Below are 57,671 nucleotides of genomic sequence, written 5' to 3'. Positions count from 1 at the left end.
GCTGACTGCTTGGCCGAGGCGGGAATCGCCAATGAGCGGGATACAACAGAGGCCGGAAGGTTTGCGCCCTTACTGGTCAGCCAGCGTTCCCCGGAGGGGTCTTGCTCGACGCGGACGGTAGCCGACGATAGGGAGGCAAGGAACCACACCACGGCACCACCAAAAATCACAAAGGTGACTACGCCCCACACGGGCTCCCGGTTGTGCTGCACCTGGGCCGCGATGAGCAGCGCGACTGCTAGGCCGAATACCCACCACCACAGGGGTGCGTGGTGCTTCTCTTGGTAGAGCACGGTCGGATTATTGGCATCAGTGGTCTCTTTCTCTCCACTCATAGTGTGTTAGTTTACTTCACCTCGAACTTTTGACGGATAACGGGCTGGTCTTATTGTGTCACAGAACACGTTTAGCGGTGGGTAACCGCCTTGGGCAGCCGGAATTACTCTACGTTAAGGGCTAAAAGAATGTCTAAAGTCCTCTCCTGTGTACCCGATTAATGCGGGAGAAGCAGATGCAGCTTTGGGCCGCGCGGCCGGTACAGACAGCGCCACCGTGCTTTCTGGCGAGCGACAACTGGCGCGGTGACACGAACCGGCGGGACTTTTGTAGTCTAGACAGGTGGAAAAAATTGCAATCAAGAGATTAGACCCGGGCCTGCCGTTGCCGCAGCGTGCACACTCTGACGATGCTGGTATCGATCTCCACTCCGCGGAGGACGTGGTACTTCAGCCAGGTGAGAGGAAGCTCGTATCTACAGGCATCGCGATGGCCTTGGATACCGGCTATGTTGGGCTGATTCACCCACGCTCGGGCCTTGCCGCAAAGAGGGGGCTATCCATCGTCAATACGCCGGGAACCATTGACTCCGGCTACCGCGGCGAAATTAAGGTGTGCTTGGTAAACACCGACCGTACGGAGCCAATTGAGATCCATCGTGGTGACCGCATTGCGCAGCTGCTCGTTCAGCGCGTCGAATTGCCTCAGGTAGTGGAGGTAACGGAGCTAGGCTCCACCGACCGCGGTGAGGGAGGCTACGGCTCCACCGGAGGAGCATCGGCTCTGGAGTAAAAACCGATGTTGGGTACCTTTGTGTGATGCAGGAAGATAGCGCGGTTACGGGCTAAGTAGTTGCCAAACCGGACTGCGTCGAACCATGAAAGGTACCATCCGAAGTAGACCGTGCAGTCACACTCCGAGTGTGACGCTGCCAAATGAGCAGAGGATGAGAGAACATGGATATTTTTGGCCCCTTTGATGCCGATAGTCCCGGTGCCCAGGAACTTGATGTCAGCGACTTTTCGGAGCACATCCTTGACCTTGGATCGCTGAAGATTCCCCTCCCGCACGGTGCAGAAGTGCAGGTGGAGATGGGCGAGCAGGGCCCCAAACTCCTGCACATCGTCACACCGTTTGGCCGCATGACTCCGGTCGGTTTCGCGGCGGCGAAGACGGGCAACCTGTGGCGCGAGGTGTACCCCTCCATCGTGGACGGGATGACCAACGACGGTCTCGTCGCACACGTGGAGGACGGTCCCTGGGGCGCCGAGGTTGTGGGAAAGACGGAGCGCGCGACGCTGCGCCTCATCGGTGTGCAGGGTGGTCGGTGGATGATTCGGTTCACCTGCGCGGCTCCCAATGAAACTGCCGACGAGATGACCGAGGTGGCTAGGGAGACGATCTCCCGCACCGTCGTTGACCGTGGCTCCACCCCGATTCCTCCGGGGCAACCTCTGCCGATCTCCGTGCCCAATCAGTTGGCCGATCAGATTCGGCGGGCGATGGAACAGAGCTCACGCGCCGGGGCGCAGGGCTCTACGGGGCAATCCACTATCGCCAGGCAGCCAAAGGACGTTCCGCCGACGCGGGATACGCATTCTAGCGATGCATCCGGCTGCTCGCACGAGGAGGTGTCGCGGCGAGTCGAGTCCCTCCAAAGCGACGATTTAGGTGTTGCTTCACCCCACAGCTTCGATCAGTCCGCGCACGATCGTCGCACCGAGGCGCCGGGAGTTAACCGTCCCGATTCCTCTCAGAATCCGTCGGACTCACGGTTTATCGAGTCCACCCGCGGCGATGCTCAGCCTCACGATGCCAAAGAGGCACGTCAGAGGATGTTTGAGTGGAGGTCGGACAGCGTCAACGGTTCGGCGATCCAGCAGATCGCGCCACAGAATCGGACGTTCGGGCCGACGGAGAAGTAACCACGTAGCCTGTGAACCCCGCAGCTAGGGTGCCCGGTGTGCAATGGGAACGCTTGCGTCGCTTGGCCCGCCCAGGTGGGGTTTTCCTGCCTCTCCGCCGTCGAACGGTTTGCTTAGCTCTTGCTGGGCTTGTCGACGTCCCGTGGGAGCGGTAACTGCGAAATCGTGCGCTGAGGAGAGAGGCAGGGCGGTGGCCGGTTGTGCATAGTTGTACATACTGTGGTGGTGGGTTTCGGCTCGTAGCTCTTCTGCCACACGTGCACGTTTGTGCTCGTATTGTGTGACTATGGTGCAGGCGCTGTAATGTGACAACATTGCGGTAGCACACGACGAAATGAGTAAGGGACTACGAAGTGAACGAGGATCAGCCCACGCACGTGGATGATAAAGGCGAACTGACCGCCGCCATCGGGCAGCAGGAGCGAGTCGATGCGCAGCCAGCTGATAGCGAGGCATCAACCCCCAGCCTCCTAGACCAGATGGGCGGCCTGTCCGGGCTGGTTGCTACCACACTGCCGATTGTGGTCTACGTGCCCGCGAACTCATTTTTCGGCCTACAGGCGGCGATTGTCTCAGCCCTCGTCGTTGCCGCCCTTGTCTTCGTGTGGCGCCTGGTCCGCAAAGAGACGCTCCAGCCGGCGGTGTCCGGGTTCCTGGGTGTGCTCTTGTGCGCGTTCATCGCCTGGATAATCGGCGATGCGAAAGGGTTCTTCCTCTATGGAATCTGGATGTCGCTCCTGTATGCGGTCGTATTCGTGATTTCCATCGCGGTGCGATGGCCTGCGGTGGGAGTTATCTGGAAAGGAATTAAGGGCGACGGGTTCGGTTGGCACCGTTACCCGCGGGCCCGAAGGTACTACGATGTGGCAACACTTGCGTGGTCACTCGTTTTCATCGCTCGCTTCGTGGTTCAGAATCACCTCTATAACGCAGACTCCACCACGGCCTTGGGTGTGGTCAAGATCCTCATGGGCTGGCCCCTGACCGGATTGGTGCTACTCGTAACGGTGTGGGCGATCCGCAAGGCGGACGGAATTATCTCTCAGCAAGAAGATAGCAATGCAGAAAGTGACGGGAACGCTCATGAGTGACAACGGCAACCACACTGAATCCGCCAAGGCCACGGCAGCAACAGCCGAGCCCCAAGGCGAAGCCGAAGAATCAACGGGCCTCCAGGTTGGAACCACCCTCCAGGTCACTGCGGAAAGGCCGGCCCACGGCGGGGAAACCATCGGCACAACCTCTGCGGGTGTCATCTTTCTCGATGGTGCGCTGCCAGGGGATACCGTGATGGCTGAGGTCACCCAAAGGAAGAAGTCCTTTTCCCGCGGGCGTGTCACCTCTGTGCTGGAATCCGGCCCCTACCGCGGGGCCTCACGGTGCGCCGCAGCGGATGCTGGGGCCGGGTGCTGCGATTTTCACCAGGTCATCCCTGAGCGCGAGGCGGAGCTCAAGCAGCTGATCCTGGAGGACCAGCTGCGCCGTGTGGGGAAGTTCACCGCCGGATCCGAGGAGCTCCCTCAAATCCGGATTGTGTCCATCGACGAGCAGCCCGGAACACGGACACGAGCCCGCTTTGGTGTAGGCGCAGACGGCAAGGCGGGGGTTCGCCGTCGTCACTCCACCGATGTCATCACCGAACGCTGCAGCGCCATCGATCCGCGGATTTATGACGAAGTAGAAAAGCACTCTTTTACTCCCGGTGCGGAGGTCGTGTGCGCGGTGGATTCGCTGGGCGAGGTGCATGTGACGGAGACTGCGCGAGCGCCCCGCGGCAAGCGTGTGAAGCACAGCCGCAAGGTTGTTGCAGGCAGTCCGCTGGTAACCGAAAAGGTGGGAGGCACGACGTTTGTGTTCCCGGTTACCGGATTTTGGCAGGCACACAGGGAAGTTCCGGAGATCTTCAGCACTCTTATTCGCGAGGCTGCGAGCTACGCCCGCGAGGATGACGGTCCTGCTTCCGAGGAGGAGCCCCTGTGCGGGTGGGACCTCTACGGCGGTGTCGGCGCCTTGGCTCCCGCCCTTGTCCAGGCACTAGGCGGGCACAACGCCGAGGTGATCAGCGTCGATACCACCTACGTGAAGGACTGGCAGGGTAGCGATCACGTCTCGTTTGCCCGTGGTGACGTGGCGGGAACAATTCCGATCCTCCCGCAACCGCAGTTTGTCGTCCTTGATCCTCCGCGAACTGGTGCGGGCTTCAAGACCATTGGCGCCATCGCCGCCCACAAGCCCCACACGGTGGTTCACTTCGGGTGCGACCCGGCAACGTGTGCCCGCGATCTTCGCTCGTGGGTGGACTACGGGTACCGGGTAGTGGAGCTCAACCTGGTCAACGCGTTCCCTGGCAGCTACCACTTCGAGACGGTGGCTGTGCTGGTTGCGCCCTAAACGGCGCCACCATGGGGAATTGCACCACTCCTGATACCAGGTGTGGTGCCACGTCGCACCGGAGCAGGGTAGAGAGCCAAAGGTTTACCCCCGATTCAGCTGAACGTAACCTATCGCCGTGGTGGTTTATCTCCTGCAGGTACACTCTGATGTATCGAAAGTGCCCTGCGGTTAAGCAATGCTGTAAGCGGGAGTTTCACCCCGGGGCGCGTGTAGGGTGACGTGCTTTTAACTGTGTACCGATCGATCTAAGCATGATAAGTGAGGCATGAAAAAACTTATGGGCCTTCTCAGTAGGATTACTTCTCCCAGCGACGTCCGTGCTCTCCCGCAGGAGAAGCTCGACGATTTGGCAGCGGAGGTTCGCGACTTCCTCGTGGAGAAGGTCTCCACCACCGGCGGTCACCTCGGCCCCAACTTGGGCGTGGTTGAGCTCACTATCGCTTTGCACCGAGTGTTCGAGTCCCCCAAGGATCCGCTCATCTTCGATACCTCCCACCAGTCCTATGTGCACAAAATTCTCACCGGCCGCGCGGACAAGTTTGACACGCTGCGGCAGAAGGGCGGCCTTTCTGGGTACACCGATAGGGGAGAATCGGAGCACGACTGGACAGAATCGTCCCACGCCTCGGCAGCGCTGAGCTACGCCGATGGGATGGCGAAGGCGTTCGCGCTCACCGATCAGATTGACCGGAAGGTGGTTGCTGTTGTCGGCGATGGCGCCCTGACTGGCGGCATGTGCTGGGAGGCGCTCAACAATATTGCCGCAGACAAAACCCGCAACATCGTCATCGTGGTCAACGATAACGGCCGCAGCTATTCGCCCACGATCGGTGGGTTTGCCAATAGCCTGGCGGATCTTCGCACGCAGCCGTTTTATGACAAGGTGATGGAACAGGGCAAGTCCACACTGAACTCCATGGGGTGGGTGGGCAAACGCACTTTCGAGGTCATGCATGCCCTCAAGGAGGGAGTGAAATACCACGTCATCCCCACGGAGATGTTCCCGGAGCTCAACATGAAATATGTGGGCCCGGTGGACGGCCACAACATTCAGGCCCTGGAACACGCGTTCAAGTACGCCAAGGGGTACACCGGCCCGATCATCATCCACTGCGTGACGCAGAAGGGGCGCGGCTACGCACCCGCGGAGAACAAGACGAGCGATCTCATGCACTCCACCGGGGCTATCGATCCCGTCACCGGTGTTCCGCTGGCCAAATCGCAGCGTTCGTGGACGGATGTGTTCACTGAGGAACTCCTCGAGGCCGGTGCACGCCGCGATGATATTGTCGCGATCACCGCTGCGATGGCTGGCCCGACTGGGCTGGCCAAGTTTGGGGAGAAGTTCCCTGACAGGCTATTCGACGTCGGAATTGCCGAGCAGCACGCTACAACGTCGGCGGCGGGGCTCGCACTCGGCGGGCTTCACCCTGTGGTGGCGCTGTACTCCACTTTCATGAATAGGGCGTTTGACCAGCTCCTCATGGATGTGGGATTGCTGCACCTGCCGGTGACGCTTGTTTTGGATAGATCCGGTATCACCGGGTCGGACGGCGCCTCGCACAACGGCGTGTGGGACATGTCCATTGCGGGGATCGTGCCCGGCATGCGGCTAGCTGCCCCGCGCGACGACGTCCGCCTACGCAAGCAGTTTAACGAGGCAATCGAGTACGAGAACGGCCCAACCATCGTTCGCTTCCCCAAGGGGGCGCTCGTGCCCGTCATCGACGCAGTGGATACGCTCGACGGTGGAATCGATGTCATCTACCGCAGCGACCGCGCCAACAGGGCCCAGTCGATCCTCATCGTGTCTATCGGTGCGCTTGCCGGCGAGTGTGTGGCCGCGGCGAAGAAGCTCGAGGAGGAGGGGCTCGCCGTCGATGTCATTGACCCGGGCTGGGCGATTCCGGTCTCACCCGTCATCTCCGAGTTGGCTACGTCCTACGACATGGTCGTGACAGTGGAAGACGGTGTCATCCACGGTGGCGTGGGTTCAATGATCGATACCGTGTGCGATGAGAACGGCGTGGACACCCCGGTGCGCATCATCGCGGTTCCGCAGAAGTTCCTCCGCCATGCTTCGCGCTCGGAGGTGCTGACGGATCTCGGCATGGATGCCGAGGGCATCGCCGAATCCATTCGCACCTGGAGCGGGATCAGTGCAGAGGAAGAAAACACCACCGCCTCCGTGCATTTCCTGCGGGCCACAGGAAGCAGTGGGGCCAAGGGCTCCATCTTTAAGGACTAGGCTACTGGCTTACCGCTCCAGTCCGGGGCGCATGAACCGGTGATGAGGGCGGGGCGTTGCATGGGGTGCAACGGGAGGGGCCCGTGAGGGCCCGTTGATTTTTGGCGGTATGGCTCGGCCTTCCCGGCGTGGAAGACAGACTTTAGAGGATTTCCTCCAGCGGCGAAGCGACAAGCTCGACCTGCCAGTGCCTTGCGCCGAGCTCGAGCAATTTCTGCTCGGCACCCGTCTCGTCTCCGTCTACGATCCGGCCCCAGATAAAGTCACGCAACAGTGCGGGGGAGAGCAAAACAATGGGATCAACGCTGCGGTCTGTGGCGATCTCATCGAGGATATCGTGCGCCTCGTGGAGGGCCTCCCAGGCCGGTGTGGACAGGCGCTTCCAGGCACCCTTGGAAGGGGTCCCCTCCTCGTGTGGGAGCTGTGCCCAGGAAGTGCGTGGCTCGTCCAGCGCCGCGCGGATCACAGAGGCCCACTTCCTTGGGTTGGAACGACCACGCATGATCGTGGCGGCATCTGAGGCCGTGGTGGGGTGCACGGAGGCGAGCTCGCTGAGAAGCTTGTTGTTAAGAATGCGCCCCGGCGCCACGTCCTTCTTGCGGGCGATGGAGTCGCGGGTGGTGAACAGCGCGCGAGCGGCTTGCAGCTGTGGCCCGTGCATGCGTCGAACTCCCTTGACATCGAGCCATGACTTGGGCTCATGATGCGGAGGGTTAGCCACGATGTAGGCAAACTCTTCGCGGGCCCAGTCGAGCTTGCCGTCGCGATCCAGCAGTTCCGTGAGGGCATCGGCGAGCTCGACGAGGAGCTCCACGTCGAGGGCCGCATAAATGAGCCAGGAGCGGGGAATGGGACGCTTGGACCAGTTCTCCGCAGCGTGGCCCTTCTTCAGGTCAATGCCCAGGATCGCGTTCGTCATCGCTGCGAGGTTGACCTTGTCAAAACCGAGGAAACGACCGGCTACCTCCGTATCAAAAAGCGTCGGCGGGCGCATCGAGAGCTCCTCCAGGCAGGGGAGGTCACTGATGGCCGCATGCAGTACCCAGGGGCAGGAATTGACCTGGGGTGCAAGAATCTTTGGAATGCTGTCGCGCAGGGCGGCGGCATCGACGAGGAAGGTTCCGCAGCCCTCTTGGCGGAGCTGTACGAGGTAGGCGCCGTCGTTATAGGTGAAGCCCGATGCCCGTTCGGTGTCGAGGGCCAGGGGCTCCTGCGGATCCAACGAGTGTGCGAGTTCCTCCAGCCGAGAATCGGTAGTGACCAACGGATAGTGACCGTCTCGTGGTGCTGTGAGAAGCATCGCTTGAGTGCTCTTTCCTAGCGAATATGCGGTGTCGCGTGCGGTTTAGGTTCTGTTCTTTAGTGGCGTGGGGGCCTTCGAGCCTGAGGCGAACCCCGCTCTAGCCAATGCTTGTGACGCCCACCGGGGGAAGCCCGGCAACAGCGCTGAGCACGTGGGCGAAGCCCTCGACGTGCGAGGAGAGGTCTGCACCCGTGGCGGTCCAGGAGGCTCGCAGCTCCACCTGGTAGGCACGAGGCGGGCCACCGATCTCGCCGTAGCGCACGGATGCGGTAGAGGTTACTGTTCCACCCATGTTGGTGTACTCGGCGTGAGCGTTAGCGAGCCCCTCTTTGAGCCATTCCCAGGCAACCTCGGGGAGCAGGGGGTCACTTGCCACCGAGCTGTCCAGATCCGCCTGAATGTAGGCGACCATGCGCATGGGGGAATCCCACGTATCTTCGGAGTGCGGGTCGTAGAGGAGAATGAGGCGCCCGAAAGCGTCGCCCTCGGAATCGATCGCGCTCAGGTCTGCGTCCTCGGATTCGCGATCTACTTCCAGCCCAATGGCGTGACTATATTTGGCGATGCGCTGGGGCGGGCGGATCGTGCTCAGGACAATCTCATTTCTCAGCTTCGCGGCGTGCATTGAGTCGACGGCAGCGGAAAACTCCTCGGGGATACCGGACTGAGTTGCCTCTGCCTCTTGCACATGAGCAAGCGCGTCGATGCGCTTGGAAGATACCTGTTGGTCAGTCACGTAACCCACGGTAATGAAGCACCCCCGAATTCTGTAGAAGCCACGCCGAGGTTCTCTTTACACCACACAAACACGTATGATGTCCAAAGTAGTTCAAATGGTTGATGTAGGAAGGTAGTTACATGGGAAAATTCGACCATCCTGATTTCCAGGCCCTCAATGAGAAGAAGCAATACTCACAGTTCCTCGTCTTCGATGTCATTCCCGGCGTGTTGCCGGACGACCGCACCGAGGTGATTGACGAGCTGCACACGTTCTTCGATGGTCTGAAGTCCAAGGGGATCACCGTGCGTGGCATCTACAACATCTCCGGAGTGCGCGCCGAGGGCGACTTCATGATCTGGTGGCACGCCGAGGAGCTCGAGGATCTCCAGGATGCCTACAACGCGTTCCGGCGGACGACGATCCTCGGCGCGGCGAGCGAGACCACGTGGATCGGCACGAGCATTCACCGCCCCGCCGAGTTCAACAAGTCCCACCTGCCCGCGTTCATTATGGGGATGGAGCCCGAGCGCTGGGTCACCGTCTACCCGTTCGTGCGTTCCTACGATTGGTACCTGCTCGACCCCAACGAGCACCGCAAGGTCCTGGCCGATCACGGCCAGGCCGGCCGCAAGTTTGGCAACGTGCTTGCCAACACGATGAGCGCCTTCGCGCTGGGCGACTACGAGTGGCTCCTCGCCTTTGAGGCACCGGACATGGGCACGATTAACGAGCTCATGCACGCCATGCGCTACACCAAGGCCCGCGAGCACGTCCGCGTGGAGATTCCGTTCTATTCGGGCCGTCGCGTGGACGACGTAGCCGAGATTGTTAACGTTTTGCCGTAGTGCGCACCGGAAATCACGTAAGCCGCAGGTCCTGTGGGGGGCCTGCGGCTTTGTTGCGCTAGAACCTGCTAGTCAGCCTTGTGGGTGGGCTCCAGGGTAAGGCACACCGAGTTGATGCAGTAGCGAAGATCGGTGGGGGTGTCATACCCCTCGCCCTGGAAAACGTGGCCGAGGTGGGACTTGCAGTTAGCGCACAGAACTTCGACGCGGCGCATCCCGTGGGAGAGATCCTCACGCTCGATGACACGGTCGCCGGCGAGCGGCGAGAAGAACGACGGCCAGCCGCAGTGGGAGTGGAACTTTTCCTGAGAGCGGAAGAGTTCCGCGCCACACGCCTTGCACGAGTAGACGCCCTCGGTTTCCGTATCCGTGTATTCACCGGTAAAAGCGGGCTCCGTCGCTCCCCGGCGCAGCACCGCAAAGGAGAGGGGATCGAGGCGCTCACGCCACTGGGAATCAGAAAAGTCTTCGTAGTTTGTCATGGCCCCGAGCCTACAGCCGAGCGGGAGAGGACGACAGGGGAGCGTCGACAAGCGCGGAGGGCCTGCTGTAGTACAGGCGGGCCACGGCGCCCACGGCGATGACGAGGATGAGCATTGCCCAACCGGCGGTGGGGAGGAAGTACTGCACCCACATCCCCTCCGCGGGGAACGTTGCGGACTTCCAACTATCCGCGGTGAAGATGAAGTAGGCCGCGAACCAGGCCAGCGGGTTGTGGGCCAGGGAGCGGGGGCGGATGACGGAGATGAAGAACGGGAACAGGAACATGGAGTAGTACATCTGTCCGAGGGAGGAAAGGAAGAACACACCGGCCAACAGCAGCGTAGAGGTGTTGACTATCCACCACAGCCGGTCCGAGTACCGGAACGCGAGCAGGGCGATGACGCCTGCTGCGACGACGATGGCGAACACCACCCACAGCACGGCTGTGAGCCAACCCGGGGCCCCGGACCACAGCGCCATCCCGCGCAGGGAGGAGTTGGAAAAGTCGCGGATGGTGGAGATGTAGGGCATCGTCCGGGTGAGGTAATCTCCGGCCCCCGGCACGAGTGGCCAGGCGATGAGGTTCATTGCCAGGGGCACACCCAATCCCGCTGCGATCGTCTTCCAGTTCATCTTGACCAGGGGAAGTACGAGGAGGGGAAGGAAGATCGGCTTAAAGACGATGGCGAAGCCGATGAACACGCCCGCCCACCATGTGTGGCCGCGCATGAGGAAGTAATAAAACCCAACGAGGAGGAGTAGCAACACCCCGTTGATGTTGGAGAAAATGAGCGTGTTGCGCACGGACTCGGTCAAGAGGGCGACGGCGCAGAACAGGGGGATGAAGCAGCTCGAAAGCTTCTCGCCGATGAGTTTGAGGAACCAACCGATTGCAGCCAAAACGGAGAGAGCGTTGATGATAATGAACCCGAGGCGCGCAATTTTCAACGGCGCGAGGGAGAAGGGGAACAACAGGATGGTGGCGCCGGGCGACCACAGGTAGTGGGGGTCGACGTACATGTAGTTCTCGTTGTACACGGGGATGCCGTCACGCAGCCTGCCGATGGCCTCGTACACGGTTGTGAAATCGTCAGTGATGGCGCCGTCGATGGACAGTAAGGCAATGCGGTGGATGAGCAGCATGGCCACCATGGGCCACAACACCCAATTCGCAACTGTGTTCAACGACGGACCTGCGGGAGAATTCCGACCCTGGTCGTCTGCCACCCACGTGGTTCTGAGCGATTCTGCGAGACTAGACACGTGTTAACCCTAGCAATTACCCGTCCCGGCGAGGATTCGGCTCCCTTAGCGTGTTGCCGCACCAAGTCCCACACCGCGCGAACGGGCGTGGCTACCAAGCAGAACGGTACGAGCAACATCCCTGATAGAGTCGGTTCTGAGGGCCGATGGAAAAGGAGAGGGGAGCGGCAGCTTAGATATCTGTTGCTTTGCATGCAGTAAGCGGCGAGAATGTCCGATGGAAACGTGAACGCCCGGCCCGCACCAACGTGGGCGTTGGGTGAGAAAAACCCTGACGTAACCCACGGGAGGAGATAAAGAAAAAGCCCGCATAAGCGGGCTAACGTGGTCCCAGCTGGGATCGAACCAGCGACCTTTCCGGTGTGAACGGAACGCTCTTCCACTGAGCCATGGGACCGACGAATGAAAAGGTTACACGGCTCCCACCGGATTGGCTAATCGCCTGGTCAATCCCGATATATGACGGGTGTGGGACGGTGAAGGCGGCGGCGCGGTGGCAGCGCTAGTGGTTACTGCGGTGGGCGTGGTTGTGACCGCCAGGGATGGACGTGGTCTACTGGGGAGGCGGCCACAACGGCTTGCATATGGAAGCGTTCGGCACCTCTCCCGTGGTGGCATCGCACGGCAGTGCGTTGGTGCGACGGTCACTGCGAGAGAATCCTCGCGTTAGCGTGCATGTGAATGCCAGGGGTGTCATTCAAAACGCGTGTGAAGATATGGCTGTGAACTGGTGATTTGTAACAGCTTCAAGTTCCCGCTATTGTTTTGGGAGCAAGCAACGCACAGCAACAAGCTGTGAGTAGCGAAATGCGGATGTAGCGCAGTTGGTAGCGCATCACCTTGCCAAGGTGAGGGTCGCGAGTTCGAATCTCGTCATCCGCTCGGTGAAACTTGTTTTCACGTTTCGCGCGATTAGCTCAGCGGGAGAGCGCTTCCCTGACACGGAAGAGGTCACTGGTTCAATCCCAGTATCGTGCACTGAGAGCATTAGCTCTTTGCGGATGTAGCGCAGTTGGTAGCGCATCACCTTGCCAAGGTGAGGGTCGCGAGTTCGAATCTCGTCATCCGCTCCAAGGCCCCACCTCATAATTGAGCTGGGGCTCGTCATTTACAATAGGAAATGACTTGGTGGAATGGCCGAGTGGTGAGGCAACGGTCTGCAAAACCGTGCACACGGGTTCGATTCCCGTTTCCACCTCCATGAGAGGCTCCCGCACTGCGGTGAGCCTCTTTTTCGTCTGCTGCCAAGCTTTGGGGGAGCGGTGGCGCGGCACGGTGGGCTGCGGTTGGTGGGGTGGGCGAGATTCTCGATGGAGCGCTGCCTCGTGGGCGCGTGCCTGGAGGCGGAGCCGTAAGGATGGCAATACGTTTATATGCTTAATGTTTAAGGTTGCCTAACTTGATAGTGGGGGGCTTTAACCTTAGGCTGACGATGGTGGTAATGACCAAACGAACGGTGCCTCATAGGTACAATTGTTTAATACCTGATTGGTAATTAAGTGTAATGAAAATTCAAGCACCCTATTGACCCCGAATTGGGGAGAATGGGAACTAAACCGAATAACCGCTCGACTAATAGAGATAACTGGATCCTCAAGCCCTCTCACCAGAGCGGGTGGATCCAGCTTGTAGAAAGGATGTGCACTTACGTGGCTTCGCACACGGCACCCGGCGTTCGGATAGGGGCAGCACTCATTGCGGCTCCGCTCATGTTGGCCGGGCTGGCACCTCTGGCTGCAGCCCATGACGTTGTCATGCGTGCAACTCCGGAGGATAAGTCGGTTGTAGAGGAGTTTCCGCACAGGGTTGTGCTGGAGTTCTCCGGAATTCCGAAGCCAAACTTCAACACGCTTGCGATTTCCAATGCGGATACGAAGGAAATCCTGTTCACCGGCCAGCCGGAACTGGATAAACAATTCGTCTCCATCAACATCCCCGAGGATATAAACCCTGGTCCTGGAAACTACATTGTGGGCTTCCAAATTACGTCCTCGGATGGACACTCCACACGCGGGAAAACCACCTTTAGTGTTGGTGACCCTCAGGCCGCGCAATCGGCCACAGCTGAGGGCTCGCAGCAAGCTCAGCAACAGGTTGCTGAGGAAAGTGGTGGGGTACCCGTGTGGGTGTGGATCGCCGGCGCTGTCGTTCTCCTCGCTGCCATCAGTGGAGCAGGGCTCCTGCTCACCAGGAAGTAGCGGGGGAAAAGGGAAACGCTGTCCCGTCCGCCTTCGTAGGCGGTAGACACCGAAACAACCGGTTCGTTACACCACGTAGATGCGTATCTGTGTCAGCCTTTTGGTGAAAGGATTAAATAAATGAAAATTCAGGTCTCCCTCGTTGCTGTCGCTATGGCGAGCGCGCTTGCTCTCACCGGCTGCTCCTCCAGCAGCGAGAGCGCGAGCTCCACGGCATCCGAGACTGCGGCCACCGCAACGAGTGCGGCTGCTGAGAGCTCCTCCACTAAGGAGAAGTCCGCGGAGGCGCTGACCTTGGAGAATGCTTTTGTGAAGGCAAAGCCAGAAGGCAAGGACATGACCGGTATCTTCGGCACCTTTGAAAACACCACCGACAAGGACATCCACATTGTCAAGGTGTCTGGGTCGCTGGATGCCAAGATGTGGCAGCTGCACGAGATGCAGGGCACCACGATGGTGGAGATGGCTGACGGGTTCACCGTTCCCGCGGGTGGCTCCTTTGAGATGGCTCCGGGTGGCGCCCACGCCATGCTCATGGGTTATACCCCCGAGGTTGCCGCTGGCGATGCCATCGACGTGACCTTCGAGGATGCGGACGGCAACTCCTACGAGTTCAAGGACATCCCGGTGCGCGACATCCAGTCCGGCATTGAGAACTACGGCCCGGATGGCCAGGTTCAGGGAGATAACGGAATGAAGGACATGAACATGGATCACGATATGTCCTCCATGTCCGAAGCTCCGAGCAAGTAAAAACACATAGATCACTGGGCGCGCCGCTCGCGGCGCGCCGCGTTTAAGGAGGGACTTCGTCACAATGGCGCATGAGAACGCTCGTAGTTCGGTGAGCCGTCGCGGATTTCTTGTCGGTTCGACGGCGCTAGCCGGGTCGGCTTTTGCTGCACCGGCTTTTGCTAAGGACAAAGACGACAAAAAGGATAAAGGTGAACAGATAATCACGGGTGATAGCCCGGACTCGGATATGCCGCTGAAGAAGGCGGAAATCGAGTTCGAAGGCGACCACCAAGCCGGGATTTCCACCCCACCGCAGGCATTTGCCAACCTCATTGGCTTTAACCTGTATCGCGATGTTGATCTTGACGCGGCCAAGCGACTCATGCGCCTGTGGACGGAGGATGCCCACAAGCTCGCCCAGGGTGAGACACCCGTGGGTGACCTGGAGCCCGAACTTGCCTGGACTCCGGCAAACCTCACCATTACGTGTGGCGTGGGCGAGCCATTCTTTGACAAGCTCGGCCTCACGGACCGCAAGCCGGGCTGGCTCCACCCGATTGACAAGTTCGACAAGGACAAGCTGGAAGATCAGTGGGGGCAGACGGATATCTGCCTGCAGATCTGCACCGATGATCCCATTACCTTGGCTCACGCGACTCGTCACTTCATCCGCTCCTCGGTGAGGTACGCGGAGGCCAAGTGGCTGCAGCATGGCTTCCTCCATGCCGTGGGAAGCGTGGAGAAGGGTGCTACTGGGCGCAACCTGTTCGGTTTCAAGGACGGAACGGTCAACCCGTCCTCCGACGAGGAGTACAACGATCAGGTGTGGATCGATGAGGGGCCCGAGTGGTCCCGAAACGGTACGTGCCTGGTTGTGCGACGCATTTCCTATGACATGGATGAGTGGGAGAAGCTCGACCGCATGTCTCGCGAGATGGTCTTCGGCCGCACCATGGGCGAGGGCGCACCGCTTTCCGGTGGCGACGAGTTCACCCCCGCGGATTACAAGAAAACCGACGAGATCGGCCTTCCGGTCATAGATCCGATGAGCCACATGGCTCGCGCCGTGAACCCGGACGATCTACCGCATCAGAAGCTGCGGAGGCGTGCGTACAACTACGATCTCCCGCCGGTTCCCGGCGATGTGGATCACTCCAACTCCGGGCTCATTTTCATCTGCTTCCAAAAGAACCCCGAGGAGCAGTTCACCGCCATCCAGAAGCGCCTCAACGAGGCCGACCGGTTGAACCAGTGGATCACCCATATCGGCTCGTCCGTGTACTTCTGCCCGCCGGGTGTGGGCGAGGGTCGCGATAAGTACTGGGCCCAGGGGCTACTCGAGTCTTAGCGCGGCGCGTATCAGGGCGGTGACGCCAGCCGCGCCACCGCCAGTGCCACTGCCTGTGCGACGCTTGGAACAAGCCACCAGCATCAACGAAGATTGGTGTTGGTGGTTTTTCATGTGGGCCCGGACGCGGCTCCATCGCTCGTTAGCGCAAACCTGCACCAACGCGGGCGTGCACATGTGGGTGCGCACAAAGGAGGCACCCAACGCCCGCGCTAGCCGGAGCGTCGCGGGGATGAGCTTCGTGCTCCGGGTGAGGTCGTTTTTAGGGGGAATACAAGGGGAGCCGGCGTGTATTCCCGGGCACTGACCAGGCGCGTGTTCCGCGCCGTGGGGGAGGTGGTAGTACGATGACAACAGCCCAACGTTTGGCTGCGGGCCCCGCGAGCTGGCACCTACCGTTACCGGTGCCCTCGGCTAGCGAGGTGAAGTACGCGTCCTGCCGGTGGGCAGCCTCCCAAGAGGAGGCAGAGATTTTGACAATGCGGGTGCCGGGCCGGCCAGGTATGTCGGTAGGCACCCCCAACATGAGGAGTGGAATCCACTGTGACTGAATTTTTGGTGCCTGCCGGCGTGCCCGCCGGGAAGGCAATGCGCGAGCTGGATCTCCCGTCCAAGGGACCTGACGCCGTCGTTTGCGTCAAGACCGCGGCCGGAGATCTCAAGGACCTGTCTTACGTCCCAGAGGCGGACGAGACTATGTCCACCGTGATCGCGGCTTCTGAGGAAGGACGTGGGGTGATCCGGCACTCCGCCACCCACGTCATGGCGCAGGCTGTGCAGGCTGAGTTCCCCGGAACCAAGCTGGGTATCGGGCCGGCCGTGGACAACGGCTTCTACTACGATTTCGGCACCGACCACTCCTTCACGCCCGAAGATCTCATCAAGATCGAAAAGCGGATGAAGAAGATCATCAAGACCGGCCAGCGCTTCGAGCGCTTCGCCTGGGAGTCCCTCGGTCAGGCCCGCGACGCGATGGCCGACGAGCCGTACAAGCTTGAGCTCATCGAGGACAAGTCCAAGGGCACCGTGCTTGACGAGGCCGCCGACGTGGATGCCCACGGCGAGCTCACCGGCTACCGCAACGTTAACCCGCGCACCAACGAAACCGAATGGTTTGACCTGTGCCGCGGCCCGGCTCACGTCCCTACCACCCGCTACATCCCGGCGTTCAAGCTGCTGCGTTCCTCCGCCGCGTACTGGAAGGGCGATCAGTCCCGCGACGGCATGCAGCGCATCTACGGTACCGCGTGGGAATCCAAGGAAGCCCTCGATGAGTACCTGACGATGATGGCCGAGGCCGAGAAGCGCGACCACCGTCGCCTGGGCCAGGAGCTGGACCTGTTCAGCTTCCCGGATGAGATCGGCTCCGGTTTCCCGGTGTTTCACCCGGACGGCGGTATCGTCCGCCTGGAGATGGAGGAGCACTCCCGCCGCAAGCACCTCGAGCACGGCTACTCGTTTGTCAACACTCCACACTTGACCAAGGGCGACCTGTTTAAGAAGTCAGGCCACCTCGATTTCTACGCGGACGGCATGTTCCCGCCCATGCAGCTCGACGGCGAGTACGACGCGGAAGGCAACTGCATCAAGCAGCCGCAGGATTACTACGCCAAGCCGATGAACTGCCCGATGCACAACCTCATCTACGCATCGAGGGGGCGCTCGTACCGCGAGCTGCCTCTGCGCCTGTTTGAGTTTGGCACCGTCTATCGCTACGAAAAGTCCGGTGTGGTGCACGGACTCACGCGTGCCCGCGGCTTCACCCAGGATGATGCCCACATCTACTGCACGGAGGAGCAGCTCGAAGACGAGCTCACCGGCGTGTTGAACTTCATCCTGAGCCTGCTCAAGGATTACGGCCTCAACGATTTCTACCTCGAGCTTTCCACCAAGGACCCGAACAAGTTCGTCGGCTCCGACGAGATCTGGGAGAAGTCAACGGCGATCCTCGAGCGCGTAGCCAAGGCCTCCGGCCTCGAGCTCGTTCCGGACCCGGCGGGCGCCGCGTTCTACGGCCCGAAGATCTCCGTCCAGGCCCGCGACGCCATCGGCCGTACGTGGCAGATGTCCACCGTGCAGCTAGACTTCAACCTGCCGGAGCGCTTCGAGCTGGAGTACACGGCATCGGATGGCTCTAAGCGTCGCCCGATCATGATCCACCGCGCCCTGTTCGGCTCCATCGAGCGGTTCTTCGGCGTGCTGCTGGAGCACTACGCCGGTGCCTTCCCGGCTTGGCTCGCCCCACACCAGGTGGTGGGCATCCCGGTGGCCGACGAGTTCAACGGCTACCTTGAGGAGGTCGTCGAAAAGCTTGGGAAGCAGGGGATCCGTGCGGAGGTGGACACCTCGGACGACCGGATGCAGAAGAAGATCCGTAACCACACCACCCGCAAGGTTCCGTTCATGCTTCTCGCCGGTGCCCGGGACAAGGAGGCCGGAGCCGTGAGCTTCCGGTTCCTCGACGGCTCCCAGGTCAACGGCGTGCCGGTGGAGAAGGCCGTGGAGACCATCGTCTCCTGGGTGCGTTCCCGCAACAACGAGCAGCCGAGTAAGGACAGCTTTGAACTCGCCTAAGAGTGAAAAGCCGGAGCGCACTGATCGGCTGGAGCGCCTGTGGGCGCCTTACAGGCAGAGCTACATTGTCAGCGATGAGCGCAAGAAGGTAGCCGACCCGTTCCTGGAGATCCCCAAGCTCGAGGATCGGGAGGGGCTCATCGTCGCCCGTGGCACCACATGCTACGCGGTGATGAACAAGTTCCCCTACAACGCCGGCCACCTCCTCGTGGTGCCCTACCGCAAGGTGGCGAACCTCGAGGACCTCACCGACGACGAGTTCGGCGAGCTCATGGAGTGGGCGCGCGTTGCCGTCAGGGTGATTAAGGAAGTGAGCTCCCCGGATGCCATGAACGTGGGCTTCAACCTCGGGCGCGCCTCCGGCGGGTCCGTGGGCGAGCACCTCCACCTCCACATTGTTCCCCGCTGGTCGGGCGACTCCAACTTCATGACGATCATCGACGCCACCAAGGTACTGCCACAAACTCTGCAGCAGACAAGGGACCTTTTGGCTAAGGTGTGGAACGACGCGGAGTGGGCGCCGGGCCACGTAGTGGTAGGGAAGGAGTAGCAGGTGCTCAGCGTACATGGGCGAAAGCCTACGAAAGTGGTGGTGGAGCCCGTGGCAAAGGCGGCGCTCCGCGTGGGGCTCACCCCCAACGTGGTCACCTCCGTCGGTGCCGTGTGTACCATTCTTGCCGCCGTGGTGCTCATCCCCACGGGGCACCTCGTGGCAGCCGTCGTCCTATCCGGGCTGTTCTCCGCCTTCGACATGATCGACGGCACGATGGCCCGGCTCAGCGGCGGGGGAACCCGGTTCGGGTCCACCCTTGACGCCTCGTGTGACAGGGTCACCGATGGTGCGCTGTTCTCCGCCATCATCTGGTGGGAGGTGTTTGTGGCAGGCACCGGCCGGGCGACCATCGCGGCGACGTTTGTGGCGCTGGTGGGTAGCCAGGTCACAAGCTACGTCAAGGCCCGCGGCGAGGCCAGCGGCTTCACCATAGTCGGTGGCCTAGTCGAGCGCCCCGAGCGACTCATCATCGCCTACGTGGGCATCGCGCTGGCAGGCTTCGGCGTGTCCGGCGGCTTCGACGTGGCCATGTGGCTGCTCGCGGTGGGCTCCGTGTGGACGGTCATCCAGCGGCTCGTCATGGCCTCCCGCGACCCGCTGGCCAAGGAGCTCAGCGCCCCGCCCGCGGGAGCGTAACTCGCCAGCCCTTTTTATAACGCCGGAACCTTGTGGTTCCGGCGTTGTTTTTGCGCTCGGACCCGTTAGATCCCGGCCACGGCTCTTCCCGGTTCCAAGCGCGTTCTTTTCGCCCGTGCGTCCCTCGCGGCTCTGCGCCCTTAGTAAGAGAGGCGCCTGCTAGCGTGAAAGGCGTGCAAAGCTCCTTGGGTTCGCTGTTAGTCCGTCTCCTGCGCCGCCGGCAGTGGGTTGCCGCCGGCTATGTCACCGGGTGGATGGTGGTCTCCGCACTGCCGGAACGCGTGGGGAGGCGGCTTTTCCGTGCGGGCGCGGGCTACGCTGGGTGGCCGACGCAGCTCGAGCGCAACCTCACCCGCGTGTTGGGCAGGCCGCCGACGGGCGGCGAGATCCGCGCCAGCCTCGACTCCTACGCGCGCTACTGGTACGAGGCGTTCGCACTCACCACCATCGTCCCGGATCACCTTGCCATCGAGGGACTGGAGCACCTCGATCGTTCCAGCGGTGCCGTCATTACGCTCACGCACAGCGGCAACTGGGACCTCGCCGGTGTGGCCCTCGTCCGCGAGGTGTCAGGGCTCTCCACCGTCGCCGAGCACCTCCGTCCCGAGGAGCTCTACAAGGCGTTTGTTGGCTACCGAGAGGCGCTAGGATTCACCGTGTACCCCCACGATTGCCACCCACTGCCGCAGCTTGAGGCGGACGTCCGCGGCGGCCATGTGGTCGCGATGATGGGGGAGCGCGACCTCAAGGGCCGGGGGATAAGCGTTGACTTCTTTGGCGAGGAGGCGACGTTTCCCGCCGGCCCCGCCGTCCTCGCCGCCCGCGCGGGCGTGCCACTTCACGTGGCGGATGTGTACTTCACCGAGGCGGGCTGGGGCCTGCAGCTGCGCCCAGCCATCGAGGTGACCACGGTGGAGGAGACGACGCAACGCATCGCCCGCGAGTTTGAGCACACCATCGCCGCCCACCCCACGGATTGGCACATGCTCCAGCCGGTGTGGGTGGCCGACCGCGCACGCTAGCGTGCGTGCCCCGCGTCCGTTGCCGTTAGCCCGTGCTCACCGTTGTTCTGAGCTGACCGTTGCTCCGTGTTCTCCGATGTTTCGTGCTTCCGTTAGGCGTTGGTCACCGTTAGCCCGTGCTCACGAAAGTGAGCACCTTTCCGCTTGTCGACGCCCTTTCCCCCAGGTTTCCTCGCTCGTCACGGTGGTTGTGAGTACAGTTAGTGCAATCATGCGTGTCGGAATTGTGTGCCCTTACTCCTTTGATGAACCCGGAGGAGTCCAAAACCATGTCCTGGAGCTGGCACACACGCTCATCGATGCAGGCCATTACGTGCGAGTACTCGGGCCCTGTTCGGCCTCCACCCCCGGAATTCCGCGCTTTGTTGACCGGGGCGGCAGATCCATCGGGGTGCGCTACAACGGGTCGGTCGCGCGCATCGCCCTCGGCCCCACGGTCTCAGCAAAAACGCGAGCGTTCATCACCGACGGCTCGTTTGACGTGCTTCATATTCATGAACCCAACTCGCCAAGCTATTCCATGGAGGCTCTGCGGCTCGCCGAGGGGCCAATCGTGGCCACCTACCACGCCTCGGCCGAACGGTCGCTCCTGCTCAAGGCGGCATACGCAACGTTTCTCACACCGCTTCTGGAAAAGATTGGCGGCGGCATTGCGGTGTCTGACACAGCCAGGCAATGGCAGGTTCGTCAACTAGGCGGTGACCCTGTGGCCATCCCCAACGGGATCCACGTGAGGGCATTTAGCCCCTATGCGGAAGACACCGTGCCACGCAGAATCGCCTTCGTCGGAAGGCTGGACGAGCCACGCAAAGGACTCGATATTTTGTTGGGAGCGCTCCAGCAACTCAACTGCGACTACCACGTCGATGTCATGGGCTCGGGACATCCCCGCCCATCTACCTCCCGGGTGACGTACCACGGTCGCGTCACCGACGAAGAAAAGGCACGGCTCCTGGGCCAGGCGGATATCTTTGTGGCACCCAACACCGGGGGCGAAAGCTTCGGGATTATCCTCGTGGAGGCCATGGCGGCCGGCTGCGCGGTCGTCGCCTCGGATATCCCGGCATTCCCTGCGGTGCTCGGCGATGCGGGGCTGACCTTTGCCAACGGCAACAGTGCCGACCTAGCCACCCAGCTGCACAGGCTCCTTGATGATGCGCCCTTACGCGATCGCCTTAGGCAGGCCGGGAAAGCCCGGGCTAGTCGCTACGATTGGTCCGTTGTCGCCCGGCAGGTGCTCCAGGTCTACGAGACCGTTGCAGACGGCACCAAGGTCACGTGCTCCACGCCACCGAAGCGGCGAGCATGGAGGAGAAAGGGAGAGGCACGCCGATGACGGAAACTATCTACCTCCTGGTTGGTGTGGCACTCGCTTTTGTTGTGGCGTGGTGCTACTTCACCGCGCAGCGCCTCAACCGCCTGCATATTCGCATGGACCGGGCACGCTATTCCCTGGAAAGCGCGCTTAACCGTCGCGCAGCCGTTCTGGCAGCCCTCCACCCCGCGGTCGCGGATGCTGCGCGTGCCGCAGAGGAAATCGAGTTGAGCTACGAGAATTTTGACGCCCGACGCGAGGCCGAACAGGCCCTGCTCGACGCCGTCGGTTTCCCGGGCGACGGGGAGATGGTTGCTGCCGTCTCTGAGCCCGCTCGATTGCAAGTCACACCTAGTAACCAGGGCGATGTTCAGGCGAGAACGGATGAGTTCGATGCGGGTACCGCTGCCCTCGCCGATGCGAGCGTGCGTGTTCACCTCGCCGCCCGCTTCTACAATCAGGCGGTCTCCGATGTGCGTCACCTACGTCGTCGTCCGCTAGTGACGTTCTTTCGTCTCGCCGGAAACGCCCCTCAGCCCAGCTACTACTAGGCGCACCTCGTCTCGCTCAGACGCGGTTATCTTCGTTGCCAAGCAGAATCCGTACGCAGGCCCCACGCAGTTCCAAGTGCAATGGGAGATACCAGCAGACCTTGCTGGTCGCATGGCTTGCCTTGGGGGTAGCAACGCATGTGGAGCTACGTCACCCACTTTTGTGAACTGCGAACTAGTGGTGAACAACGTTGGGGGTGCGACCGTTTCCAATTCGCACGTCTACACCTTTGGCTCGGGGGTACTTCGACGGGTACACCCGCCCGGGAGCCTGTCCACTTTGCAACATAGAGCACGGGTTATGACCTCTGTACGTAACTCGGGGGTTATGATGAATCAAAGGTCAAAATATGCCATAAACGGCAATGAGCAAAGGAGTTGTAGGTGTCTGAGAACGAGGTTCAGACGGAGCATGGGACTGCCCGCGTCAAGCGCGGACTAGCAGAGATGCTCAAGGGTGGAGTGATTATGGACGTAGTCACCCCGGAGCAGGCGAAGATCGCCGAGGATTCCGGAGCGACCGCTGTCATGGCGCTCGAGCGTGTTCCAGCAGACATCCGAGCCCAGGGTGGTGTCGCCCGGATGAGCGACCCGGACATGATCGACGGAATCATTAACGCCGTCTCCATCCCGGTTATGGCCAAGGCTCGCATCGGTCACTTCGTGGAAGCCCAGGTGCTGCAATCGTTGGGTGTGGACTTCATCGATGAGTCGGAGGTTCTCACCCCCGCTGATTACCAGAACCACATTGACAAGTTTAAGTTCACGGTTCCGTTCGTCTGCGGTGCGACCAACCTGGGCGAGGCCCTTCGTCGTATCAACGAGGGCGCAGCCATGATTCGCTCCAAGGGCGAGGCCGGCACAGGAGATGTGTCCAACGCCGTGACCCACATGCGCACCATTCGCGCGGAAATCAACCGGTTGTCCTCCATGGCAGAGGACGAGCTGTACGTTGCCGCCAAGGAACTCGGTGCCCCGTACGCGCTCGTGCGTGAAGTTGCGGAGAACAAGAAGCTCCCCGTCGTGCTGTTCACCGCAGGTGGCATTGCCACCCCGGCCGATGCCGCAATGATGATGCAGCTCGGTGCCGAGGGTGTGTTTGTCGGGTCCGGCATTTTCAAGTCCGGCAACCCAGAGAAGCGCGCGAAGGCAATCGTCCAGGCTACGCAGAACTACGATGACCCGGATACCATCGCCAAGGTGTCGCGTTCGCTGGGTGAAGCAATGGTCGGCATCAACGTCGACGATCTCCCCAAGGATCACCGCCTCGCGGATCGCGGCTGGTAATCCGCGCGGTTTTAGTTAAGGCCGATAATAGGGAGGGCCGTTTGCTGCAGGCCCACGCCTGCAGCGGACGGCTTTTGCCTTTTGAATCGTCGCTACGTCCACGGTCACACCAACCACGTTGAACCCAGTTAGCGTATTTCGGCGTTCCCGACAAAACCCGGCTTGATTCCGGCGTACCCCAGGAGCAATCCTCAAAATGATCGTCTCTACCGGAGGCCCGGAAAGTGGCGAGTTGTACCGTAGAATCGCATCAGGCAAGGCCACACAGGTGATCAGGGAAAGGGCACGGAGAACTAATGGCCATTATCACCGGGTTTGAACCCTTCGGAGGCAGGACAGACAATGCCTCGTGGGAAGTAGCCCAGCACGTGGCATCCCTCCTGTCTAGCGAGGGCATAGCGATAGAAGCGCTGCGTTTACCCGTGGAATTTGACGCAATCGCGCCCTTCATTGCCAGGCATCGTAGCGGTGCAGTGATCAGCGTGGGCGAGGCGGCGTCAGCGAAGCGGGCGCGCGTGGAAACAGCCGGTCGCCTGTGGCAGTGTGGCACGGATAATTCGGGGCGTACCTTCAACCGGCCACTACACCTCAACCTCGACCCGCCCAACCACACTGAGCAGACGCTCATCGCCCCTGAGCTCTCAACCAGCTCGGATATCAGGCCACCGGACTGGGTTGCAGGCGACGAGGGGCTGGCCGATGCCGTCCGTGCACCGCAGGAATGTGCCCGTCTGGCCCGCGTCGCCGGATTGGATGTGTCGGACGACGCGGGAACCTACATTTGTAATACGACCACCGCGTTGGGCTACACACACCTTCGACGCTTCGCGTTTGTGCACGTGCCGGCACAGCAACCGACCGATGAAACCATGAGTGCGGTGACGACTTTTGTCCGCCTACTCTTGTCCGTTAAGAACCAGGGAGACAACCATGAAATCGAAAATTGAGAAGACGCTGTCTCTCGAGCGGATCGACGAGAGCATCTTCGTGGGCCCCATCGTGGAGTCACATTTCATCCGCACTTTTGGCGGTCAGATCGCTGCCCAAACGCTGGTGGCGGCCACCCAGACTGTGGATTCGGAGCATGCAGTTCATTCCCTGCACGGGTACTTTATCCGGCCCGGGAAAGCTGAGCTCAAAACCGTGTTCCTGGTTGAGCGGATCCGCGACGGGCGCAGCTTCGTCTCACGTCAGGTGAAGGCGGTGCAGGAGGGCAAAGCCATCTTCATCATGCAGGCAAGCTTCCACCGTATTGGTGACTCCGGGATCGAGCACGCCGACCGGATGCGCGATGTGCCGTCGGCGGACGAGCTGCCCGAGGGGCCACTGGAATCGATGAATGCGACCTACAGGGCTCTCCTTGAGGAGTGGAGCGACTGGGACATCCGTGTCGTGCCGCCAGAAAAGTACCAGCACAACCCCTATACTCCCTCCCAACAGGTGGTGTGGTTTCGTGCCAAGGACAAGCTCCCCGACGATGAGACCTTCCACATCTGCACGTTGACGTATATGTCCGACATGACGCTCTTGCAGTCCGCGTTGGTTCCGCACCCAGGAATTGACGTGCAAGAGGCGTCGCTGGATCACGCGATGTGGTTCCTGCGCCCGTTCCGGGCCGATGAATGGTTGCTTTACGATCAAGTTTCACCAAGCGCGGCCAATGGACGTGCCCTCACGCAGGGTAAAATTTTTGATTCGTCGGGCAACCTCGTGGCGGTGGCCACGCAAGAGGGCCTGACAAGAACTCTCAAGGCCGGAACAGCACCTGTTCCCATGACAAATTTGAAGGGATAAGCCCCATGAAAATTGGTATCCTCGCTGTTCAAGGTGGAGTGGCAGAACATGAGCGAACACTGCGCCAGGTGGCAGAAAAGTACGAGGGAAAGCCGTGGGGAGATCTCGAGATTGTCCAGGTGCGGCGAGAAAGCCAGCTTGAGGGAATCAACGGGTTGATTCTTCCCGGTGGAGAATCCACCACCATGTCGAGGCTATTGACTCTGTCTGGCCTGGACAAGGTTCTCGCTGCCGCGTTGCAAGAGGGACTACCTGCTTACGGTACGTGCGCGGGAATGATCCTACTGGCTTCCAACGTGCTTGATACACGCCCGGATGCAATCTGGCTCCACGGCTTGGACATCACCGTTCGGCGTAATGCGTTCGGACGCCAGAGGGATTCCTTTGAAGCAGACCTTGCCTTCCACGGCATTGATGAGCCCGTGCACGCAACGTTTATCCGTGCCCCGATCGTCGAGGAGATTGGCTCCGGAGTGGAAGTTCTATGTCGCGAGCCGGAGGGCAGGATTGTCGCAGTACACCAAGGCAATGTTCTGGCGACATCGTTCCACCCCGAGGTCAGTGGCGTGACTGAGGTGCACGAACTCTTCCTCTCTATGTGCGAAGAAGCAGGCTTTACCTACAAGTAGTGGGGCGCGATGCCACCGGCTGCAGGAGGCACAATGCACCCCGACGCGTGGCAGCAGCACGGGTGGGGTGACGAAATGTGCAGCTGCCGTGTCGCTCCCGAATGCCAGCTCGGCTGATGGTCGCTACCATGGAACTCACGATGCGGGCTCGCCCCATCGTCCCGCTGTCGCTCGATCGCGGGATCAGCTGTGAGGATTTCAATCACGCTGGTGGGGCGATTCGTGTGCACTGGGAAGGCGCACAAAGCGTGCTACCCCGCGTACAGTAACCAATTCCTACCGCGTTGAACGGTAGGGTGTGCGCGGGTGTAGCACACGAACCCGTATAATGGCTACGTTCAGTGAAAGTTACGGAAAGGATCCTGGTCTATGTCGGGTCACTCAAAATGGGCAACCACGAAGCACAAGAAGGCCGCCAACGATGCCAAGCGAGGCAAAGAATTTGCCAAGCTCATCAAGAACATCGAGGTAGCTGCGCGCACCGGTGGCGGAGATCCCGCTGCAAACCCGACTCTGGACGATATGATCCGCAAGGCCAAGAAGGCCTCCGTGCCGAACGACAACATCGAGCGTGCCCGTAAGCGTGGCTCCGGCGAAGAGGCCGGCGGCGCGAACTGGGAAACCGTCATGTACGAGGGCTACGGCCCCAACGGCGTAGCAATGCTCATCGAGTGCCTGACGGATAACCGCAACCGTGCGGCTACCGAGGTGCGCACGCGTATGACCAAGAACGGTGGCAACATGGCTGACAGCGGTGCTGTGAGCTACATGTTCTCCCGCAAGGGCGTCAGCACCGTCAAGAAGGGTGAGCTCACTGAGGACGATGTCCTCCTCGCCGTTCTGGATGCCGGTGCCGAAGAGGTCAATGACCTCGGCGATATGTTCGAGGTCGTTTCGGATGCCGCCGATACCAAGCCGGTGAAGGAAGCGCTCCAGGCAGCCGACATCGAGGTTGAGGATACCGAGTCCGAGTTCCGTGCGTCGGTGGAAAACCCGGCTGACCTTGCCACCGCCAAGAAGATTCTTCGTCTCATCGATATCCTTGAAGAGTCTGATGACGTGCAAAACGTCTACACCAACATGAACATCCCGGACGATGTTGCAGCCCAGCTCGAGGACGAGGACTAAGCCTTGACGCTAGTGCTTTCCGGCGCTGCCTAAGCAACCGCAAAGACGTAGAGTTCTGGGAGCGCCCTAGAGCGTAGTGTGCGGGGCCCATCTTTGGTGGGCCCGACCACGCAATGTGCCGCCACCACGGTTTTCCGTGCTGGCGGTTTTCCTTTTGCCTGTTTTGTTCAAGGCAGTGCTCGTCAGGCAAGGCGTGATTTTACGGGGTGTCACTTTAACGTGCCTAGGGGTCGAACGCCGAAAGGGGGCGAAGGAGAGGGGCAGTCGAACTTGTGGAGGCGTGATTGCCGTGGGTAGTTCCGCCTCGCCCATGCGCGTAACGGGGTGTGCTAGTTTATTGGGGAACGAAGTTTCGAATACGAGAGAAAGTTGGGCGGGATGGAGTCTACTGTGGGGCTGCGAGTACTGGGCATTGATCCTGGTCTCACCCGTTGTGGCCTGTCGATCGTTCAAGCCGGTCGTGGCAGAACCGTCATCCCGGTTGCCGTGGGCGTCGCGCGCACTCCATACAAGGCGGCGATGGGGGATCGGCTCAAGGAACTTTATGAGGCGATCACGGAGTGGATCGCGGAGTACAAGCCGGACGTTGTCGCTATGGAGCGTTTGTTCGAACGCGGTGAGGTGTCCACCGTCTTGCACACCGCGCACGCCGTGGGGGTGCTCATCCTCGCCGCCTCCCAAGCCGGGCTGGACGTGCACGAATACACCCCGTCACAGGTGAAAAAGGCCATCACAGGAAACGGCAAGGCAGACAAGAAGCAAATGACTGCCATGGTGACACGCATTCTCGGCCTTGAAAACCCGCCGAAACCTGCAGATGCCGCAGACGCGCTCGCCATTGCCATCACCCATTGCTGGCGCGCACCGCAGATCCAACGTGAGGAGCAGGCGAAGCAGCAGCTGCGGAGGATGGGTATCGATCCTGATCGAGCGGTAGGTCCCAAGGGGATGAATACGAACTACCACCCGCGCGTTGTCCCGACACCCCAGGTAACAGGAGAAACGCTGCGCTCTCTCGGTGGCGATAGCGCACACACGTGCAACGCACCGAAGCGCTAGCTTCGTCCGTGGCCAAACCACGGGTGTCCACACCAATTCCATCCCGCGTTTCAGTTATATGACGCCAAGCTGCAATAAGCTGGAGCTCGCGTGGTGGAACCAGCAAGCGGGAAGCCGTTTAAGAATGTACAAAAAGGAGAAAATAGCAGATGATCGCCTCGTTACACGGTGAAGTCATTTCCAAGACGCTGACAAGCGGTGTTATCGAATGCGGCGGAGTCGGATATGAGTTCCTCGCAACGGCGACGACCCTCGCAGAACTTCCGTTGGGAGAGCGTGGTTTGGTTCTCACGTCGATGGTCATCGGTGAGAAGTCTGTCACGCTCTATGGCTTCGCCCATGACTCCGAGAGGACGATGTTCTCCCAACTGCAAAGCGTCCAAGGGCTCGGGCCCAAACTTGCCCTTGCCTGTCTCAACACCTACTCGCCATCAGAGATCGCAGTGGCTGTGGCCAATGAAGATAAAAAGACGTTGCAGAAGATACCTGGTGTGGGTGCCCGGATGGCTGCCAAAATGACGGCAGTGCTCGACGGCAAACTAACCGAGTACATCGATGCCACGCAAGCCCAGCCTTGCCAGTCGGCACCGGCGGTCAGCGGCTCAGCCACCGTCATCGCTGCACTTGTACAACTCGGATTTGCAGAAGACGCCGCCGAGCAAGCAGCCGGGGTGGCAGAAGAGCGTGATCCTAGCGCAGATACCGGGGCTAAGCTCCGCCAAGCCCTCCAGTACTTGGGAAAGCGGTAGCCGTAACCGAGGCCATCGTTTCCCGGCTGGTTGTACAAAGTGGCTTCGTCGAAAGAGAGTCTGACGGATTGGTGGTCAGCGAGCGATGCTGTACACGATGGGCTCACGCCCGATAGCCAGCGCACGATGGTTGGCCTTGGACGTGCTCACCATGCACCAGTTTCGCTGTATTGTCGTATAAGGAAGGGGGCTAATAGTGGCCAATGTAGAAAAGACCGAGTTTGTTGTTCCGGATGACTCACGTGCGCACGCAGGTGACGGTGGCATCGGGCGCGATCCGGAAGTCGCAGCAGTCAGCCCGGAGCGGCAAGCGACTGATCACGATGTGGAGATTAGCCTCCGGCCGAAGTCCATCGATGAGTTCATCGGCCAGGATAAGGTGCGAAAACAGCTTCGCCTCGTGCTGGAGGGTGCGAAGAAGCGGGGCTCCGCCCCGGACCACGTCCTTCTATCCGGCCCACCAGGGTTGGGTAAGACAACCATGGCGATGATCATTGCTCAGGAGCTCGGAACATCGCTGCGAATGACCTCTGGTCCCGCGCTCGAGCGTGCGGGCGACCTCGCCGCCATGCTCTCCAACCTCATGGAGGGCGATGTCTTGTTCATCGACGAGATCCACCGCATTGCCAGGCCAGCAGAGGAAATGCTGTACATGGCAATGGAGGATTTCCGCATCGATGTCATCGTGGGCAAGGGGCCTGGGGCCACGTCTATTCCTCTGGAACTGGCTCCGTTCACGCTGGTAGGTGCAACCACTCGTTCCGGCATGCTCACGGGTCCGCTGCGGGACCGCTTCGGGTTTACGGCCCACATGGAGTTTTACTCGCCTCGAGATCTCACAGCCGTGGTGCTGCGGGCAGCCAAAATCTTGGGCGTGAACATCGATGATGATGCCGCAGCCGAGATCGCAGGACGGTCCCGCGGAACACCGCGTATTGCGAACCGTTTGCTGCGACGCGTCCGCGATTACGCCGAGGTCCACTCGGACGGTCACATCGATGTGGAATCCGCCAGAGCCGCGCTTCTCGTCTTTGATGTTGATGAGATGGGACTCGATCGCCTGGACCGCGCTGTTCTCGACGCGCTCATTCGCGGTCACGGCGGGGGACCAGTGGGTGTTTCGACGCTGGCCGTCGCCGTCGGTGAAGAACCCTCGACAGTAGAGGAGGTGTGCGAGCCATACCTCGTGCGCGCAGGCCTCATCTCTCGCACGGGCCGGGGGCGTGTGGCCACGGCCGCGGCCTGGCAGCACCTGGGATTGACACCCCCGGACGGCACCGTCGGACTCTTCTAACCAGAGAATGCTTTGGTGAGCTGCTTCGCTTCGCGGCCGGCGGTGCGCGCCGCCGCGCCGTGGGGTCTCGGCGAGGCGTGAACCTGTAGGTAACCGGTGCCGCCCGTTTTGCCGCTGTAGTGGCCTCGCGGCAGTGCGCAACCCCTGAACTTTCACAAGAATGAACTATCTGGAACAATTCACCGTATGGATCTACTTATTCTTCTTGTTATTCTTGCCATTTTCGCAGCCCCCATGTTCCTCATGCAGCGCAAGCAAAAGAGGCAGATGGATGAGCTGCGGACGATGCAAGGCCAGCTGAAGCCGGGCGATCACGTCGTCACCACCGCTGGTCTGCACGCATTTGTCAACTTCGTGGATGACACGGAGGTGGATTTGGAACTTGCCCCCGGCGTAATCACGCGATGGGAGAAGATTGCGATTGTGAAGAAGATCGATGAGCCCACCACTACCGGGGCAGCTAACACAGACGTGGACAATGTCGAAGGCGAAGCGCCATCCACCGATGCCACCGATAACTCCTTCGGTGACCAGGGTGGGCGTAGCGCCGGTGAGGACACGGACCGGTAGGTAGAGCAGGGCTGGGCCGCCAACGAGCGTCACAGCCCGGTACCGGACAACCGGCGGCGGACATCCGGACGCAATTTGCTGCCTGTGGATCAGCTGCCACCGGGGATTCCGAGCGACGTTCCTGGAATTATTGTTGCCTTCTCGCCGTACGAGCGCCCCGCTTTTTGAGCGGGGCGTGCGTGCACTTGAAAGAAGCATGTCGTAACATATACGCGTTGTGCACCTTTCAACTTTGTGGAAGGCAGACAAATTTATTGCTGAAGTGACGCTCACGGGCGTCAGAAAAATAGTTGATGGGCCAAGGGTCTTCCCCCAGGGGAGTCCAGCACACGCGCCATGTGCGCAGGTGACTTGGCCTGTCGTGGAGGAAATACTGTGGCGTCACAATCTGAACGCGAGGCCGAACACAAGGTTCGGCACACCACGGACTTCGTTGGCCGTTACCCGTGGGGTGCCCTCGCTATCTTTGGCATCATCTTGGTTCTGGTGTACTCGCTTCTGTTCTTTACACCTGGATCCAATACCCCAAAGCTAGGCATCGACCTGCAAGGCGGTACTCGCGTGACACTCGTTCCCCAAGGTGGGGAACCCACTCCGCAGCAGCTCGACCAGGCCCGGACGATCCTGGAAAACCGTGTTAACGGCATGGGCGTGTCCGGTGCTGAGGTGGTTACAGACGGCAACACGCTTGTCATCACCGTTCCCGGTGAGGACACTGCACAGGCCCGCACGCTGGGACAGACCTCCCAGCTGGTGTTCCGCACCGTTGCGCAGCCGACACCCCCGCAGATTGACCAGATCATGCCCACCATTGAGGACATGGCCAATCGCTGGGTGAAATACGGACTCGTCACGCCCGAGAAGGCGAACGAGGTACTCAAGCAGTACCACGATCTTATGAACCAGCAGGCTCAGCAGGCCGGGGGAGAGGCAGCCACTGGCGAGGCCCCCACGGTGACCGAGCAGCCGCTTCCTGAGCCGAAGAACTCCATCGAGGAGCAGAAGCGCCGCGATGAGGTATTCCATGTCATGCTCAAGGATCGCCAGGCCACCGATGGCGCAACCCAGATGGCGGCTGCCGCACTCATGCAGTGCACCGAGGACAGCACCCACGATCCCATCGCCGGTGGCGATGATTTGTCCAAGCCTCTCGTGGCTTGCTACCCGGAGATGGGCCAGGCTCTTCTCCTCGGTCCCTCGCCACTTCTTGAGGGCCAGCCCGAGGACGGCCGCCGTTTGACTGGTAACGAGATCGACACGAACCGTCCGATCACAGGTGGCATCAACCCGCAAACCGCCCAAAACGAAGTGGTCTTCACTTTCAAGAACGACAACGGTGAGACCGGCTCCGCAACGTGGGCAAAGCTGACGCAGGAGTACCTGAACAAGCAGGTTGCCGTCACACTGGACTCCCAGATCATTTCCGCACCGCAGGTGCAGTCCGCCACGCCGGTGGGCTCCTCCACCATGATTACCGGTATGAAGAACGAGGAAGAGGCCAAGGCCCTGGCCAACAACCTCCAGTACGGTGCTTTGCCCTTGAGCTTCGTCGGTGAAAACGGCGAGCGCGGTGGCACGACGACGGTGATCCCGCCGACGCTCGGTGCGGCCTCGCTGCGCGCCGGTCTCATCGCCGGCCTCATCGGCCTGTTGGCTGTCGCCATCTTCTCTCTCGCCAACTACCGCCTCTACGGTGTCCTCGCAATGTTCACGCTCGTTGCCTCCGGCACCCTCGTGTACGGCTCACTTGTGCTCCTCGGTCGCTGGATCGGTTACTCGCTGGACCTTGCCGGTGTGGCCGGCCTCATTATCGGTATCGGCACCACCGCAGACTCGTTTGTCGTGTTGTACGAACGCATCAAGGACGAGATCCGAGAGGGCCGAACGTTCAGATCCGCGGTGCCGCGAGGTTGGGACCGCGCCCGGAAGACGATTATTTCCGGTAACTTCGTCTCTGTTATTGCTGCGGTTGTTCTTTACATCCTGGCCGTGGGCGATGTCAAGGGCTTCGCCTTTACCCTCGGTTTGACCACCGTGTTCGACCTGGCAGTTACCTTCTTCGTCACAGCACCTCTGGTTATTCTCGCCTCCAAGCGGAAGTTCTTTGCCAAGGCGAGCGTCAACGGCCTGGGCAAGGTGTACGAGCTCGTCGAGCAGCGTCGTGCTGCGGGCGAGGTTCTCGAGGCCGACAAGGGCTGGTACAACCAGCGCTACCTTGCACAAAGCGCAGACGATGCGGCCTCCTCCGACTCCGTAGGCGAAGAAGAAGAGGATAAGGAGCCTGGCTCCTCGTCAATCATGGTGGATGATGACCGGCCTTCCGCACTTATCTCGCTGGAAGAATCCATCGCTAACGAGCCTAAAGTTCCAGAACACCTACGAGCGAAACCCACTGAGGAAGACACCCCACATGGCCCCGCTAATCCTGGGCAGGAGGAGAAGTAACAATGACTACTCAAGTACGGGTCGATAAGAAAGAACTAGACCCTTCGCAGCACTCCTTCTTCACCCGCCTGTACACAGGTGAGGGCGGAATCGACTTCGTCGGCCGACGTAAGCTGTGGTACATCATCACGCTCGTCGTCCTCGCTGTGTGCGTGCTCGGAATCGTGTTCCGTGGCTTCACGCTCGGCATCGACTTCGAAGGCGGCACCAAGATGACAATGCCCGCCGCCAACCTTGACACCACAGCTGTGGGGCAGACCTTCGAGCAGGTCACGGGTGTCACCCCGGAGGATGTGCAGATCGTCGGTGCCCAGGATTCGCGTATTCTCGAGATCGCCTCGGAGCGCCTGTCCGACGACCAAATCATGGCGGCTCGCGAGGCTCTGTACACCGAGTACCAGCCGCAGGATGCTTCCGGTGAGGTAACGCCGGATGCCGTGGGCGATTCCACTGTGTCTGAGTCCTGGGGTTCCACCATTACGAACCGCATGGTCATCGCTTTCGCCGCGTTCCTGCTCCTTATCTTCGTGTACATCGCAATCCGCTTCGAGCGTGACATGTCCATCGCCGCTATCGCCGCCCTCGGCGTAGACGGCGTGTTCATCGCCGGCTGCTACGCCCTGTTCGGCATGGAGGTCACCCCGGCCGTGGTCATCGGCCTTCTCACCGTGTTGTCCTTCTCCCTGTATGACACCGTGGTGGTGTTTGACAAGGTGGAAGAAAACACCGAGGGGTTCGAGCACTCCACGAGGAGAACGTACGGCGAGCTGGCCAACCTGGCTGTGAACCAAACGGTGATGCGCTCGATCTCTACAACGGTGATTTCCGCGCTGCCGATTATCGCGCTCATGGTTGTGGCCGTGTGGATGATGGGCGTAGGCACCCTCAAAGACCTCGCCGTGGTGCAGCTCATCGGCGTTATTGAAGGCACCTTCTCCTCCGTGTTCCTCGCTACTCCGTTGCTGGTGAGCATGAAGAACAGGCAGAAGAAGTACAAGCGCCACAACATCGAGGTTGCCGCCGTGCGCCACACCGATGTGGACGGTGCAACGCTTCAAGAGGCTGTCGAGGCAGGTCTCATTAACGAGGACGGCACCCCGTCCATCAACGCCACTCACCACGAGGTAGAGGGTGTCAACGAGCTGCGCCCGACCGGCGTGGCCCAAGATGAGGCGGAGCGCTTTAATACTGACGATGGCGATACTCCGCTGGGTGCGAGCTGGCGCCCGAGCCGTCGGTACTAACGGCCCGTAGCCGCCACGCATTCGACCCCACCCCGGATTAACCGGTGTGGGGTCCTTTGTCTCCGCATCCAGGCGTACCGACCCAGGGGTGTCCCACCAGACACTCCGAGACAAGGCAGACCGAATGCCGCCATGCAGTCGCTCGAAAGCGCCGGCGAGGCTCGGGCATACATGGCACCGGACGGGCCCGATGTGCGGATCCCCGCAGGCCGTTTAGCAGCAGCGTGGTTAACAACCTAGAATGAAGAAGTACGCGAACGTCGCTTAAGGCACCATTGTGCAGGCACTGTAGGCGGAGCATAGGGTCGCAAGACAGCTCGGCTACCGGAGGAGGAACTGAAGTGAAGATGCGTCGGATACTCAAAGCCGTGACAGCGGTGGTGTGTTCTGCGATGCTTCTCGGGTCATGCTCTTCGGATGGGGGACAGCGAAGCGATCAGGCTTTGTTCTCCTATTTCGTCCCGGAGCAGATTGCCACCAGCAACTCCGCCAGCTACCTCGGATTCCTCACTGATTCTTCGCTTATCAGCCCGCGCCTGTACCCCGGAGTTTTTGTGCACGGCCCCGCCGGGCAGATGATCCCCAATCGCGATGTTGCCACGGCACAGCTTCTGCCGGGGGCAAAACGTCAGGTTGTCTACACCATCGCGGATAACGCAACATTTTCGGATGGGGCACCTTTGACGTGCACCGACTTCACCCTCGCCGTGCAGGCGGGGAAATTCCCCGAGGTGTTTAACTCTCATGTGCCGCTCGTGCAGCAGATTGAGGAAGTCAAGTGCAACCCGGGTGCCAAAGAGTTCACTGTTGTGTTCCATGAGGGGCAGGGCTACAGGTGGCGTCACCTGTTCCGCTCTGGCACGGTGATGCCCGCCCACGTGGTGGCCTCCAAGTTGGGGATTACAGAGCAAGATCTTTTTGGTCGCATCCAAAGCGGCGATGTCGAGCAGATGCGGCAAATCGGTGAGACCTGGTCGGAGGCGTTCCGGCTGGATCGTTTCGATCCTGCGGCGCAGGTCAGCTTCGGCCCGTACAAGGTGGAGCGCATCACCGAGGGTGGTGGCCTGGTGCTTGTCGCCAACGAGCTGTACAACGGCGATGCCCCGGCGATTTCCCCGCTGGTCATTCGCCCGCAGAGTTCGACGGCAGGCAGCTTCCACGAGGACGGTGGTGCCGTGGGCATCGCTGATGTTCCGGCCGTCAGCGATGCGGCGTGGACGGAAAAGAAGTCCACGTACCGGGTCGAAACAACTAGCGGCAAGTTAGTGGACGAACTCATCTTGCAAAAGTCCGGGCAACTGGCGGCTCCGGAAGACCGGCAGGCGCTCGCCGCGTGTATTGACCAGGCACAGGTGGCACAGGAGTCCGCCACGGTCTCGGGCGTGACGGTGAGCCCACTGGGCACGCGGCTTTCTCCGGCGGATACCCCTACGGCCATCGCCACGCAGGATATCGGCGCGGCACACCTCGGCGTCGATATTCCTGCGGCAGAACGGCTGCGGGGAAAGACGATCCGCGTGGCGTACGTCGGGCCTAACCCCAGGTTTGCCGCCATGATCCAGGCGATGCAGAAATCCTGCGAGCCAGCTGGTATCACAATCGAGGATGTGTCGGCCGACTTCGATCCGGCCACCGCCACGATCGAGCCCCCGATCATTGGTGATGCCAGTGCTGCCTTCCCAGAAAACGCAGGCCTTGTGGCTCCGGATTCGCAACCCCAGCCGCAGGCGACCACGTATGCGGCCAGCAACTATGCCACCGCGTCCGCATCCGTTGTCCCACCCCAGGCAGATGCCTTGCTTATAGCCGTGGAACCTGGGTTTGAGTACGGTAATGTGGCAGCCTCGACGGAGGAGCAGGAGGAGCTACGACACGCGGAGGAGATGCTGTGGCAAGAAGTACCGACCATTCCGCTGGCGTCGCAGCCGCGGGTGTTTATCATTGACAATGCAGTTGAGAACGTGGCGATCGGAACGACTCGTTCCGGGATCGGCTGGAATATGGACCGCTGGTCTAAAGGAGCGAAATAAATCATGACTTTTACTACCGCACGCGAGGCTTTGGACGCACTGACACGGCATGTTCCGGGTTTCCCGGCTGAGGGCGTTGTGTTCGAGGACCTTACCCCCGTGTTCGCCGACGCGGACGCTTTCCGTCTCGTCATCGATGAGCTGGCACAGTTCTGCAAGCAGCTCGATGGGGAGGTCGTCGCGGGTCTTGATGCGCGCGGATTCCTCGTCGGCTCCGCCGTTGCGTACAGCCTTGGGCAGGGTTGCCTCGCGGTGCGCAAGAAGGGGAAACTGCCTCCGCCTGTCATCACGGAGGAGTACACGCTCGAGTATGGCACCGCTGCGCTGGAGATTCCCGCGGAGGGCATCGACATCAAGGGCAAGAGGGTTGTGCTTATCGACGATGTCCTCGCTACCGGTGGAACGCTGACGGCGGCAACGGACCTCATTCGCCGGGGCGGTGGGGAAGTCGTCGGTTATGTGGTGATCCTGGAGGTCGATGGCCTCGGTGGTCGCGAAAAGCTGGGTGATGCTCCGCTGCTGGTACTTTCCCATGATGGCGAGTAGATTTTAATAAATGGCGGGTGATACGAATAAACAGCGGCCGCGCCGGAGCATGTCGGCCCGGCTGGCTAAGAGCCTTACTGGAGGGTGGTCGCGTGTCGACCCCGCAATTGAGCCGCTGTTGTCCATTCACCGCAAGTTTTACCCCAAGGCGGATGCCGAGACCATCGAGCGCGCCTACCACACCGCGGAGCGCCTCCACGAGGGGGTACTGCGCAAGTCGGGGGATCCGTACATCACCCATCCGCTAGCGGTTGCGACCATTTCGGCGGAGATGGGTATGGACACCACCACGGTTGTCGCGTCCCTGTTGCACGATACCGTCGAGGACACGGATTACACCCTTGCAGATCTCACCCGAGATTTTGGGGAAGAGGTTGCCAAGCTTGTCGACGGTGTAACCAAGATCGATAAGGTCGCCCTCGGTGCCGCAGCTGAGGCTGAGACGATCCGGAAAATGGTCGTGGCGATGGCCGAGGACCCACGCGTCCTGGTGATTAAAGTGTCTGACCGTCTTCACAACATGCGTACAATGCGGTTCTTGCCGCCGGAGAAGCAGGCCAAGAAGGCCCGGCAGACGCTCGAAGTCATCGCGCCACTTGCACACCGCCTCGGTTTGGCGAGCGTCAAGTGGGAGTTGGAGGATCTCTCCTTCGCCATCTTGTACCCCAAGAAGTACGACGAGATCGTGCGTCTCGTTGCCGAGCGTGCTCCCGCCCGCGACCGGCAGCTCAAGGAAATCATTGCGGCCGTCAAAAAGGAGCTCAAGGCCAACCACATCATCGCCGAGGTGGTCGGTCGCCCGAAGCACTACTGGTCAATCTATAAAAAGATGACCGACCGCGGGCACGATTTCAACGAGTTGTTCGACCTCGTTGGCATCCGTATCCTCGTTGATACCAAGGCGTTGTGTTACGAGGCCATCGGCGTCATGCACTCGCTATACCCGGCTCTGCCAGGCCGCTTCAAGGATTACATCTCCAACCCGCGCTACGGGGTGTACGAGTCACTCCACACCACGCTTCTCGGCCCCAACGGCAAGCCACTGGAGGTGCAGGTTCGTACTCATGAGATGCACTACCAGGCGGAGTACGGCGTGGCGGCCCACTGGCGCTACAAGGAGACCAAGGGCAAGCACACCGGCGGCCAAGCTGAGGTCGACCAGATGGCGTGGATGCGTCAGCTGCTCGACTGGCAGAAAGAGGCGAGTGACCCCAACGAGTTCCTAGACACGCTGCGGCGCGACTTGAGCTCGAAGCAAATCTTCGTGTTCACGCCAAAGTCGGATGTTATCAACCTGCCGGCGGGTTCCACACCGGTGGACTTTGCTTACCAGGTGCACACCGAGGTGGGGCACCGAACGATCGGCGCGAAGGTCAATGGCCGGTTGGTTGCCCTGGAGACCACGCTCAACAACGGCGACCGTGTAGAGGTGTTCACCTCCAAGGATCCGGATGCCGGACCGTCGAAGGACTGGGAGTCTTTTGTCGCCTCTCCGCGCGCAAAGGCGAAGATTCGCCAGTGGTTTGCCCGTGAGCGGCGCCAGGAGGCCCAGGAGACTGGCAAGAGTGAGCTCACCACTGCGATGCAACGCTCCGGGTTCCCGCTCTCCAAGGTGTTCACGGAGAAGACCGTCAAGGTTGTGGCCGATGAACTGCACTACCAAGATTCTCAGGCAATGTTCGCAGCCATTGGTTCGGGCACAGAGACTGTGGAGCACGTGTCCAAGCGCCTTATCGCCCTGTTCGGTGATGAGGAGATCCCCGACCCGGAAAAGGACGCTGAGGCGCTTGCAGAGGAGCTTATCGCTGCGGCTCCACGGATCCAGCCGAATAAGAAGGGGCACAAGGGCAACGAAGCGGGGATCCTCGTCGAGGGTGACCCTGATATCGCGGCGAAGCTTGCCCGGTGCTGTATGCCGGTTCCAGGCGATGCCATCTTTGGCTTCATCACTCGTGGGAGCGGGGTGTCAGTTCACCGCGTGGATTGCACGAACGCGGAGCAGCTGCACAAGGAGCCATCGAGACTGATCAACGTGTCGTGGGCCCGCGAAAGCCAGGGTATCTTCTCCGCCACGCTTCAGGTGGAGGCCTTGGATCGAGACAACCTTCTCTTCGATCTCATGAAGGTGGTCAGTGAGCAGAAGGTGTCTCTGCTTGCTACCTCGTCACACTCCAGCGACGATAACGTGGCGTTCTGCCGGTTCTCTTTCCAGGTATCGGACACAAAGCAGCTGGGTGCCCTCACATCGCAGCTCCGCAACGTTGAGGGCGTCTACGACGTCTACCGGCTCACCTCCGGGGGATAAAGCCGAATAAGCCACGCGATCCGCAGTCAGCGGATAGAGCATCCCGCCCGAGAACTGTCTCTGTGCCCATGCGTATGCACTCTCGCCATGAGTTAGGCGCTACTTCCTGATGAATTCGCCGTGTGGCAAATCCGCCGCTAAAGGCCGCACCAAAAAAACTAAAAGGCACCCACAAAGCGGGTGCCTGCAAACGTATCTAGTTACTGGAGAAGATTACTTAATGAACTTCTGAGCGGTGGTGTAGATCGCGAACAGCGCGCCGATAGCTGCGGAGATAGCGGCGATGTAGGCGGAGATGTCCTTGATTACATCAATAGCTTTCTTGCGGTTGCAGTTCGTTGTTCCTGCGTTCCACATGAAGTCGGCCTTCTGAGTGACGGTGTCACAAACGATGTTGTTGTCTTTGTCCTTCACAGTGGTGTCGACACGGTGGTTGTCCTTATCCTTCTTGATGAAGTAGTAGAAGGTTTCCTGCGAGGAACCTTCGCCATCGGTGTAGACGCGCTCGAAAGTCATGTCCTTGACATCTGTGATGTTTTCGGGGCGCTCATCGGCGATGGCAGGAGATACAGATGCAAAAGCTACAGTGGCAGCGGTGGCTACGGCGAGAATGGATTTACGCATACCGTGATGATAAACGGAAAGCAGGCCATTTTCAAGGTTTACACACTGAATTGGAAAAATAACAGTGGAAATTTGGGAAATTTAATCATTTCGTAACCACTTGTGAAGCTACGTAACAGCATGCCACGGAACGGCAGAATGAAAAAAGGACACACCGTGAGGTGTGTCCTTAGAATTAGTTGCTTGAATACTTTGGAAAGCTACTTCACAAAGTTGGTTGCAGTGTTCATGATGCCGAGGACTGCCGAGATAGCCCCAGAGATGGTCGTGATGTAGGCGGTGATGTCCTTGATCACCTGGAGCGGGGTCTTGTACTCGCAACGCCCGTTGTGGGAGGTGAACATGAAGTCGTTGACAGCGGGGTTCTGGCTGTCGCACACGAGCTTGTCACTCGGATCAACAACGGTGGTGGCATCGAGGTTCCATGGCTTCTCCTCGTTCCAGCCGAACGTGTATTGGAAGGGCTCATCGGAAGAACCGAGGGTCACCGGGCGGGGGGTTTCCTCCCAATTGGTCGCAGAAGCGGGAACGGCGAGCCCAGTGGCGAGAACCGAGGCGGTGGCAACGGCCAGAAGTGTCTTACGCATAGTTAAATCCTTACCTGGAAACAAAGAGGTATGTTCTTGAATTTTGTGGCTTGGTTGAAAGCCAGGCCAGATTTGCTGGGGGATTCCCGGAAAATCGTCTTGGGGAAAGTATAGTGGATAAACCTGCGATGGAACAGTGCCACAATGAATGGGATAGTCAACCTGGTCAAAAGACGTGGGAAAATATGGTCGCTGCGCCCGGAAGTACCGGTAAATGTGTGAGAGAATCTGCCGGTTCAACGAGTGTTGGCAAGTACGGTGTTTGGCGAGTACAGGGTGCCGGGGAGCGCCGTCGTGGTTAGAAGAAGCCCCGCACCCATGATGAATGGGAACGGGGCGTGGGCGGTATTGCGGTACCGGGAGGCCTAGTTACTCGACCTCAGCGGACTCGATGCGAACCTCGTCAGCCGGGGCGCCGTCGGAGCCACCGGTCTTGGTGCCCTTAGCGGCGATGGCATCGATGGTGGTGAGACCCTCATCGGAGATCGTGCCAAAGTAGGTGTAGTTCGGGGGCAGCGGGGAATCCTTGTAGTTGAGGAAGAACTGCGAACCGTTGGTGTCCGCGCCAGCGTTAGCCATGGCGATGGTGCCACGCTGGTAGTTCACAGGAGAGTTCGTATCCTCAGCCTCATCGGTGGGGTACTCGTTGGCAAAGCTGAAGCCCGGGCCGCCGGCACCGTTGCCCGTGGGATCGCCACACTGCAGCACGTAGATGCCCTGAGTGGTGATGCGGTGGCACACCGTATCGTTGTAGTAGCCGTTGGAGGCAAGGTGCGTGATGGCGTTGACGGTGCAGGGGCTGACGGAGCGGTCCAAGGTCATCGGAATATCGCCCTGGTTCGTCTTCAAAGTCACGTTGACCGTGCCCGTTGCGGGGATATTCTCGGTATCGGGGGCGGAAACCTCCTTGGCGGCCTTTCCGTCCTCCGGGTAGGAGCAGGTAACCGTCTCCGGCAGGGCTTCCGACCGGGCGAGAGCCAACGCGGGGGCCGTGACCTGGTTCTCGTCGGGGCTTTCGGTTGTGGTGGTCATCGAGGTGGAGTTCACCGTGGTCGTGGAATCCTCGGCCTCGATCTTCTCGCCGTTGTCGCGAGAGGCAAAGAAGTAAATGCCTGCCACGACGAGGACGATGACCAGTGCAGACGCAAGCACGGTGCCCAGCGGGCCACGCTTTTGCTTACGTTCCCGCGTGGCCAGGTCTTTGCGCAGCTTTTCCAGAGATTCCTCGCGGATCTCCCTGTTCGTGTGCGAGTCGGAATTAGTCACTCAAAACTCCCTGTTGGAAAAATCTCAAATTAGCGTCATCAAATGACAGTTCGTGTGCATTTTATCCTAGTCTGCCTTGGTGGCCGGTCCCGCACCACGGCAACGTATGCGTGGTCTGCGTCAGGAGCCCACTTGTGGGAAAACGGACCGCGGGGAGCCTTACCGGTTCGAGTGTCTCACTACTGCGTTCCACGGGCTCGGCAGCGCTCAAGCGCTGTTTAGCTCGTATTACCAGGGCAGTGGTTGGTAGGCTCACTGGCATGGAATGCAAGATTGCAGTTACTGGCCCTTTCCAAGCGAACACGTACGCTGTCATTGATGATGGCCGTGTCACGGTAATTGATCCGGGCATGGGTGCCAAAGATGTCCTCCAACAGTTCTTTACGGAAAACGGTTTGACCTTGGACTCCGTCGTGCTCACCCACGGGCACATTGATCACGTGCGCGACGCCGCTGCTCTTGCTAACCCGGCACACGTTCCTGTCTTCTTGCATCCCGACGATTGGTTCATGCTCGACGATCCGGGTGCGGGTGTGTCCCCCGAGGCGGCACGCGCGTACCACGCCGAGGACATGGAAAAGGTGGATGACCTGCGCGAGCTCACACCGGAAACCGGTGCCACCATCGCCGGCCACCAATTCGAGGTGCGTCACTGCCCGGGGCACTCGCCGGGTTGCGTCATTCTCGTCAGCGACGAGGTGAAATCGGTATTCACCGGGGACGTGCTGTTCCGTGGTTCCATCGGGCGCGTCGATTTGCCGGGCAGCTCACCGGCCGCGATGCGGGAGTCGCTGCGCCAGGAGGTGAAGACGTTGCCGGAGGATTACACGTGCTTCCCGGGCCACGGCCCAGGCACAACGGTGGCGGCGGAGCTTTCCTCCAACCCGTACCTGGTCTAAAACGCTAGGTCGCTTCTTCGTCGGCTTTGCTTTACCCGGACGCTATACAGCGTTGCCGCTCGCACCGGTCGTCGTTTCCCCGTGGGGTTGGTTGAGTTACCGGTAGGTCGGCTGTATGAACGCGCCGGAGGACGGGGAGGCGTGGCGTGGTTGCCCGCCCGTTTCGGGCGGTGGCGGCGGAAAATGGCGGGTCGAGTAAGATGCCATGTGTGACTGACGTTTCATTTTCTGCCCCTAAAGGTGTCCCCGATTATGTTCCTCCGCAGTCCCGCGAGTTCCTCGCGGTACGCGAGACGTTTACCCAGCAAGCACATCGTGCCGGATTCGAGCACATTGAGCTGCCGATCTTTGAGGATACGCACCTCTTTGCACGCGGGGTAGGCGAGTCCACCGACGTTGTTACCAAGGAGATGTACACTTTCGCCGACCGTGGCGATCGCTCCGTCACCCTGCGCCCGGAGGGGACCGCCGGCGTCATGCGTGCCGTCATCGAGCACAACCTTGACCGTGGGCAGCTGCCGGTCAAGCTCGTGTACTCGGGCCCATTCTTCCGTTACGAGCGCCCCCAGGCCGGCCGCTACCGCCAGCTTCAGCAGGTGGGTGTGGAGGCCATTGGCGTGGATGATCCGGCCCTGGATGCCGAGGTCATCGCCCTGGCGGATCGCTGTTACAAGTCTGTGGGCTTGACTGGCTACAGGCTTGATATCTCCAGCCTGGGGGATTCCGAGTGCCGCCCGGCCTACCGGGACAAGCTGCAGGAGTTCCTCCGCAAGCTCCCATTGGATGAGGAAACACAGCACCGCGTCGATATCAACCCGCTGCGCGTACTCGACGATAAGCGCCCCGAGGTGCAGGAAATGCTCGTAGACGCGCCGCTCCTCATTGATCACCTCTCCGCTACCTCCCGCGAACACTTCGAGACGGTGACTGGGCTTCTCGACGACTTCGGGGTGGCCTACACACTCAACCCGCGGTTGGTCCGTGGCCTGGATTACTACACCAAGACGTGCTTCGAGTTTGTGCACGAAGGCCTTGGTGCTCAGTCCGGCGTCGGTGGTGGTGGGCGTTATGACGGCCTCATGGCGCAGCTCGGGGGACAGGAGCTCTCCGGCATCGGCTTCGGTCTCGGTGTCGACCGCACCCTCCTGGCTTTGGAATCCGAGGGTGTGAAGGCCGGCAGCGCGAATCGTGTCGACGTGTATGGCGTCCCACTGGGGGCCGATGCGAAGCGTGCTCTGGCTCTCCTCGTCAATGAACTGCGCCAGGATGGCGTCAGCACGGATATGAGCTACGGCGACCGTGGACTCAAGGGTGCCATGAAGGGTGCCGCCCGTTCCGGCGCGAGGTACGCCCTCGTGCTCGGCGAACAGGAGCTGGCAGACGGCACGGTTGTGGTGCGCGACATGGAAACCCACGACCAAGAGGCCGTGGCGCTCGATTCCGCAAAGAAGTACCTGGCAGACAGGCTTGCGTATGACGCAGGCCTGCCTTAGTGGCAGGCCTGGGTAAGAGGAACGCCTGGGTAAGAGGCAGGCCACAAAAAACCGGACCACGAGGATGGTCCGGTTTTCTTATTTGTTCATGGGAAGAAGGTGCGGGTTAGCACTCTGTGATCGTGACGGGGAGGCCAATGTTCACGGCGAGGCCACCCTTGGAGGTCTCCTTGTACTTACTCATCATGTCCAGGCCTGTCTCCTTCATGGTCACCACGGCGTCGTCGAGTGAGACATGGTGGCTGCCGGTGCCCATGCGCGCCAGGCGAGCCGCGTTGATGGACTTCACCGCGCCGATGGCGTTGCGCTCAATGCAGGGGATCTGGACGAGCCCACCTACCGGGTCACACGTTAGCCCCAGGTTGTGCTCGAGTGCGATCTCCGCCGCGTTTTCCACCTGTGCGGGCGTGGAGTCAAAAAGCTCGGCAAGGCCCGCCGCAGCCATGGCGCACGCCGAACCAACCTCGCCCTGGCAGCCGACCTCGGCGCCGGAGATGGAGGCGTTGGTCTTGATGACGATGCCGATCGCCGCGGCGGTGAGGAGGAAGCGGCGGGCAGCCTCGCGGTCGAAGCTAGGAAGGTACGTCTTGGCGTAGTACATGACCGCGGGGATGACACCAGCAGCTCCGTTGGTGGGGGCGGTGACAACGCGCCCACCGGCCGCGTTTTCCTCGTTGACGGCCATGGCGTACAGGTTGACCCACTCCATGGCGGTGAGCTGACCGGCACGCTCGGCGTTTTCGTGGCGCAGGAGCTTTTGGTGCAACGCGTAGCAGCGCCTCTGCACTCCCAGGCCACCGGGTAGGATGCCGCGTCCGCGCATCCCCTTCTCCACGCACTCGACCATGGTGTCCCACACGAGATCGAGGTGCTTGTTCACGAACTCCTCCGAGCCGTGGAGTGTGACCTCGTTTTCCATCATGACCTCGGGGATAGAGAGCCCCGAACGCTCGCACCGGTCGAGCATCTCCGCGCCATTACTAAACGGCCACGGCACGTCCGCCTCTTTATCCTGGGTGGCAACACCTGCCGATGTCTCGCCCGGGGCCTCCTGAGCTGCCCTGAGCTCCGCCTCGGACTGGATGAACCCGCCGCCGACGGAGAAGTAAGTCTCCGTCTCGTCGGTGGGGTTGTCGCTTTTGTCCAGCACGGTGAAGATCATCCCGTTGGGGTGCTGGGGGAGTGCGACATCGTTAAAGACGATGTGGAAAGAGATTTCGGTGCCGTCAATGCTCGTGATCGAGCCGTGCTCGGGAACGGCTGCCCCGGGTTTGGGGTCGATATCGAGAGGAACAGTGACCGGTTCATAGCCGGCGAGTCCGAGAACGCTGGCGCGGTCCGTGCCGTGGCCGTGGCCGGTGGAAGACAGCGATCCGCGCAACTCGATTTTCACGTTCGTGGGGTGAAACTGTTCGGCAAAGCGCTTCGCGGCTCTCATCGGTCCCACCGTGTGCGAGGACGAGGGGCCGATGCCGATGCTAAAAATGTCAACAGCACTGATTGTCATGGTTCTCACTGTAATGGAAGATGAGCCCCATACGCTAAACCACAATCCCGTTTATGCAGTGCTTTGAATAGCGATCATGGGAAACGATATAGAATAACCCTAATACTAGCTATGGCCAGCATCAATTCTCGTTCCACCGAGACAATTATCACACGATTTTATGCGCTTTTATGCGAGCGCTGAGGTCCCCACGTGGGCAGCACAAGGGGGCGGAGCATCCGGCTTCCTAGTCGCCGGAATGACGACGCAACAGTGAGGAAAAGCTATTCGGTGAGGACTGAGGCAGGGGCGAGGACGGACCGTCGGAAAGTGGACCTCCCAAACCACCGGCGTGGTCCCGTTCCGAGACAACCTCGCGCGCAAGCTGGCCCGCGGCGCGCGCCATCCGCTGCTCCAAGGCCTCGGAATCGTCGGCGGAGAAGTCCTCGGTGGCGACGAACACGGCCGTGGGCACGATGCGCGCGCGGAAGAAGGAAAACAGGGGCCGCATCGCGTGCTCGAGCATAAGCGAGTGGCGCGGGGTGCCCGCTGTGGCGGCCAGAAGGACCGGCTTATCCGTGAGCAGGTCCTTGTCCATCACATCGAAGAACATCTTGAACAAGCTGGAGTAGCTGGCGGAAAACGTGGGGGAAACCGCGATCACCCCGTCCGCGTTGGCCACCGCCTCATAGGCGGAGGTGAGCTCCGGCGACAACGTCCGCGAGATGAGCGCCTTGGCCAGGTCGATGGCTAGCCCCCGCAGCTCAATCGTGGTGATGGTGGCCTGCTCGCCCCTCGCCCCCACCGCGGATCTGACCGCCGTGGCCAACTGCTGGGCGATCGCTGTTGTGGTGGACGGCTCGCTGACGCCACCGGAGATGACGACGATGGAACGCATGGTTTTACAGATCCTTTCCGGGGAGAACGTCAAAGTGCGGGGAATCGCGGTGGGCCGCGAGGTACGCATGGGTCGGCGGGTCGCTGGGGACATGGTCCGGGCGGCGCTCCTCGAACTTCTCGCGCAGCACCGGCACCACATCGCGCCCCAACCGCTCAATCTGGTCTAGAACCACCTCGAGGGGAAGGCCCGCGTGATCGATGAGGAACAGCTGGCGCTGGTAATCGCCCACCCAATCGGCAAACTGCAACGTCCGCTCGATCACCTGCTCGGCGGTTCCCACTGTGAGGGGAGTCAGCTCGGTGAATTCCTCCAGCGTCGGCCCGTGACCGTACACCGGCGCGTTATCAAAGTACGGGCGGAAGAAATCCTTGGCCTCCTTTTCCGTATCCGCGATGAACACCTGGCCTCCCAAGCCAACGATGGCCTGGTCTGCCCGCCCGTGCCCGTGGTACTCGTAGCGATCCCGGTAGATCTGCACCATCCGGGCGGTGTGCTCCTTGTTCCAGAAAATGTTGTTGTGGAAGAAGCCGTCGCCGTAAAAGGCAGCCTGCTCGGCAATCTCGGTGGAGCGGATGGAACCGTGCCACACGAACGGCGGGACACCGTCCAAGGGACGGGGCGTAGAGGTAAAGCGGTTGAGCGGCGTGCGGAATTCGCCTCGCCAATTGACGACGTCTTCCCGCCATAGCCTGCGCAGCAAGTGGTAATTCTCCACGGCTAGGGGGATTCCCTTGCGGATGTCTTTGCCAAACCAGGGGTAGACGGGACCCGTGTTGCCACGTCCCATCATGAGATCTACGCGCCCGCCGGAAAGGTGCTGGAGGAACGCGTAATCCTCGGCGATCTTCACCGGATCATTGGTGGTGATAAGAGTGGTGGAGGTGGACAGGATGAGGTTTTTCGTCTGCGCCGCGATGTAGGCGAGATGCGTGGTGGGCGACGAGGGGACGAAGGGCGGGTTGTGGTGCTCACCTGTGGCGAACACATCGAGCCCCACCTCCTCGGCCTTGAGCGCGATCTGTGTCATCGCATCTATGCGTTCACCCTCCGTGGGAGTACACCCCGTTGTTGGGTCCTGCGTCACATCACCGATAGTGAAGATGCCGAACTGCATGGTGTCCTTTCTGCGTTTTTGCGGGGTGCCACGCGGGAGTGTGCGTGGAAAAGCGGAGCCTTAAACCTTGGTCCTCGCCAGCAGGCCGTGGGACACCACCACGCACGCGCGTGAGCGGATCGCCCGCCATCGGCCTTCCTACCCAGCGAGGAGAAAAAGTAAGCTCAGCCTTACTCTGTCACTAGCTGCAACACGTGCTGCGAAAAGTTATTCCGCCCCGTCCGTCGGTGCAGGTGAACGCAAAATGAATCGGGCGGAGGACAGTGTAGAGGGCTGGTGTGTGCGCCGTGTATCTCAAAGGTTTGGCCCCCCTTTAGCGTCCTGTGCTTCTAGTACTGCCCGTGCAGGAACAGTGGGCCGAAGGGGCCTACGGCGGCGAGAGCGTGGCTACGAGGTGAACATATCGAGAGACTCCAACAGCGGGGCGATGTCTGCCTCGGAGACTACTCGCAGCGGCTTTTGGCTGCGCTTGCCCTTCTCGGTAATAAGGACAATGCGGGGCGCCCGCTGTCCCTTCTTTACCCGCATGAGGGTTTCTGCCACCTCGAACGACGTTGCCGTGCGCGGGAGGAACTCCACTCGTTGCGAGTCGCGTGCCCTGCCCAACACATCCTCGACGGTGATGGTTGTGAGTTTGCCGTCGTCAAGGATGTCCTCTGCCAGCCACTTTGCAATGGAATTTGCCGTGAGGATGCCCACGAAGTCTTTGCCCTGATACACCGGGAATTGGGAAAATCGCGTGGAATGGAGGGTGGCTAAAACATCGCGCACCGAGTCCTCCGGGGCGAAAGTGACAACCTCGCGCTGGGGAAGAACCGACATGGCCAGGGGCGGATCGACGAGGAAGCTCCGGATGGTGGCGAGATCGTCAATGATGTTTTCCCGCGGATCAGCGACGGGATGGCCATCGCGGTAGGTGCCGTGCGTGATCGAATTGCGCAGGTTGGCCGCCGCCTGGAGGGTATCGGATTGGGTGGGAGTGAGGTGTTGCTTCTTCTCGCATAGCCGCACCATCCACGTAAAAGAGTCGGATGGTCGTGCGTCGAGTAGCTGGCGAAGTTCCTGCTCGATGTCATTGAACAGAGTGAGGAACCGCAGAGCAGGCGACTGGCCATCACCGGCTTCCCGGGAGGACCCTCCCTCCCGCCCGGTTGGTGCTGTCGCATTCTTGGTACTCATAGGGTCTCCGCCATCCTTTCCGTCACGTGTGTTTCGGGCGCATTTTAAAGCGGCGAGGCTTCGCGCGTCCGTGGCAGGCAGCCGGCGGGCGCCCGTGGAAACCAACCAGCGGGACCCGCCCGAGCGTTGCCACCAGTGTAAGCGCGAACCTGGCGACCATGCGGGGCGCTAAGGTAGCGCAGAAGTTAGACGAATTGGTGACGGCGACACAGCCACAAATGCTGCGGCAAAATAGGGGCGCTGCCGCCCGGCAGGTTACTGCTTGTACACACCCCGATCAAGGAAATCACATGAAGCCATGGAACCTGTTTCGTAACCCGTGAGGAAAGACTGTGTGCGCTGCTCGGAGGAACCGTGAGTCCACTGGTCAGGGCGCACCTCGCCACCGGAACGCTTCTGAATGTTATCGTCGCCCACAGCCATGGCGGACTGCACAGCCGACGCGACCTGCTCATCGGTGATCGGCTCGAGGAATGCATTCTCACCCTGGGCGGCGTAGTGGGCCCACAGGCCGCCGTAGCAATCGGCCTGCAGCTCGATCTTTACGGCGTTCGAATCAGCACCTGGGTTCTGGTAATCGCTGAGCCCGAGTGTCCCCTCCATCTGCTGAATGGCGTGGCCAAACTCGTGGGCGACGATGTACTCCTGGGCGAACGGATCGCTCGAGCCACCGAGCTGCTCAAGAAGGCTAAAGAAGCTGGCATCAAAGTACGCTGTGTGATCTGCGGGGCAGAAGAACGGGCCCGTGTTGGCGGATGCTTGCCCGCAGCCGGTGTTCACAACCTGGTTGAACAGGTGCATCTGCGGTGCCTGGTACTCAATGCCCGCCTGCTTCGGAAGCTGGGTTTCCCACACCTGGTCGAGTGACTTCGCAGTCCACTCGAGGCGGCACTCGGTGTTGGTGTTCGCATCTTCGGCGGTCTTGCAGATCACCTCACCGTCTGTGGAGGGGGCTGTCTCCTGCTGAGACTCGTACGAAGTTCCACCGCCCGTGAGGCCACCGAGCAGCCCCGGGTCGATGCCAAAGAACAGGGCAACAAGAACGATAATGAGACCGCCGATGCCACCACCTGCGATCATTCCGCCTCGTCCGCCGCCACTGCCACGGGAAGCTCGATTGGAACTGGACGTTAAGCCTTCTCGGAATGTCATGGGACTATTCTTCCATGCCGTGCGTGCGCGCGCCGGAACCCCTCGCGCTTTCGCGCCGATTTGGGGTATCGCTGCTTCTAAGGAAGTCTCGCACCGCTCGCGCCAGTTAGCTCTCAGCCTGCGCGGGGTCCTACGAAAAGGGCTTACGCGAGGAGCGTGTGCCACAATTCTTGTCGCAGTTGGGTTTCGCGGGTGACGGATTGTAGATGCGGGAGGAGTTATTGCAGGTGGCGGCCTTCAAATGCACATTGCGTGGATCCCGGACATGTGGCTTGCCTGCATCTTGGATCCGGCCGTGGAACGTAAGCACTCAGCGGGTACCACGGAACAGGGGGAGTGCCCCTCTTGGAGAACAAGGGGAAGATGATTGAACGGATCTGCTCGGGGCTTCTGGGAGTTGTGCTACGCGCATTCCAACTTGGACGAGAATGCACTCGTCGAGCTGTGTGTCCTCCAGTAACGCAAGGCGAGTAAACTACTCTCCAAGGTGCGCCCTATGGCACACGACACATGAAAATCTTGCATTTTTACAGGTAGCGTTTTTGCCGCTCCTGAGAAAGACAATGGACGAAAGGAAGGCACGACAGGTGCTTCGCACTCATCTAGCAGGCGAATTACGCAAGGAGAATGTCGGCGACACCGTCACCCTGACCGGCTGGGTAGCCCGTCGCAGGGATCACGGTGGTGTGATCTTCATCGATTTGCGTGATAGGAGCGGGCTCGCCCAGGTCGTCTTTCGCGAGTCCGATGTAGCAGAACAGGCCCACCACCTTCGCAGCGAATTCTGCATCAAGGTAACCGGTGTGGTGGAGGCGCGTCCGGAAGGATCGTCCAACCCGAACCTGTCTTCTGGCGATATTGAGGTGAACGTCAGTGAGCTGGAGATCCTCAACGAATCCGCAGCACTGCCGTTCCAGATTGATGATCCCTCGTCGTCCGGCGAGGTAGGCGAGGAGACCCGCCTCAAGTACCGTTACCTCGATCTGCGCCGCGAGCGCCAGGCCAACGCGCTGCGCCTGCGCTCAAAGGCGAACCACGCCGCCCGCGAGGTGCTGGACAAGCACGATTTCACCGAGATCGAGACACCGACCCTGACGCGTTCGACCCCTGAGGGCGCTCGTGACTTCCTCGTGCCCGCCCGACTCAAGCCGGGTACGTGGTACGCGCTGCCGCAGTCACCCCAGCTGTTCAAACAGCTGCTCATGGTTGCGGGCATGGAACGCTACTACCAGATCGCACGGTGCTACCGCGACGAGGACTTCCGCGCAGACCGTCAGCCGGAATTCACCCAGCTCGACGTTGAGATGAGCTTTGTTGATCAGGACGACGTGATCGCTCTGGCCGAGGAGATTCTCACGGCGTTGTGGAAGCTCATCGGGTACGAGATTAAGACACCGATTCCTCGCATGACCTACAAGGAAGCGATGGAGAAGTACGGCTCTGACAAGCCGGACCTGCGCTTCGACATCCAGATTGTCGAGTGCACCGAGTTCTTCAAGAACACCACCTTCCGTGTGTTCCAGAACCCGTACGTTGGTGCCGTCGTCATGGACGGTGGCGCTTCGCAGCCCCGCCGCCAGCTCGATGCCTGGCAGGATTGGGCCAAGCAGCGTGGCGCAAAGGGCCTCGCCTACATCCTCGTCGGTGAGGACGGAACCTTGAGCGGCCCGGTAGCCAAGAACATCACGGACGAAGAGCGTGCGGGGATTGCAGACCATGTTGGCGCAAAGCCCGGCGATTGCATCTTCTTTGCCGCCGGTGATGCCAAGAGCTCCCGCGCACTGCTCGGTGCCGCTCGTGGTGCCATCGCTGAGAAACTCGGCCTTATCAAGGACGGCGACTGGGCCTTCACGTGGGTCGTTGACGCTCCGCTGTTCGAGCCCTCTGCAGATGCCACCGCCTCCGGCGATGTGGCGCTGGGGCACTCCAAGTGGACCGCCGTGCACCACGCGTTCACCTCGCCGAAGCCTGAATCCATGGACACGTTCGATACGGATCCGGGCTCGGCACTGGCCTACGCATACGACATCGTGTGCAACGGTAACGAGATCGGTGGCGGTTCGATCCGTATCCACCGTCGTGACGTGCAAGAAAGAGTATTCGAGGTGATGGGAATCACCGAGGAAGAGGCTCGCGAGAAGTTCGGCTTCCTGCTCGATGCCTTCGCCTTTGGCGCTCCGCCGCACGGCGGAATCGCTTTCGGCTGGGACCGCATCGTGTCGCTCCTCGGCGGTTTCGAGTCCATCCGCGACGTCATCGCCTTCCCCAAGTCTGGTGGCGGAATCGATCCGCTGACCGATGCGCCTGCTCCCATCACGCCCGAGCAGCGTAAGGAAGCCGGAATCGACTTCAAGCCGAAGAAGAAGGAAGAAAAGTAACGTCCGGTGTGACCGTGAGGTCACACTAGCCGGGGCCACCACGATGGTCCCGGCTTTTTCTTTGCCCGGCACGCTCATGACCGGTGCCGGAACCGAATGCAAGTAAACGAAGCAAAGCAGGACACGCGAGAAAGCGACGAGCCGTACCTCTCACACCCCCATTGGGAAGGTCAGCGTTGGTTGGGGATAACGGTAAAGTAGAAGGGACGAAAGGATAGGGATGCAATCTAGGGAACCTGAGCCCACTGATAATGACCAGCACAATCGTCTCATTGAGAAGGCAGAAGCACTACTTTCTTTGAGGTTCGGCGGTCAGCAGCAACTCGCCCTTGTAGATGACATGTCTAATTCCCCGGAGACCACCGTTCTCCGCGTGAAAGTGGCCCCTAACCCCTTCGTCCCGCAACGCACCCTCGTGCTTAAGCAAACCCCGCCGAGGGATCATCCTTACTACCGGTATTCGTTTGAATGCCAGCTCGTTGCCTACCAGTTTCTCACCGCGCTGTCCGAGGATGTCCGGCCCGGACCAATTCTTTTGGGCAGCGACGTGGACAACCGGATCCTCATCATCTCGGATACGGGGGTGGGGACGACGTATGCGGACCTCCTTGCCAGTGATGACGAAGAGCTGCGGCACGTAGTCTTGCGCAAGCTGGGCTCAACGATTGGAAGAATGCACGCCGGCACCGCCGGCCACGAACGCCACTTCGATGTCCTGTTTCAGCGGATGAGCAAGCTGGACCCGTCTATGAAGACGTATCAAAATTTGCACTCAGATATCCTCCGGGCTGCGGTGGAGGAGGGTGGCAGGTTGCTTGAACGGACGGGGATAACCGTACCTGAACAGGCAACCGAACTGGCAAAGGACGCGGTGCGTCGACTAGCCCAGTCGAACTTCAAGGCCTTCACGCCCTTTAACCTTGCCCCGGACAACATTCTCGATGCCGACCGCACAAGTTTCCTCGATTACGAGTGGTGCGCCTACCGTGACGTGGCCTTTGACATTGCGTGTGTGGCCGCCGGCTTCCCGCAATACATCACTACCCATCCGCTGACGGAGGCGGAAGCAGACATCTTCATCTCCAGCTGGGCTGCCGAAGTCGCGAGTGTGTGGCCTTCTCTAGCAGAGGAGGAGCGACTCCATTCGCGTATCCTCACAGCGATGGTGGGCTGGGCGTTCGGTTCGCTCGCCTACATCCATCACGGATCGCTGAGCAAAATTGTTGAGGCGTGCAAGCTTCCCGTGCCACCGTTGCCTCACGAAGGCTTTGCCGCGCTGCGGGGAGACGACGAGGAAATGCAGCGACTGTTTGACCTTGGCAAGAAAGACCTCACGGAAACTTACGCGTCGCTTGCTGCCTTTTCCAGTAAGAACCCCCGCTTTTCGGCGGTGACTACATTTGCTAACGAGTTCATCGAGTGGTTGCAGGAGCAGTGAGCTAATGGCACAAGACGCGCTGTTTGGGACGAGCAACTCCGAGGACGATTCGGCCCAGCAGTATTTCCACCCCGGGGGCAACGCCCCGTTGGCGGTCCGCATGCGCCCACGCACCTTGGACGAGGTCGTAGGGCAACAGCATCTGCTCGGCCCAGGCAAACCGCTGCGACATCTCATCGAGGGAGACGGGGAAACATCCGTAATCCTGTACGGTCCTCCTGGGACAGGCAAGACGACGATTGCCTCCCTCATCTCGGTGGCAACCGGCAACAGGTTTGTCGGCATGTCTGCTCTTGATTCGGGAGTAAAGGAAGTGCGGGCGGTGATCGACACCGCCCGGCGCAAGCTGATCGAGGGCACCAGGACGGTGCTCTTCATCGACGAGGTGCACCGTTTTTCTAAGACTCAGCAAGATGCTCTGCTCGCGGCTGTTGAAAACAGGATCGTGCTGCTGGTAGCTGCCACCACAGAGAACCCGAGCTTCGCGGTGAACGCACCACTATTGTCGCGTTCCCTGCTGCTCCAATTGGAGAGCCTGAGCGAGGACGATCTCAAGACCGTTGTGCACCGCGCTCTCACCGACGAGCGTGGCTACGGAGGGAAAGTAGGAATCACCGACGAAGCCCTCGACCAATTGGTTACCCTTGCCGGCGGTGATGCGCGGCGTGCTCTCACCTACGTGGAGGCGGCTGCCGAGGGGGCGATGGAGCACCCGGGCAGTAGCGCCGACGATTCCGGTGTTTGCGATGATGCCGATGAAGCCACTGACGAATCTGACGAGGGAGAAGATAAGTCCGACTCGCAGGCCGCTGCGGAGCAGGTGGATGGAAATGGGCCTGATACGCCCGTTACGCCCGCGCGGCTTATCACTTCCGAAACGTTGGAAGCGACAATCAACCGTGCTGTTGTTCGCTACGATCGCGACGGCGACCAGCACTACGACATCATCAGCGCATTTATTAAGTCGGTTCGCGGATCGGATGTGGACGCTGCCTTGCACTACCTTGCGCGCATGATCGAAGGGGGAGAAGACCCGCGATTTATCGCCCGCAGGCTGATCATTTTGGCCAGCGAGGACATCGGGATGGCCGACCCTACAGCGATGCCTGCCGCGGTTGCGGCGGCGCAGGCTGTTCAACTCATCGGAATGCCCGAGGGGCGTTTGAGCCTTGCCCAGGCAACCATCCACCTCGCCCTGGCACCTAAGTCAAACGCGGTTATCACGGCGATTGACGGCGCCTTAGCAGACGTGCGCCAAGGCAAAAGCGGCCCAGTTCCCCGTCACCTCCGCGACGGCCACTACGAGGGTGCGAAACGGGTGGGCGCGGCGATTGGATACCGCTACCCGCATGATGATCCCCGTGGGGTGGTGACACAACGCTATAATCCGGAAACCCTCGACGATGCGACGTATTTTGTTCCAACCGGGCACGGGAGGGAAGCCGGAATCCAAAACGTGGCGCCCGCGTTGCGGAAGATCGTGCGGGGTGAGCAGTAGCCCAAGCGTGAATTGGAATGACTCTCCTGCAGCTCAGACTGTGGAAAGGGGGTGCCAGGGTTGGTGCAACGCATGGATAGTGGCGGTGAGGCAAGCGGGCCATTGTAGCCAGAACGCGAGCATGCACGTTTGGAATCACGGTGACTAAGTGTTTAGGTGTGCTGAACTCCGGGGTGAGAAACACGCGTTACCTACCTGGTGGGGTAACATAACCCAAGTTAAAAATATTTTCCGTGTGAGAAAGGCCATCTGGCATGCAGACCCATGAGATTAGGGAACGTTTTACCAAGCACTTTGTTGACGCTGGGCACACCGCCGTTCCAAGTGCCTCCCTGATCCTCGATGATCCGACCCTGCTGTTTGTCAATGCAGGCATGGTGCCGTTCAAACCCTACTTCCTGGGGCAACAGAACCCGCCCTTTGAAAACGGGACGGCAACCAGTATTCAAAAGTGCGTGCGCACCCTCGACATTGAGGAGGTGGGAATCACCACCCGCCACAACACGTTCTTCCAGATGGCGGGCAACTTCTCCTTCGGTCAGTACTTCAAAGAAGGCGCTATCACTCACGCGTGGACGTTGCTGACCGGATCCGTAGAGGATGGTGGATACGGCCTTGATCCGGAGCGCCTGTGGGTGACCGTGTACCTCGACGATGACGAGGCTGCCGATATTTGGCACAACAAGATCGGGGTGCCTGAAGACCGCATCCAGCGCCTGGGAATGGCGGATAACTACTGGTCGATGGGTATCCCCGGGCCGTGTGGTCCGTGCTCCGAGATCTACTACGATCGCGGGCCTGAGTACGGCAAGGAAGGCGGCCCCATCGCCGACGATAACCGTTACCTCGAGGTATGGAACCTTGTGTTCATGCAGAACGAGCGTGGCGAGGGCACGGGCAAGGACAACTTTGAAATCTTGGGCCCGTTGCCCAAGAAGAACATCGATACTGGCATGGGTGTGGAGCGCATCGCCTGCATCCTGCAGGGCGTGGATAACGTGTACGAGACCGACCTCCTGCGGCCCGTCATCGACGTTGCCGAAAAGCTCACAGGATCCACTTACGGCAAGGGTTCCCACGAGGACGACATTCGTTTCCGCGTTATCGCCGACCACTCCCGCACGGCCATGATGATTATCCTCGACGGCGTGACGCCGGGCAACGAGGGGCGCGGCTACATCCTGCGCCGCCTCCTGCGCAGGATCATCCGCTCTGCGCGGTTGCTGGGTGCCAAGGGCAACACGATGGAGACGTTCATGAACACCATCATGGACACGATGACTCCGTCCTACCCGGAGATCAAGAAGGCCCGCGAGCGCATCCTCAGCGTTGCTGTCAACGAGGAGAAGGCGTTCCTGCGCACGCTGGAATCCGGCACCGAGCTCTTTGAGCAGGAGGTTGCCGCGGTCAAGAGCCACGGCTCGACGGAAATCTCCGGCGAGAAGGCCTTCACGCTTCACGATACGTACGGTTTCCCCATCGACCTCACCCTGGAAATGGCGCGCGAGCAGGGGTTGACCGTGGATGAGGAAGGTTTCCATGCTTTCATGGCGGAGCAGAAGGCTCGCGCCAAGGCTGATAACCAGGCCAAGAAGCACGGCGCTGCCGACCTCACGGTGTACCGCGAGTTTGTGGATAACCACCCGACGGAGTTCGTTGGCTACAACAACCTCGAGGGTGAAAGCCCCATCATCGGACTGGTGTCCGGTGGCCAGAAGATCAACGCTGCCTCTGAGGGCGACGAGGTTGAGGTTATCGTCGAGTCCACCCCGATGTACGCAGAGTCCGGCGGTCAGCTTGGCGATCGCGGAACGATCACCGTGGGGGATGCGACCCTCGCAGTCAACGACGTGCAAAAGATTGGTAAGAAGCTGTGGGTACACAAGGCCACAGTGACCAACGGTGGGATTGAGCTCGGAGATACGGCCTGCCTCCACGTCGATGAGGCGTGGCGCCACGCCGCTCGCCAGGCGCACTCCGCAACCCACCTCATCCACGCTGCCCTGCGCCAGACCTTGGGGCCGACGGCGGTGCAGGCTGGTTCCATGAACAAGCCCGGTTACCTGCGCTTTGACTTCAACTACGCACAGGCGTTGACGCCCGCGCAGCTGGAAGAAATCGAGCTAGTGACCAACGAGGCCGTCGATACTGACTGGGATGTCAACACGACGGAGATGCCTCTCGAC

At 60.4% G+C, this 57,671-nt stretch carries 48 protein-coding genes and 5 tRNA genes (2 of these 53 cut by a window edge); 39 read left to right on the top strand and 14 right to left on the bottom strand.

Features of this window, described 5'->3' with window-relative positions; all coding sequences use genetic code 11:
• On the bottom strand, positions 1–335 hold the 5' portion of the coding sequence (locus HMPREF1219_RS03565; protein ID WP_016457649.1) for a DUF3093 domain-containing protein. The gene continues 202 nt to the left of window position 1, outside the view; the window shows 335 of its 537 coding nt (coding positions 1–335); its start codon is at positions 333–335; the stop codon falls past the left edge of the window.
• A gap of 283 nt (positions 336–618) precedes the next feature.
• Between HMPREF1219_RS03565 and dut the strand changes: the two genes are divergently transcribed.
• The 5 genes from dut to dxs all read left to right on the top strand — a co-directional run bounded on the left by dut (position 619) and on the right by dxs (position 6,843).
• Positions 619–1,068 (top strand): dUTP diphosphatase, encoded by a 450-nt coding sequence (dut, locus tag HMPREF1219_RS03560; RefSeq protein WP_016457648.1) that lies wholly within the window; start codon positions 619–621, stop codon positions 1,066–1,068.
• A 164-nt stretch (positions 1,069–1,232) separates the two neighbouring features.
• On the top strand, positions 1,233–2,201 hold the full coding sequence (locus HMPREF1219_RS03555) for a DUF3710 domain-containing protein (RefSeq protein WP_016457647.1): 969 nt from the start codon (positions 1,233–1,235) through the stop codon (positions 2,199–2,201).
• Between the two features lie 479 nt (positions 2,202–2,680).
• On the top strand, positions 2,681–3,292 hold the full coding sequence (locus tag HMPREF1219_RS03550; protein ID WP_084594692.1) for a DUF3159 domain-containing protein: 612 nt from the start codon (positions 2,681–2,683) through the stop codon (positions 3,290–3,292).
• Complete coding sequence (locus HMPREF1219_RS03545) at positions 3,261–4,592, top strand: class I SAM-dependent RNA methyltransferase (protein WP_016457645.1); 1,332 nt, start codon at positions 3,261–3,263, stop codon at positions 4,590–4,592. The genes HMPREF1219_RS03550 and HMPREF1219_RS03545 overlap by 32 nt, the downstream gene beginning before the upstream one ends.
• 280 nt (positions 4,593–4,872) lie before the next feature.
• Positions 4,873–6,843 carry a 1-deoxy-D-xylulose-5-phosphate synthase gene (gene dxs / locus HMPREF1219_RS03540; RefSeq protein ID WP_016457644.1) on the top strand — a complete coding sequence of 657 codons (1,971 nt, stop codon included), beginning with the start codon at positions 4,873–4,875 and terminating at the stop codon, positions 6,841–6,843.
• A gap of 142 nt (positions 6,844–6,985) precedes the next feature.
• Here dxs and HMPREF1219_RS03535 read toward each other — a convergent pair whose 3' ends face one another.
• Entirely contained in the window at positions 6,986–8,143 is a 1,158-nt protein-coding gene (locus tag HMPREF1219_RS03535) for an HRDC domain-containing protein (protein WP_016457643.1), read from the bottom strand.
• A 100-nt stretch (positions 8,144–8,243) separates the two neighbouring features.
• Positions 8,244–8,852, bottom strand: coding sequence for a DUF3000 domain-containing protein (locus HMPREF1219_RS03530; protein WP_051120507.1), 609 nt, complete (start codon positions 8,850–8,852; stop codon positions 8,244–8,246).
• Between the two features lie 152 nt (positions 8,853–9,004).
• On the opposite strand from HMPREF1219_RS03530, the gene hemQ reads away from it, so the two are divergent.
• Positions 9,005–9,712 (top strand): hydrogen peroxide-dependent heme synthase, encoded by a 708-nt coding sequence (gene hemQ, locus HMPREF1219_RS03525; RefSeq protein WP_016457641.1) that lies wholly within the window; start codon positions 9,005–9,007, stop codon positions 9,710–9,712.
• 68 nt (positions 9,713–9,780) lie between these two features.
• On the opposite strand, the gene msrB is transcribed toward hemQ, so the two are convergent.
• The 3 genes from msrB to HMPREF1219_RS03510 form a co-directional block, all read right to left on the bottom strand.
• Positions 9,781–10,194 (bottom strand): peptide-methionine (R)-S-oxide reductase MsrB, encoded by a 414-nt coding sequence (gene msrB / locus HMPREF1219_RS03520; RefSeq protein WP_016457640.1) that lies wholly within the window; start codon positions 10,192–10,194, stop codon positions 9,781–9,783.
• Between the two features lie 10 nt (positions 10,195–10,204).
• A complete protein-coding gene (locus HMPREF1219_RS03515; protein WP_016457639.1) occupies positions 10,205–11,347 on the bottom strand; it encodes a glycosyltransferase family 87 protein in 1,143 nt (380 codons plus the stop codon).
• A 436-nt stretch (positions 11,348–11,783) separates the two neighbouring features.
• Positions 11,784–11,855 (bottom strand) — tRNA-Val (locus HMPREF1219_RS03510).
• A 412-nt stretch (positions 11,856–12,267) separates the two neighbouring features.
• Here HMPREF1219_RS03510 and HMPREF1219_RS03505 point away from each other — a divergent pair.
• From HMPREF1219_RS03505 to HMPREF1219_RS03375, 27 genes are all read left to right on the top strand, one after another.
• Positions 12,268–12,340, top strand: a tRNA-Gly gene (locus HMPREF1219_RS03505).
• Between the two features lie 24 nt (positions 12,341–12,364).
• Positions 12,365–12,436, top strand: a tRNA-Val gene (locus HMPREF1219_RS03500).
• Positions 12,437–12,455: 19 nt separating this feature from the next.
• Positions 12,456–12,531: transfer RNA gene (locus HMPREF1219_RS03495), tRNA-Gly, on the top strand.
• 54 nt (positions 12,532–12,585) lie between these two features.
• Positions 12,586–12,659 (top strand) — tRNA-Cys (locus tag HMPREF1219_RS03490).
• 448 nt (positions 12,660–13,107) lie between these two features.
• Positions 13,108–13,656, top strand: coding sequence for a copper resistance CopC family protein (locus HMPREF1219_RS03485; RefSeq protein ID WP_245554387.1), 549 nt, complete (start codon positions 13,108–13,110; stop codon positions 13,654–13,656).
• Between the two features lie 120 nt (positions 13,657–13,776).
• Positions 13,777–14,409: a copper chaperone PCu(A)C gene (locus HMPREF1219_RS03480; RefSeq protein ID WP_016457637.1), complete on the top strand. Its 633-nt coding sequence runs from the start codon at positions 13,777–13,779 to the stop codon at positions 14,407–14,409.
• A gap of 64 nt (positions 14,410–14,473) precedes the next feature.
• Positions 14,474–15,739, top strand: coding sequence for a Dyp-type peroxidase (locus tag HMPREF1219_RS03475; RefSeq protein ID WP_016457636.1), 1,266 nt, complete (start codon positions 14,474–14,476; stop codon positions 15,737–15,739).
• A gap of 588 nt (positions 15,740–16,327) precedes the next feature.
• The gene (gene thrS, locus HMPREF1219_RS03470) at positions 16,328–18,313 is read left to right on the top strand and encodes a threonine--tRNA ligase (RefSeq protein ID WP_425387090.1); all 1,986 of its coding nucleotides are present in this window, start codon (positions 16,328–16,330) and stop codon (positions 18,311–18,313) included.
• Positions 18,300–18,863, top strand: coding sequence for an HIT family protein (locus HMPREF1219_RS03465; protein WP_016457634.1), 564 nt, complete (start codon positions 18,300–18,302; stop codon positions 18,861–18,863). The genes thrS and HMPREF1219_RS03465 overlap by 14 nt, the downstream gene beginning before the upstream one ends.
• 3 nt (positions 18,864–18,866) lie before the next feature.
• Positions 18,867–19,502 (top strand): phosphatidylinositol phosphate synthase, encoded by a 636-nt coding sequence (gene pgsA, locus HMPREF1219_RS03460; protein ID WP_016457633.1) that lies wholly within the window; start codon positions 18,867–18,869, stop codon positions 19,500–19,502.
• A gap of 185 nt (positions 19,503–19,687) precedes the next feature.
• A complete protein-coding gene (locus HMPREF1219_RS03455) occupies positions 19,688–20,524 on the top strand; it encodes a phosphatidylinositol mannoside acyltransferase (protein ID WP_425387085.1) in 837 nt (278 codons plus the stop codon).
• Positions 20,525–20,735: 211 nt separating this feature from the next.
• The gene (locus HMPREF1219_RS03450) at positions 20,736–21,860 is read left to right on the top strand and encodes a glycosyltransferase family 4 protein (protein ID WP_016457631.1); all 1,125 of its coding nucleotides are present in this window, start codon (positions 20,736–20,738) and stop codon (positions 21,858–21,860) included.
• Positions 21,857–22,390, top strand: coding sequence for a hypothetical protein (locus tag HMPREF1219_RS03445; RefSeq protein ID WP_016457630.1), 534 nt, complete (start codon positions 21,857–21,859; stop codon positions 22,388–22,390). The genes HMPREF1219_RS03450 and HMPREF1219_RS03445 overlap by 4 nt, the downstream gene beginning before the upstream one ends.
• A gap of 384 nt (positions 22,391–22,774) precedes the next feature.
• Positions 22,775–23,677: a pyridoxal 5'-phosphate synthase lyase subunit PdxS gene (pdxS, locus tag HMPREF1219_RS03440; protein ID WP_016457629.1), complete on the top strand. Its 903-nt coding sequence runs from the start codon at positions 22,775–22,777 to the stop codon at positions 23,675–23,677.
• A 296-nt stretch (positions 23,678–23,973) separates the two neighbouring features.
• Positions 23,974–24,624: a pyroglutamyl-peptidase I family protein gene (locus HMPREF1219_RS03435; protein WP_016457628.1), complete on the top strand. Its 651-nt coding sequence runs from the start codon at positions 23,974–23,976 to the stop codon at positions 24,622–24,624.
• Complete coding sequence (locus HMPREF1219_RS03430; protein ID WP_016457627.1) at positions 24,608–25,471, top strand: acyl-CoA thioesterase; 864 nt, start codon at positions 24,608–24,610, stop codon at positions 25,469–25,471. Before HMPREF1219_RS03435 ends, HMPREF1219_RS03430 begins: the two co-directional genes overlap by 17 nt.
• A 5-nt stretch (positions 25,472–25,476) precedes the next feature.
• Entirely contained in the window at positions 25,477–26,100 is a 624-nt protein-coding gene (pdxT, locus tag HMPREF1219_RS03425; RefSeq protein WP_016457626.1) for a pyridoxal 5'-phosphate synthase glutaminase subunit PdxT, read from the top strand.
• Between the two features lie 369 nt (positions 26,101–26,469).
• Complete coding sequence (locus HMPREF1219_RS03420) at positions 26,470–27,228, top strand: YebC/PmpR family DNA-binding transcriptional regulator (RefSeq protein ID WP_016457625.1); 759 nt, start codon at positions 26,470–26,472, stop codon at positions 27,226–27,228.
• Between the two features lie 378 nt (positions 27,229–27,606).
• Positions 27,607–28,287: a crossover junction endodeoxyribonuclease RuvC gene (ruvC, locus tag HMPREF1219_RS03415; protein WP_016457624.1), complete on the top strand. Its 681-nt coding sequence runs from the start codon at positions 27,607–27,609 to the stop codon at positions 28,285–28,287.
• A 149-nt stretch (positions 28,288–28,436) separates the two neighbouring features.
• The gene (ruvA, locus tag HMPREF1219_RS03410; RefSeq protein ID WP_016457623.1) at positions 28,437–29,036 is read left to right on the top strand and encodes a Holliday junction branch migration protein RuvA; all 600 of its coding nucleotides are present in this window, start codon (positions 28,437–28,439) and stop codon (positions 29,034–29,036) included.
• Between the two features lie 196 nt (positions 29,037–29,232).
• The gene (gene ruvB, locus HMPREF1219_RS03405; RefSeq protein WP_016457622.1) at positions 29,233–30,330 is read left to right on the top strand and encodes a Holliday junction branch migration DNA helicase RuvB; all 1,098 of its coding nucleotides are present in this window, start codon (positions 29,233–29,235) and stop codon (positions 30,328–30,330) included.
• 186 nt (positions 30,331–30,516) lie between these two features.
• Positions 30,517–30,900: a preprotein translocase subunit YajC gene (gene yajC / locus HMPREF1219_RS03400; RefSeq protein WP_016457621.1), complete on the top strand. Its 384-nt coding sequence runs from the start codon at positions 30,517–30,519 to the stop codon at positions 30,898–30,900.
• Between the two features lie 336 nt (positions 30,901–31,236).
• On the top strand, positions 31,237–33,345 hold the full coding sequence (gene secD, locus HMPREF1219_RS03395) for a protein translocase subunit SecD (protein ID WP_425387084.1): 2,109 nt from the start codon (positions 31,237–31,239) through the stop codon (positions 33,343–33,345).
• Positions 33,346–33,347: 2 nt separating this feature from the next.
• On the top strand, positions 33,348–34,589 hold the full coding sequence (secF, locus tag HMPREF1219_RS03390) for a protein translocase subunit SecF (protein ID WP_016457619.1): 1,242 nt from the start codon (positions 33,348–33,350) through the stop codon (positions 34,587–34,589).
• Positions 34,590–35,032: 443 nt separating this feature from the next.
• A complete protein-coding gene (locus HMPREF1219_RS03385) occupies positions 35,033–36,619 on the top strand; it encodes an ABC transporter substrate-binding protein (RefSeq protein ID WP_245554386.1) in 1,587 nt (528 codons plus the stop codon).
• A 3-nt stretch (positions 36,620–36,622) separates the two neighbouring features.
• The gene (locus HMPREF1219_RS03380) at positions 36,623–37,165 is read left to right on the top strand and encodes an adenine phosphoribosyltransferase (protein WP_016457617.1); all 543 of its coding nucleotides are present in this window, start codon (positions 36,623–36,625) and stop codon (positions 37,163–37,165) included.
• Positions 37,166–37,175: 10 nt separating this feature from the next.
• The gene (locus HMPREF1219_RS03375; protein ID WP_016457616.1) at positions 37,176–39,470 is read left to right on the top strand and encodes a RelA/SpoT family protein; all 2,295 of its coding nucleotides are present in this window, start codon (positions 37,176–37,178) and stop codon (positions 39,468–39,470) included.
• 213 nt (positions 39,471–39,683) lie between these two features.
• Here the strand turns inward: HMPREF1219_RS03375 and HMPREF1219_RS03370 are convergent, their stop codons facing one another.
• The 3 genes from HMPREF1219_RS03370 to HMPREF1219_RS03360 all read right to left on the bottom strand — a co-directional run bounded on the left by HMPREF1219_RS03370 (position 39,684) and on the right by HMPREF1219_RS03360 (position 41,947).
• Entirely contained in the window at positions 39,684–40,094 is a 411-nt protein-coding gene (locus HMPREF1219_RS03370; protein ID WP_016457615.1) for a hypothetical protein, read from the bottom strand.
• A 200-nt stretch (positions 40,095–40,294) separates the two neighbouring features.
• Positions 40,295–40,681: a hypothetical protein gene (locus HMPREF1219_RS03365; protein ID WP_016457614.1), complete on the bottom strand. Its 387-nt coding sequence runs from the start codon at positions 40,679–40,681 to the stop codon at positions 40,295–40,297.
• A gap of 369 nt (positions 40,682–41,050) precedes the next feature.
• On the bottom strand, positions 41,051–41,947 hold the full coding sequence (locus HMPREF1219_RS03360) for a peptidylprolyl isomerase (protein ID WP_016457613.1): 897 nt from the start codon (positions 41,945–41,947) through the stop codon (positions 41,051–41,053).
• 260 nt (positions 41,948–42,207) lie between these two features.
• On the opposite strand from HMPREF1219_RS03360, the gene HMPREF1219_RS03355 reads away from it, so the two are divergent.
• Complete coding sequence (locus HMPREF1219_RS03355) at positions 42,208–42,846, top strand: MBL fold metallo-hydrolase (RefSeq protein WP_040426836.1); 639 nt, start codon at positions 42,208–42,210, stop codon at positions 42,844–42,846.
• Between the two features lie 209 nt (positions 42,847–43,055).
• On the top strand, positions 43,056–44,339 hold the full coding sequence (gene hisS / locus HMPREF1219_RS03350; protein WP_245554385.1) for a histidine--tRNA ligase: 1,284 nt from the start codon (positions 43,056–43,058) through the stop codon (positions 44,337–44,339).
• 106 nt (positions 44,340–44,445) lie between these two features.
• On the opposite strand, the gene HMPREF1219_RS03345 is transcribed toward hisS, so the two are convergent.
• The 5 genes from HMPREF1219_RS03345 to ypfJ form a co-directional block, all read right to left on the bottom strand.
• Positions 44,446–45,846: an L-serine ammonia-lyase gene (locus HMPREF1219_RS03345; protein ID WP_016457610.1), complete on the bottom strand. Its 1,401-nt coding sequence runs from the start codon at positions 45,844–45,846 to the stop codon at positions 44,446–44,448.
• 226 nt (positions 45,847–46,072) lie between these two features.
• The gene (locus tag HMPREF1219_RS03340) at positions 46,073–46,723 is read right to left on the bottom strand and encodes a CE1759 family FMN reductase (protein ID WP_016457609.1); all 651 of its coding nucleotides are present in this window, start codon (positions 46,721–46,723) and stop codon (positions 46,073–46,075) included.
• Positions 46,724–46,727: 4 nt separating this feature from the next.
• Positions 46,728–47,840, bottom strand: coding sequence for an LLM class flavin-dependent oxidoreductase (locus tag HMPREF1219_RS03335; protein WP_016457608.1), 1,113 nt, complete (start codon positions 47,838–47,840; stop codon positions 46,728–46,730).
• A 387-nt stretch (positions 47,841–48,227) separates the two neighbouring features.
• On the bottom strand, positions 48,228–49,019 hold the full coding sequence (locus HMPREF1219_RS03330) for a CBS domain-containing protein (protein ID WP_016457607.1): 792 nt from the start codon (positions 49,017–49,019) through the stop codon (positions 48,228–48,230).
• 255 nt (positions 49,020–49,274) lie between these two features.
• Entirely contained in the window at positions 49,275–50,171 is an 897-nt protein-coding gene (gene ypfJ, locus HMPREF1219_RS03325; protein WP_040426832.1) for a KPN_02809 family neutral zinc metallopeptidase, read from the bottom strand.
• Positions 50,172–50,758: 587 nt separating this feature from the next.
• Here ypfJ and aspS point away from each other — a divergent pair.
• The 4 genes from aspS to alaS all read left to right on the top strand — a co-directional run.
• Positions 50,759–52,549: an aspartate--tRNA ligase gene (aspS, locus tag HMPREF1219_RS03320; RefSeq protein WP_180805575.1), complete on the top strand. Its 1,791-nt coding sequence runs from the start codon at positions 50,759–50,761 to the stop codon at positions 52,547–52,549.
• A 220-nt stretch (positions 52,550–52,769) separates the two neighbouring features.
• Positions 52,770–53,987 carry a protein kinase family protein gene (locus HMPREF1219_RS03315; RefSeq protein ID WP_016457604.1) on the top strand — a complete coding sequence of 406 codons (1,218 nt, stop codon included), beginning with the start codon at positions 52,770–52,772 and terminating at the stop codon, positions 53,985–53,987.
• Positions 53,988–53,991: 4 nt separating this feature from the next.
• Complete coding sequence (locus tag HMPREF1219_RS03310; protein ID WP_016457603.1) at positions 53,992–55,485, top strand: replication-associated recombination protein A; 1,494 nt, start codon at positions 53,992–53,994, stop codon at positions 55,483–55,485.
• A gap of 254 nt (positions 55,486–55,739) precedes the next feature.
• On the top strand, positions 55,740–57,671 hold the 5' portion of the coding sequence (gene alaS / locus HMPREF1219_RS03305) for an alanine--tRNA ligase (protein ID WP_016457602.1). It continues 738 nt past the right edge of the window; 1,932 of the gene's 2,670 nt are visible here — the first part of the coding sequence; its start codon is at positions 55,740–55,742; its stop codon lies beyond the right edge, outside the window.

It is taken from the genome of Corynebacterium pyruviciproducens ATCC BAA-1742 (genome assembly GCF_000411375.1).
GTDB classification, from domain to species: domain Bacteria; phylum Actinomycetota; class Actinomycetes; order Mycobacteriales; family Mycobacteriaceae; genus Corynebacterium; species Corynebacterium pyruviciproducens.
Note: the sequence above shows the minus strand (reverse complement) of the source record. Positions and strands in the feature narration are given on the sequence as shown.

Bases quoted from the DNA above. Each gene is read 5' to 3' on its own strand.
- HMPREF1219_RS03550 (WP_084594692.1), top strand. From the start codon at position 2,681: ATGGGCGGCCTGTCCGGGCTGGTTGCTACCACACTGCCGATTGTGGTC.
- HMPREF1219_RS03340 (WP_016457609.1), bottom strand. From the start codon at position 46,723: ATGCGTTCCATCGTCGTCATCTCCGGTGGCGTCAGCGAGCCGTCCACC.
- secD (WP_425387084.1), top strand. From the start codon at position 31,237: ATGTGCGCAGGTGACTTGGCCTGTCGTGGAGGAAATACTGTGGCGTCA.
- HMPREF1219_RS03555 (WP_016457647.1), top strand. From the start codon at position 1,233: ATGGATATTTTTGGCCCCTTTGATGCCGATAGTCCCGGTGCCCAGGAA.
- HMPREF1219_RS03480 (WP_016457637.1), top strand. From the start codon at position 13,777: ATGAAAATTCAGGTCTCCCTCGTTGCTGTCGCTATGGCGAGCGCGCTT.
- HMPREF1219_RS03515 (WP_016457639.1), bottom strand. From the start codon at position 11,347: ATGGTGGCCATGCTGCTCATCCACCGCATTGCCTTACTGTCCATCGAC.
- HMPREF1219_RS03445 (WP_016457630.1), top strand. From the start codon at position 21,857: ATGACGGAAACTATCTACCTCCTGGTTGGTGTGGCACTCGCTTTTGTT.
- HMPREF1219_RS03370 (WP_016457615.1), bottom strand. From the start codon at position 40,094: ATGCGTAAATCCATTCTCGCCGTAGCCACCGCTGCCACTGTAGCTTTT.
- msrB (WP_016457640.1), bottom strand. From the start codon at position 10,194: ATGACAAACTACGAAGACTTTTCTGATTCCCAGTGGCGTGAGCGCCTC.
- pdxT (WP_016457626.1), top strand. From the start codon at position 25,477: ATGAAAATTGGTATCCTCGCTGTTCAAGGTGGAGTGGCAGAACATGAG.
- HMPREF1219_RS03545 (WP_016457645.1), top strand. From the start codon at position 3,261: ATGCAGAAAGTGACGGGAACGCTCATGAGTGACAACGGCAACCACACT.
- HMPREF1219_RS03330 (WP_016457607.1), bottom strand. From the start codon at position 49,019: ATGAGTACCAAGAATGCGACAGCACCAACCGGGCGGGAGGGAGGGTCC.
- hemQ (WP_016457641.1), top strand. From the start codon at position 9,005: ATGGGAAAATTCGACCATCCTGATTTCCAGGCCCTCAATGAGAAGAAG.
- yajC (WP_016457621.1), top strand. From the start codon at position 30,517: ATGGATCTACTTATTCTTCTTGTTATTCTTGCCATTTTCGCAGCCCCC.
- dxs (WP_016457644.1), top strand. From the start codon at position 4,873: ATGGGCCTTCTCAGTAGGATTACTTCTCCCAGCGACGTCCGTGCTCTC.
- ruvC (WP_016457624.1), top strand. From the start codon at position 27,607: ATGGAGTCTACTGTGGGGCTGCGAGTACTGGGCATTGATCCTGGTCTC.
- HMPREF1219_RS03430 (WP_016457627.1), top strand. From the start codon at position 24,608: ATGAAATCGAAAATTGAGAAGACGCTGTCTCTCGAGCGGATCGACGAG.
- HMPREF1219_RS03315 (WP_016457604.1), top strand. From the start codon at position 52,770: ATGCAATCTAGGGAACCTGAGCCCACTGATAATGACCAGCACAATCGT.
- HMPREF1219_RS03435 (WP_016457628.1), top strand. From the start codon at position 23,974: ATGGCCATTATCACCGGGTTTGAACCCTTCGGAGGCAGGACAGACAAT.
- ruvA (WP_016457623.1), top strand. From the start codon at position 28,437: ATGATCGCCTCGTTACACGGTGAAGTCATTTCCAAGACGCTGACAAGC.
- ypfJ (WP_040426832.1), bottom strand. From the start codon at position 50,171: ATGACATTCCGAGAAGGCTTAACGTCCAGTTCCAATCGAGCTTCCCGT.
- HMPREF1219_RS03475 (WP_016457636.1), top strand. From the start codon at position 14,474: ATGGCGCATGAGAACGCTCGTAGTTCGGTGAGCCGTCGCGGATTTCTT.
- HMPREF1219_RS03355 (WP_040426836.1), top strand. From the start codon at position 42,208: ATGGAATGCAAGATTGCAGTTACTGGCCCTTTCCAAGCGAACACGTAC.
- HMPREF1219_RS03450 (WP_016457631.1), top strand. From the start codon at position 20,736: ATGCGTGTCGGAATTGTGTGCCCTTACTCCTTTGATGAACCCGGAGGA.
- HMPREF1219_RS03380 (WP_016457617.1), top strand. From the start codon at position 36,623: ATGACTTTTACTACCGCACGCGAGGCTTTGGACGCACTGACACGGCAT.
- HMPREF1219_RS03420 (WP_016457625.1), top strand. From the start codon at position 26,470: ATGTCGGGTCACTCAAAATGGGCAACCACGAAGCACAAGAAGGCCGCC.
- HMPREF1219_RS03345 (WP_016457610.1), bottom strand. From the start codon at position 45,846: ATGACAATCAGTGCTGTTGACATTTTTAGCATCGGCATCGGCCCCTCG.
- HMPREF1219_RS03375 (WP_016457616.1), top strand. From the start codon at position 37,176: ATGGCGGGTGATACGAATAAACAGCGGCCGCGCCGGAGCATGTCGGCC.
- HMPREF1219_RS03335 (WP_016457608.1), bottom strand. From the start codon at position 47,840: ATGCAGTTCGGCATCTTCACTATCGGTGATGTGACGCAGGACCCAACA.
- thrS (WP_425387090.1), top strand. From the start codon at position 16,328: ATGCGCGAGCTGGATCTCCCGTCCAAGGGACCTGACGCCGTCGTTTGC.
- HMPREF1219_RS03535 (WP_016457643.1), bottom strand. From the start codon at position 8,143: ATGCTTCTCACAGCACCACGAGACGGTCACTATCCGTTGGTCACTACC.
- HMPREF1219_RS03365 (WP_016457614.1), bottom strand. From the start codon at position 40,681: ATGCGTAAGACACTTCTGGCCGTTGCCACCGCCTCGGTTCTCGCCACT.
- secF (WP_016457619.1), top strand. From the start codon at position 33,348: ATGACTACTCAAGTACGGGTCGATAAGAAAGAACTAGACCCTTCGCAG.
- HMPREF1219_RS03310 (WP_016457603.1), top strand. From the start codon at position 53,992: ATGGCACAAGACGCGCTGTTTGGGACGAGCAACTCCGAGGACGATTCG.